This is a genomic window from Arthrobacter sp. 001422645, from assembly GCF_059816125.1.
In genome coordinates this window covers 1-57118 of sequence record NZ_JCBANT010000014.1, presented here as the reverse complement: position 1 = coordinate 57118, position 57118 = coordinate 1, and the positions used below count along the sequence as shown (strand labels likewise).

49 protein-coding genes and 2 pseudogenes (1 of these 51 cut by a window edge) are annotated in these 57118 nt (G+C 63.1%); 24 read left to right on the top strand and 27 right to left on the bottom strand.

Annotation, left to right across the window (positions count from 1 at the left end):
• Nucleotides 1-1342 carry the 3' portion of an amino acid permease gene (locus tag AC6EUH_RS14160; protein ID WP_499739034.1) on the top strand. It extends 71 nt beyond the left edge of the window, so the window shows 1342 of its 1413 coding nt (coding positions 72-1413); its start codon lies beyond the left edge, outside the window; it ends in the stop codon at nt 1340-1342.
• A 400-nt stretch (nt 1343-1742) separates the two neighbouring features.
• On the opposite strand, the pseudogene AC6EUH_RS14155 reads toward AC6EUH_RS14160, so the two are convergent.
• Nucleotides 1743-2657 (bottom strand): annotated as a pseudogene (locus tag AC6EUH_RS14155) (alpha-amylase family glycosyl hydrolase).
• A 288-nt stretch (nt 2658-2945) separates the two neighbouring features.
• On the opposite strand from AC6EUH_RS14155, the gene AC6EUH_RS14150 reads away from it, so the two are divergent.
• Nucleotides 2946-6749, top strand: coding sequence for a hypothetical protein (locus AC6EUH_RS14150; RefSeq protein WP_499739033.1), 3804 nt, complete (start codon nt 2946-2948; stop codon nt 6747-6749).
• Between the two features lie 401 nt (nt 6750-7150).
• Here AC6EUH_RS14150 and AC6EUH_RS14145 read toward each other — a convergent pair whose 3' ends face one another.
• Both AC6EUH_RS14145 and AC6EUH_RS14140 read right to left on the bottom strand, forming a co-directional pair.
• Nucleotides 7151-8230, bottom strand: a complete 1080-nt coding sequence (locus tag AC6EUH_RS14145) for a HigA family addiction module antitoxin (protein ID WP_499739032.1) — start codon at nt 8228-8230, stop codon at nt 7151-7153.
• Nucleotides 8231-8256: 26 nt separating this feature from the next.
• The gene (locus tag AC6EUH_RS14140; protein ID WP_499739031.1) at nt 8257-8574 is read right to left on the bottom strand and encodes a type II toxin-antitoxin system RelE/ParE family toxin; all 318 of its coding nucleotides are present in this window, start codon (nt 8572-8574) and stop codon (nt 8257-8259) included.
• 945 nt (nt 8575-9519) lie between these two features.
• Between AC6EUH_RS14140 and AC6EUH_RS14135 the strand changes: the two genes are divergently transcribed.
• The 5 genes from AC6EUH_RS14135 to AC6EUH_RS14115 all read left to right on the top strand — a co-directional run bounded on the left by AC6EUH_RS14135 (nt 9520) and on the right by AC6EUH_RS14115 (nt 21000).
• A complete protein-coding gene (locus AC6EUH_RS14135) occupies nt 9520-11964 on the top strand; it encodes a hypothetical protein (RefSeq protein ID WP_499739030.1) in 2445 nt (814 codons plus the stop codon).
• Nucleotides 11964-13397 (top strand): hypothetical protein, encoded by a 1434-nt coding sequence (locus AC6EUH_RS14130; protein ID WP_499739029.1) that lies wholly within the window; start codon nt 11964-11966, stop codon nt 13395-13397. Before AC6EUH_RS14135 ends, AC6EUH_RS14130 begins: the two co-directional genes overlap by 1 nt.
• A 5-nt stretch (nt 13398-13402) precedes the next feature.
• Nucleotides 13403-18982 (top strand): ATP-binding protein, encoded by a 5580-nt coding sequence (locus AC6EUH_RS14125; protein WP_499739028.1) that lies wholly within the window; start codon nt 13403-13405, stop codon nt 18980-18982.
• Between the two features lie 123 nt (nt 18983-19105).
• Nucleotides 19106-20476, top strand: coding sequence for a DNA cytosine methyltransferase (locus AC6EUH_RS14120; RefSeq protein ID WP_499739027.1), 1371 nt, complete (start codon nt 19106-19108; stop codon nt 20474-20476).
• Between the two features lie 107 nt (nt 20477-20583).
• Nucleotides 20584-21000: a very short patch repair endonuclease gene (locus AC6EUH_RS14115; protein WP_499739026.1), complete on the top strand. Its 417-nt coding sequence runs from the start codon at nt 20584-20586 to the stop codon at nt 20998-21000.
• Between the two features lie 36 nt (nt 21001-21036).
• On the opposite strand, the gene AC6EUH_RS14110 is transcribed toward AC6EUH_RS14115, so the two are convergent.
• Nucleotides 21037-22302, bottom strand: a complete 1266-nt coding sequence (locus AC6EUH_RS14110) for an RNA polymerase sigma factor (protein ID WP_499739100.1) — start codon at nt 22300-22302, stop codon at nt 21037-21039.
• Between the two features lie 213 nt (nt 22303-22515).
• Between AC6EUH_RS14110 and AC6EUH_RS14105 the strand changes: the two genes are divergently transcribed.
• A complete protein-coding gene (locus AC6EUH_RS14105) occupies nt 22516-22662 on the top strand; it encodes a hypothetical protein (RefSeq protein ID WP_499739103.1) in 147 nt (48 codons plus the stop codon).
• Between the two features lie 573 nt (nt 22663-23235).
• Here AC6EUH_RS14105 and AC6EUH_RS14100 read toward each other — a convergent pair.
• Nucleotides 23236-23991, bottom strand: a pseudogene (locus AC6EUH_RS14100) (DEAD/DEAH box helicase family protein); the annotation flags it as partial.
• A gap of 390 nt (nt 23992-24381) precedes the next feature.
• Here AC6EUH_RS14100 and AC6EUH_RS14095 point away from each other — a divergent pair.
• Entirely contained in the window at nt 24382-25320 is a 939-nt protein-coding gene (locus tag AC6EUH_RS14095; RefSeq protein WP_499739025.1) for an HNH endonuclease, read from the top strand.
• Between the two features lie 132 nt (nt 25321-25452).
• Nucleotides 25453-26292 carry a hypothetical protein gene (locus AC6EUH_RS14090; protein WP_499739024.1) on the top strand — a complete coding sequence of 280 codons (840 nt, stop codon included), beginning with the start codon at nt 25453-25455 and terminating at the stop codon, nt 26290-26292.
• 349 nt (nt 26293-26641) lie between these two features.
• Here the strand turns inward: AC6EUH_RS14090 and AC6EUH_RS14085 are convergent, their stop codons facing one another.
• On the bottom strand, nt 26642-26869 hold the full coding sequence (locus AC6EUH_RS14085) for a hypothetical protein (RefSeq protein ID WP_499739023.1): 228 nt from the start codon (nt 26867-26869) through the stop codon (nt 26642-26644).
• A gap of 235 nt (nt 26870-27104) precedes the next feature.
• On the opposite strand from AC6EUH_RS14085, the gene AC6EUH_RS14080 reads away from it, so the two are divergent.
• Nucleotides 27105-28394, top strand: a complete 1290-nt coding sequence (locus AC6EUH_RS14080) for a hypothetical protein (RefSeq protein WP_499739022.1) — start codon at nt 27105-27107, stop codon at nt 28392-28394.
• 128 nt (nt 28395-28522) lie between these two features.
• Here the strand turns inward: AC6EUH_RS14080 and AC6EUH_RS14075 are convergent, their stop codons facing one another.
• Together AC6EUH_RS14075 and AC6EUH_RS14070 are read right to left on the bottom strand one after the other, a co-directional pair.
• On the bottom strand, nt 28523-29998 hold the full coding sequence (locus AC6EUH_RS14075) for an SLC13 family permease (protein WP_499739021.1): 1476 nt from the start codon (nt 29996-29998) through the stop codon (nt 28523-28525).
• Nucleotides 29999-30010: 12 nt separating this feature from the next.
• Entirely contained in the window at nt 30011-31129 is a 1119-nt protein-coding gene (locus tag AC6EUH_RS14070; protein WP_499739020.1) for a PrpF domain-containing protein, read from the bottom strand.
• A gap of 241 nt (nt 31130-31370) precedes the next feature.
• Here AC6EUH_RS14070 and AC6EUH_RS14065 point away from each other — a divergent pair, with 241 nt between their 5' ends.
• Nucleotides 31371-32309, top strand: a complete 939-nt coding sequence (locus AC6EUH_RS14065) for a LysR family transcriptional regulator (protein ID WP_499739019.1) — start codon at nt 31371-31373, stop codon at nt 32307-32309.
• A 20-nt stretch (nt 32310-32329) separates the two neighbouring features.
• Here the strand turns inward: AC6EUH_RS14065 and AC6EUH_RS14060 are convergent, their stop codons facing one another.
• Nucleotides 32330-33595: a flavin-containing monooxygenase gene (locus AC6EUH_RS14060; protein WP_499739018.1), complete on the bottom strand. Its 1266-nt coding sequence runs from the start codon at nt 33593-33595 to the stop codon at nt 32330-32332.
• Between the two features lie 2 nt (nt 33596-33597).
• A complete protein-coding gene (locus tag AC6EUH_RS14055) occupies nt 33598-33969 on the bottom strand; it encodes a TfoX/Sxy family protein (RefSeq protein WP_499739017.1) in 372 nt (123 codons plus the stop codon).
• 410 nt (nt 33970-34379) lie between these two features.
• Here AC6EUH_RS14055 and AC6EUH_RS14050 point away from each other — a divergent pair, with 410 nt between their 5' ends.
• Nucleotides 34380-35228 carry an esterase/lipase family protein gene (locus tag AC6EUH_RS14050; RefSeq protein WP_499739016.1) on the top strand — a complete coding sequence of 283 codons (849 nt, stop codon included), beginning with the start codon at nt 34380-34382 and terminating at the stop codon, nt 35226-35228.
• Nucleotides 35229-35358: 130 nt separating this feature from the next.
• The gene (locus AC6EUH_RS14045; protein WP_499739015.1) at nt 35359-36510 is read left to right on the top strand and encodes a DUF6226 family protein; all 1152 of its coding nucleotides are present in this window, start codon (nt 35359-35361) and stop codon (nt 36508-36510) included.
• A 48-nt stretch (nt 36511-36558) separates the two neighbouring features.
• On the opposite strand, the gene AC6EUH_RS14040 is transcribed toward AC6EUH_RS14045, so the two are convergent.
• On the bottom strand, nt 36559-36966 hold the full coding sequence (locus tag AC6EUH_RS14040) for a type II toxin-antitoxin system VapC family toxin (protein ID WP_499739014.1): 408 nt from the start codon (nt 36964-36966) through the stop codon (nt 36559-36561).
• An 8-nt stretch (nt 36967-36974) separates the two neighbouring features.
• Nucleotides 36975-37238: a type II toxin-antitoxin system Phd/YefM family antitoxin gene (locus tag AC6EUH_RS14035; protein ID WP_499739013.1), complete on the bottom strand. Its 264-nt coding sequence runs from the start codon at nt 37236-37238 to the stop codon at nt 36975-36977.
• Between the two features lie 87 nt (nt 37239-37325).
• Between AC6EUH_RS14035 and AC6EUH_RS14030 the strand changes: the two genes are divergently transcribed.
• Nucleotides 37326-38552: an acyltransferase family protein gene (locus AC6EUH_RS14030; RefSeq protein WP_499739012.1), complete on the top strand. Its 1227-nt coding sequence runs from the start codon at nt 37326-37328 to the stop codon at nt 38550-38552.
• A gap of 43 nt (nt 38553-38595) precedes the next feature.
• Here AC6EUH_RS14030 and AC6EUH_RS14025 read toward each other — a convergent pair whose 3' ends face one another.
• The gene (locus AC6EUH_RS14025) at nt 38596-38997 is read right to left on the bottom strand and encodes a VOC family protein (RefSeq protein ID WP_499739011.1); all 402 of its coding nucleotides are present in this window, start codon (nt 38995-38997) and stop codon (nt 38596-38598) included.
• Between the two features lie 37 nt (nt 38998-39034).
• Nucleotides 39035-39457 (bottom strand): helix-turn-helix transcriptional regulator, encoded by a 423-nt coding sequence (locus AC6EUH_RS14020; protein ID WP_499739010.1) that lies wholly within the window; start codon nt 39455-39457, stop codon nt 39035-39037.
• Between the two features lie 267 nt (nt 39458-39724).
• Between AC6EUH_RS14020 and AC6EUH_RS14015 the strand changes: the two genes are divergently transcribed.
• Nucleotides 39725-39928: a cold-shock protein gene (locus AC6EUH_RS14015; RefSeq protein WP_024365339.1), complete on the top strand. Its 204-nt coding sequence runs from the start codon at nt 39725-39727 to the stop codon at nt 39926-39928.
• A gap of 112 nt (nt 39929-40040) precedes the next feature.
• Here the strand turns inward: AC6EUH_RS14015 and AC6EUH_RS14010 are convergent, their stop codons facing one another.
• The gene (locus tag AC6EUH_RS14010) at nt 40041-40391 is read right to left on the bottom strand and encodes a hypothetical protein (protein WP_499739009.1); all 351 of its coding nucleotides are present in this window, start codon (nt 40389-40391) and stop codon (nt 40041-40043) included.
• 144 nt (nt 40392-40535) lie between these two features.
• A complete protein-coding gene (locus tag AC6EUH_RS14005; protein WP_499739008.1) occupies nt 40536-42356 on the bottom strand; it encodes an AfsR/SARP family transcriptional regulator in 1821 nt (606 codons plus the stop codon).
• Between the two features lie 132 nt (nt 42357-42488).
• Between AC6EUH_RS14005 and AC6EUH_RS14000 the strand changes: the two genes are divergently transcribed.
• Both AC6EUH_RS14000 and AC6EUH_RS13995 read left to right on the top strand, forming a co-directional pair.
• Complete coding sequence (locus AC6EUH_RS14000) at nt 42489-42683, top strand: hypothetical protein (RefSeq protein WP_056433341.1); 195 nt, start codon at nt 42489-42491, stop codon at nt 42681-42683.
• Between the two features lie 212 nt (nt 42684-42895).
• Nucleotides 42896-43720, top strand: a complete 825-nt coding sequence (locus AC6EUH_RS13995; RefSeq protein WP_499739007.1) for an MBL fold metallo-hydrolase — start codon at nt 42896-42898, stop codon at nt 43718-43720.
• Between the two features lie 39 nt (nt 43721-43759).
• Here AC6EUH_RS13995 and AC6EUH_RS13990 read toward each other — a convergent pair whose 3' ends face one another.
• Entirely contained in the window at nt 43760-44170 is a 411-nt protein-coding gene (locus AC6EUH_RS13990) for a hypothetical protein (RefSeq protein WP_499739006.1), read from the bottom strand.
• An 86-nt stretch (nt 44171-44256) separates the two neighbouring features.
• Here AC6EUH_RS13990 and AC6EUH_RS13985 point away from each other — a divergent pair, with 86 nt between their 5' ends.
• Nucleotides 44257-44694, top strand: coding sequence for a VOC family protein (locus AC6EUH_RS13985; protein ID WP_499739005.1), 438 nt, complete (start codon nt 44257-44259; stop codon nt 44692-44694).
• Between the two features lie 3 nt (nt 44695-44697).
• Nucleotides 44698-45018 carry a hypothetical protein gene (locus AC6EUH_RS13980; RefSeq protein WP_499739004.1) on the top strand — a complete coding sequence of 107 codons (321 nt, stop codon included), beginning with the start codon at nt 44698-44700 and terminating at the stop codon, nt 45016-45018.
• Between the two features lie 127 nt (nt 45019-45145).
• Here the strand turns inward: AC6EUH_RS13980 and AC6EUH_RS13975 are convergent, their stop codons facing one another.
• The 3 genes from AC6EUH_RS13975 to AC6EUH_RS13965 form a co-directional block, all read right to left on the bottom strand.
• The gene (locus tag AC6EUH_RS13975) at nt 45146-45667 is read right to left on the bottom strand and encodes a hypothetical protein (protein ID WP_499739003.1); all 522 of its coding nucleotides are present in this window, start codon (nt 45665-45667) and stop codon (nt 45146-45148) included.
• A gap of 97 nt (nt 45668-45764) precedes the next feature.
• Nucleotides 45765-46358: an N-acetyltransferase gene (locus tag AC6EUH_RS13970; protein WP_499739002.1), complete on the bottom strand. Its 594-nt coding sequence runs from the start codon at nt 46356-46358 to the stop codon at nt 45765-45767.
• A gap of 34 nt (nt 46359-46392) precedes the next feature.
• On the bottom strand, nt 46393-47106 hold the full coding sequence (locus AC6EUH_RS13965) for a 4a-hydroxytetrahydrobiopterin dehydratase (protein ID WP_499739001.1): 714 nt from the start codon (nt 47104-47106) through the stop codon (nt 46393-46395).
• A gap of 544 nt (nt 47107-47650) precedes the next feature.
• On the opposite strand from AC6EUH_RS13965, the gene AC6EUH_RS13960 reads away from it, so the two are divergent.
• Nucleotides 47651-48214: a dihydrofolate reductase family protein gene (locus AC6EUH_RS13960; RefSeq protein ID WP_056433320.1), complete on the top strand. Its 564-nt coding sequence runs from the start codon at nt 47651-47653 to the stop codon at nt 48212-48214.
• A 187-nt stretch (nt 48215-48401) separates the two neighbouring features.
• Here AC6EUH_RS13960 and AC6EUH_RS13955 read toward each other — a convergent pair whose 3' ends face one another.
• Nucleotides 48402-48953 (bottom strand): hypothetical protein, encoded by a 552-nt coding sequence (locus AC6EUH_RS13955; RefSeq protein ID WP_499739000.1) that lies wholly within the window; start codon nt 48951-48953, stop codon nt 48402-48404.
• Nucleotides 48954-49445: 492 nt separating this feature from the next.
• Here AC6EUH_RS13955 and AC6EUH_RS13950 point away from each other — a divergent pair, with 492 nt between their 5' ends.
• Nucleotides 49446-50105, top strand: a complete 660-nt coding sequence (locus tag AC6EUH_RS13950) for a Type 1 glutamine amidotransferase-like domain-containing protein (protein ID WP_499738999.1) — start codon at nt 49446-49448, stop codon at nt 50103-50105.
• Between the two features lie 292 nt (nt 50106-50397).
• Here AC6EUH_RS13950 and AC6EUH_RS13945 read toward each other — a convergent pair whose 3' ends face one another.
• The 6 genes from AC6EUH_RS13945 to AC6EUH_RS13920 form a co-directional block, all read right to left on the bottom strand.
• On the bottom strand, nt 50398-50688 hold the full coding sequence (locus AC6EUH_RS13945; RefSeq protein ID WP_499739099.1) for a GNAT family N-acetyltransferase: 291 nt from the start codon (nt 50686-50688) through the stop codon (nt 50398-50400).
• A 1743-nt stretch (nt 50689-52431) separates the two neighbouring features.
• Entirely contained in the window at nt 52432-53133 is a 702-nt protein-coding gene (locus tag AC6EUH_RS13940) for an alpha/beta fold hydrolase (RefSeq protein WP_499739098.1), read from the bottom strand.
• Between the two features lie 462 nt (nt 53134-53595).
• Nucleotides 53596-54375 (bottom strand): alpha/beta fold hydrolase, encoded by a 780-nt coding sequence (locus AC6EUH_RS13935; protein ID WP_499738998.1) that lies wholly within the window; start codon nt 54373-54375, stop codon nt 53596-53598.
• Between the two features lie 77 nt (nt 54376-54452).
• Nucleotides 54453-54620: a PspC domain-containing protein gene (locus tag AC6EUH_RS13930; RefSeq protein ID WP_235500318.1), complete on the bottom strand. Its 168-nt coding sequence runs from the start codon at nt 54618-54620 to the stop codon at nt 54453-54455.
• A 165-nt stretch (nt 54621-54785) separates the two neighbouring features.
• Nucleotides 54786-55679 (bottom strand): glucose 1-dehydrogenase, encoded by an 894-nt coding sequence (locus AC6EUH_RS13925; protein WP_056433303.1) that lies wholly within the window; start codon nt 55677-55679, stop codon nt 54786-54788.
• Between the two features lie 82 nt (nt 55680-55761).
• Nucleotides 55762-55917 (bottom strand): hypothetical protein, encoded by a 156-nt coding sequence (locus AC6EUH_RS13920; protein WP_499739102.1) that lies wholly within the window; start codon nt 55915-55917, stop codon nt 55762-55764.
• Between AC6EUH_RS13920 and AC6EUH_RS13915 the strand changes: the two genes are divergently transcribed.
• Both AC6EUH_RS13915 and AC6EUH_RS13910 read left to right on the top strand, forming a co-directional pair.
• Complete coding sequence (locus AC6EUH_RS13915; protein ID WP_499738997.1) at nt 55908-56549, top strand: IS1096 element passenger TnpR family protein; 642 nt, start codon at nt 55908-55910, stop codon at nt 56547-56549. The genes AC6EUH_RS13920 and AC6EUH_RS13915 overlap by 10 nt on opposite strands.
• Complete coding sequence (locus AC6EUH_RS13910; RefSeq protein ID WP_499739101.1) at nt 56468-56740, top strand: hypothetical protein; 273 nt, start codon at nt 56468-56470, stop codon at nt 56738-56740. The genes AC6EUH_RS13915 and AC6EUH_RS13910 overlap by 82 nt, the downstream gene beginning before the upstream one ends.
• Nucleotides 56741-57118: the final 378 nt, after the last annotated feature.

Sequence of the window (57118 nt, the reverse complement as noted above, 5' to 3'; positions counted from 1 at the left end):
GGGCCTCGGAAGCGCCATCGGCGCGGGCCTGTTCATCGGCTCCGGCGCCGGCATCCAGGCTGCCGGCCCGGCCGTGCTGATCTCCTACCTGGTGGCCGGTACCCTCATCATCCTGGTGATGTGGGCCCTCGGCGAGATGGCCGCCGCCAATCCTGACAGTGGCGCCTTCTCCGTCTACACGGCCAAGGCGTACGGGCCGGTGGCCGGTGCCACGGTGGGCTGGCTCTGGTGGCTGCAGCTCGTGGTGGTCATCGCGGCCGAAGCGCTGGGTGCGGCCGGCCTGCTGGCCACCATTTTCCCGGCTCTGCCGGTGTGGCTGATGGCCTTCGTGTTCATTGTGGTGCTCACCGCCGTGAATCTCACCAGTGTGAAGAACTTCGGCGAGTTCGAGTTCTGGTTCGCCCTGCTCAAGGTGGCGGCGATCGTCGGGTTCCTGCTGGTGGGCTTCGCACTGCTCTTCGGCTGGCTGCCGGGCGTGCAGTCGCCGGGCCTGTCCAACTTCATGGGGGAGGGCTTCGCGCCCAGCGGCTTCGCCGGGATCGCGACGGCGCTGTTCGTGGTGGCCTTCGCGTTCGGCGGCACCGAGATTGTGTCCGTGGCTGCTGCCGAGACGGCTGAGCCGGCCCGCAGTGTAAAGAAGGCAGTCCGGACGGTGCTGTGGCGCATCCTGGTGTTCTACATCGGTGCCATCTTCATTATCGCGGCCGTGGTCCCCGTGGGATCGGACGGGCTGAAAAGCCCGTTCGCCGCGGTGCTGGACGCCGCCGGCATGCCCGGTGCCGCCACCGCGATCACCCTGGTGGCCGTCGCCGCGCTGCTCTCGGCGCTGAACGCCAACCTGTACGGCGCGTCCCGGATGGCGTACTCTCTCGCGGAGCGCGGTGAGGCGCCGCGCCTGCTTGCCTCGGTGTCCAAAGCCCGGGTTCCGGTAGTTGCCGTCCTGGCCAGCGTCGCCTTCGGCGTGGTCACGGTGGTGCTGGAGCTGGCCTTCCCGGAGATGGTCCTTCCCGTCCTGCTCAACATCGTGGGCTCCACCTGCCTGCTGGTGTGGACGTCCGCTCTCCTGGCCCAGCTGGCACTGCGCCTCCGCGCCGACCGCGAGGGCACGGAGCTTCCCCTGCGGATGCCCGGCTTCCCGGGGCTCACAGTGTTTGGCCTGGTGATCCTCGCGGCGATCTTCACAGTGGGCTTCATCGGCGAGGATTCCCGTCCCCAGCTCCTGAGCACTTTCGCCCTCGTGGCGCTGCTGGCGGTGGGTTGCTGGCTGAACCAGCGGAACCGGAAGGTTGCGCCTGTTGCGGAGTCCCCGGAGCGCGCCAAGGAACCGGTGCTGATCGACTAAGTCACGTGCTGCGGACCCGCATGAGGGGTTCGGCGCACGCGGAGGGCGCGTCCGGCTTTGGCCGGGCGCGCCCTTCCGTTCTGTTTTTCCAGTTGCGAGCGGTCTGCGGTTTCAGGCGTTCACGGTGCTTCGCAATCCAGCCCCTTCAGCCGCGCGGAACCCATGCGGTGTCGTTCGCCTGTGGACACCCGTCTTCCTCCAGCGGTGCCGCGCTCAGCAGCCCCGTGCCGGCGGGCAGCCGCACGGGTTCGTCGCTCATTGCGACGGCGGCCAGAGAGCGGTTTGCGCTCGCCGATCAGGAGGTACCCGGCCTCGACCCGCCAGATGCCGCCGTCGTGAGTCGTGAAGACCTCGTTGTTCCACGGCTTCCGGCGCAGTTCCAGAGCCGCCTTGGCAAGGTTCAGCGAGAAGCCTTGGTTCTGCCCGGCGTCGGCCCTCCAGGGCAGCGGCACGCGGGCACTGTCGCGGCAGACTCCGCCGCGCGCCCACATGGGATCCACCCGGGCCTCCACCGGCACGTCGACCTCGGGCAGCCCGAGCTCCTGGCCCTGGTAGAGGTCCGCCGGACCAGCGCCGCGCGGGCCCGGGAGGCACCGGGCTCACCGCCGCCGAACCGGGTGACGGTGCGGACACTGTCGTGGTTCTCCAGCGCCCAGGTCGGCGTGGCGCCGTGCACCAGACGCGCGGCTTCGATGTCATTGCAGACGGCCGCCCAGGCGTCCGGGTCCCCGCCGTGCTTCACGAACGCGGACGCGAACGCCTGCTGCATCTCGTCCGACCGGGTGTAGCGGGCGGCGCGGGCCGGTTCCAGGTTCACTTCGCCGACCAGCAGGCGATGCGGCTCATACTGCTCGGCCAGGACACGCCACCGGCGGTACACCTCGTGGACTTCCTTCTGGTCCGAGACCTGGGGGTTGGACCGCAGCCCGTCCACCACACCGCCCTCCGACGGGGAATCGGGGACCCCCTCGGCCTTGGACACCGCGTGCGCGACATCGATGCGAAGCCCGTCCACGCCCCTTGTCGAACCAGAAGCGCAGCACGCCGTCGAAGTAGTCGCCGACCGCCGGGTTGCGCCAGTTCCAGTCCGGCTGGCGGCCGAGAACGGGTGCAGGTACCAGTCGCGGTCCGTCGCCGAGCCCGGGTTGGCGCGGCTTCAGGCCCGGCCGCCGAAGACGCTCTGCCAGTTGTTCGGGGGAGTGTCACCCCCGGGACCGCGGACGAAGTGGAACATCCCGCTCCGGCGAACCTGGAAGAGCGGGTGCTCCGAGGAACAGTGGTTGGGGACGACGTCGAGCAGGATGCGCAGCCCCAAGTAGTGCTCCTGCTCCAGCAGGGACTCGAACTCCGCAAGGGCTGGAACGGGGTAATCCAGATCCCGTCGACCCCCAGGGTGGCGATGTACGGCAGCCGTGCGGCGAGCCCGACGAGGTCGCCCAGGCGTCGCCGTCCCCGTCTGCGTGTTTGAAGGCCCCGGTTGTGTGCTCAAAGCGACCGATCACTGGGTTGGCGCGTACATAAAGTCTTTCCCTCTTGGGGTGAAAGGACGTGCGGCCAGGTGCCTGTAGGTAATCTCGAAGCAGACGCCATCTAAGATTCAAGCATGACAGTATGGCCGCCCATCTCACGTGACGATCTAAAGACTGCTGCAGGACGAGCAGGATTTGACACGACTTTTCCTCTACTGGTCCGACGCCTTATTGCAGAGACGGCTCAAGGTTTGACAGAGCTCGACATGCCCGGAGGTTCAGGGACGGCGGTGGGCGGCTTTGACGGTGTCGTCAAAGCAACCGGACAGACGGTGGAGGTTCCCGAAGGGACATCTGTTTGGGAGTTATCCGTGGAGAGAAGCGCGGGTAGAAAGGCGAACGAAGACTACGACAAGCGCCTCGAGGGTCCCGACGAGCCCACTACTACAGTCACATATATCCAGGTAATTCTTGCCACATGGAGGGACGCGCGGAAGTGGGCAACCGCGCGAACGTCCGAGGACCGCTGGAAACAAGTTCGAGCGTACAACCTCGACCAGATCCACGGATGGCTGGATCGAGCCCCAGCCAGTACGGCGTGGCTTGCAGGCCAGCTTGGTTTGGACATGCCCGGAGTACATGCGGCAGATAGCTGGTTCGAGGACGTCTGGGTGCCATCGACCACGCCGGCCTTGTCAGAAGACTACGTCCTTGCTGGTCGAACCAATGAATCCGTTCATCTTGCATCACTTTTGGCGTCCGGCCAAAGGGCTATCACTGTTTCTGGAGAAGTAGCACCGCAAGAGTTCTATGCGTTCGTCGCTGCCACCGTACTCGAAACGAAGGCCGCTGAAGTAGGTTTGGCGGCGAGGACACTTTTTATCGACGACAAGGGCAGTCTGTCCAAGCTTGTCGGACAAACCCAGCCGATGGTCCTGGTGCTGGCAGATGCTACGTTGGCCGCAGAACTTCCGGTTCGCCATACACACCAACTGATCCTGCTGGCGCCACCCGGCAGCCAAGCCGATGTTTCTGTGGCTCGGCCGGATTCGGAGACTATCTCCAACCTCTTGAGGGCGGCCGGGGAAACATGGGAACGTGCCGATAATCTTGGCGCAATGGCCCGAAGGAGCTTTTCCAGCCTTAGACGAGCATTAGCTAATACTCCCGCCACACTTACCCCGGACTGGGCTCGCGATCCGGACGTGATCCGCCGCCGGCTCATGCTGGTCGGCGCCTGGCATGGATCTAGCGAAGGTGATCGACAGATAGTCGAGCAATGCATAGGGCATTCGTATTCTTATGTTCAGGAGGCCGCGCTTGCTCTTGCCCAGATCAGGGATACTCCCATGCTCGGCCGGGTCGATGAACAATGGCACCTTCTGGCAGCCGAGGACACGTGGATGCTCCTTGGGCAGTGGCTGACTCGCGATGATCTCATTGCGTTGCAATCTGCGGCGCTCAAAGTCCTTGCACAGATCGACCCCTTTCTCGGCCTGACGCTCACGGAGCAGTTGATCTCGCAGGCGCGGGGCACCCGGCAACCGTACTCCAGATACCTGCGTAGGGGCCTGGCCCGATCATTGGCTATTGTGGGGGCCACGGAAACCATCGCCTCCTCCGCCTTGACAGTAGGCGGCGATATAGCCCGCCAGACGGTCCGAGACATTCTCGAGAAAGCCAACGCTGAATCAGCATACAAACTATGGACATCGTTGTCGGCAGATGTCCTCGGACTCCTCGCCGAGGCCGCACCCGAGGAATTCTTGACGGCCATGCAGGAGGGTCTAAAGGGCCAGGACCCAGTGCATGCCAAGATGTTCACTGATTCAAAAGAAGGAGCCTCGGTCTTTGGCGTCGCGGCCACTCATACAGGCTTTATGGCAGCCCTGGAGCGGCTTGCTTGGTCGGCTGACTACTTTGATGAATCCGTAGACGTCATGGCCAAGTTAGCTGCTCTAGACCCAGGCGGGCATTACGCTAATCGCCCCAGTAGTAGCCTGGTACACCTCTTCAGCTGCTGGCGTCCAAATACAGTGGCAAACGAGGATCAACGACGCGCTGCACTGCAACGCCTCCTCAAGAACGAGCCGACGGTAGCCCGCCCCTTATTGCTCGACCTTATCCCTAACGAGCATGACAGTCAGTTTGGACATAGTGCCCCACAAATTCGCGACTGGAAAACGGAGCCACAACTTACTTGGGCCGAAATACACCGTAACGCTAATTCAGTCAGCCAATTGCTGCTGAACGACTTGGACGATGAGCCCGAGCGCTACCTGAGCTACATCGAGAAAGTTGATCATGTATCACCCGCGCACCGTCGAATATTCATCGACCGCCTGCTTGAGTTCAACAGGGACTCAACCGATGATGTGCGTTTGTCCCTCTTCGAGGCTTTGCAGGCGAAGGTAGCCCATCACCGGGAGTACGACGACTCCGCTTGGGCGCTGTCGGCCGAAGACCTGGATCGTCTTGAAGCTGTATGTCGGGAGATGGCTCCGCGCTCGGCCTTGCTTCGATCAATGTGGCTATTCAAGTCTGTGATGGTGACCTTGGGAGATATATCTCGAAGCGATAGTTATGAAGAGTACGACAAAGCCGTTGCACAACGCCGGGCCGAAGCGGTTGCAGAGGTAATTCGAGAAGGAGGCCTTGACTCCATCGCCCAACTCGCTGGCAGCACGCAATACCCGCACCTCGTCGGCGCTGCACTTGCAGCCGAACCAGACGAACTAGATGCACCAATGGTGGCATGGTTATCCGAAATCGGCTGCCGGTTTTCGGTAGCCCATGCATATTTTGTCTGGCGCTTCAGAGACGGGCAACCCGACCTAGCGGATAGCCTCCTTGAGGCGACTGACGACAACAGGGCGCGATCGAGTTTGCTGCTCGCCATAGATGACCCACTCGTGGCCTGGTCGAAGCTGAAGAGATTATCCACTGAAGTTGCTGACGAGTACTGGCGCCGTTTTCAATATTTTGGGCTAGGACATGCCTTCGCTCGTGTTGTCGAGGCGGCTCGCGGTCTCCTTAGTGTCCACCGGAATGCCGCTGTGCTAGACCTAATTTACCTGTACCTCAATTCTGTCGCCGATTCTCAAGAAGCCGCAGAAATCACCATGCTAGCTTGTGAAGGCCTGCTGGAAGCTGAAGCTGGGGACCCTGAAGTGCAAGGAATAAGCGCCCACACCTACGAGCGCATCTTCGCCTTTTTGCATCAGTATCGTGAGCAGTTCGGGCTGCAACGGCTCATCAAGATCGAGGCAGCACTCTTGCCGGCTCTTGGCTTTGAGGCTAAAGTCCCCAGCATCCATCTTGCTCTGAGTACCGATCCGGTGTTCTTCGCCGAGATGGTCTGTCTCATACATCCTCCGGAAACTCCTCAACCTGAACCTATGAACGAGCGTGCGGACAAGAACGAATCAGAAGCAGTGAACGAGCGCCGCAGGAGCGACCTCGCGTTCAAAGCCTTGACTTCCTGGCACGGCTTCCGGGGCCTCGGGGCAGCAGAATCGGTAGAGACGGCCGTGCTTCGAGACTGGGTGGCTACTGCTCGGGAAAAACTTCGAGAGCTTGAACGCCCTGCTAGTGGAGACCAGGAGATAGGTCAGGCCCTTGCCTCTGTTGCTCCGGATCCCGACGGAATGTTTCCGCCGAGGGCAGTAAGGGATCTGCTAGAGGAGCTGCGAAACGATGAGATCGAGAATGGGCTTCGATTCGCCATCGAGCGGAAACGTGGCGCGACCACGCGCGGCATGTACGACGGGGGCACGCAAGAGCGGCAGCTCGCTGAGCGGTTCCGTGCGGCCGCCCTGGAATCCATCAGCTGGCCGCGTACACGACGGCTTCTGCGGCGGTTGGCGGACAACTATGATTTCGAAGCCCGAGTGCATGAGAATGATGCTGAAAGATGGAGGCGCGGTCTTGAAGGCTAGTTTTTGCAGCGAGGCGGGCACAATGTGACACCCTGCAAACCGCTAGCAAGCGGAGTCCGGTACCGCACTTAACTCAAGGATGTTCCCTACTGCGGAGCTGGCTAATAAAGCAACCGAAGCATGGGACGCCTTATAGGCTCGCGTCATGAACAAACAAGAAGAGACACCAGACACTTGCCCGCGGTGCGGCGGAGAAGTACGCCTCCGTACTCCCCTTGACGGCACCGCCCTTGGGAGCACCAAAAAGGACTGGCGGTGCGCTAAAGGCTGCATGAGCTGGAGCGAACGGTAGAGCGGCCGGTAATGTCCTTGGGGACCATCAAAGGGGATTCAGGGCATGGGAAGACCCCAAGTCCGTTCGGGCTTGGGGTCTTCCTTAAGCCAGTCTGGGACGCGAGTATCTAGTCGTCGTCTTCAGAAACCTGAAGCCTCATTTTTAGGCCGTTACCTGTGCTGTACGGAAGCTTTCCGTCGTGCTGCAAACGTCCCACCACCACTCCCGGCGAGACCTCCAGTTCGCGGGCTAATGCTTTTATGGACGCCAAAGTCATGTTGGGTACCAGCCTGTGTCCAAACTCCTTCGGAATGAGTACGTTGCAGGCGAATTCGTCGGCTTCGAGCTCTAGAGGACTGCGGGCAGGATTGCGGACTTCATTTATGATGACGGTTCGTTCATTCCCGTGCAGCAGGATGTGCCCAATCTCGTGGAAGAGAGTGAACCAAAAATTCGCGTCGTCCTTCTGGCGAAGAGACAATTGCACTACGGGATGCCCTGCTTTCCACCAGGTTGCACCGTAGGTCGATGTGCCGGGAAGATCTGAGACATAGACCAAGTGGACGCCCGCGGTCGCTAATTTTTCGACTAATTCACGCCCAAAATGATCGGGCTGCGAGACTGTCAGTTTCCGCAGTTCCGGTATCAGCTCTCTAAGGCGGTCAGCACTAAAAGGAACAGACTCTTCCTGTTGTTCCACATCTATCTCACCAAGCCTGAGCCAGGCCGCCACAGCGGCGGGCTTGGACCTGATAGACACACCTTGCCGGTACGCCGCTTCCGGCAACTGCATGCACTCCTGCAGTGCATTCAGGGAACCGGCGCGGAAGAATGTCATCAGCTCTTGGACCAACTGAGACTTGTTTTTGAGTGTGGCGGTTAGAAAACCTCGCTTGCGCAACTCCTTGTGAGGAACTTCGCTTAGGAAATCGAGATCCTCTGTCGCCAGTTTCGCCGCCTCAGTGATGCGAACCAGATCAGCACGGTGCTTAGCCTCAAGACCCAGCCAGTACTTTACAGATGCGCCAGTTGCTCGGGATAGCTTTAAAGCCGTCTCCGGCGTGAGGGTTGCCCCGTTGATTAGGGTGCTGACATGTTTGGGCGAAACGTCCATCCTCCTGGCTAGTTCGGCCTGCGATAGCCGCTGTTCTTCAAGCCATTCAGACAGGAACTCACCTGGGGCGATGGCATAGTTGGATTTGGACATCTAGCCCTCACCTCCCTGTTTTTCCTCTAGTGATAATCCGTAATTTCTTCGACGCAAACTACTGAAACTAGTTCCCACTTGTATTCAAGTTCTTGGGCATTCTCGCCGCTTACTACGATTCGATAGTTGCCGTTAAGGCTGGCAGCCCAACAGCCTTTGTAATTGGCTTCTAGCGGATGCCACTTGCCAAGGCCGTCTTGAAGTTCAAGGACATTTTCGGCTATGTCCAATTCAATTAGCCGCTTTTGCAGGGCCTTGGCAATAACAACGCCGTACTCTTTTTTCATCTGACGGTCGTCAGAGCAACTCTTCTCCAGCTTGTTGCTTGCAAAACCTACCTCCATCGGTAGCCACCGTTACCTATCAGGTAACACCAAAGATACACCAGAAATTCCCCCGACACGTCGACACGTTGAAGGCAACACGCAAGTGCAGGTGCTGCTGGAACAGGATACAGGCGAAGTATCGGGTGACTCGCGGACGCAGGGCACCACAAGGACAGAGGGGACGCGGAGGACGAATTCAAGGTGCGGGCCCGTTCGGGCGACCCGCACCGCCACTTGGGCGCCGCGGGCGAAGGTTGCGAGCATCCCGTCACTGAAGCGGGCGACTAGTCCGGGTGCACTAAGCGTGTATCTCATCGCGTGGTCCATGACAGCTTCGACGCTCTGGTCAGCATTGGACAGTTCAGCGAGTTCCTGCAGCGTTTCACCATAGTGCATAGATTTCGGCTTTTCCGGCGCCATTCCGAAACAGTAGGTCGGCCGATCACCACGCACCTGTTCTACCGGGGTTAGGGATCTGACTCTGTCACTCTTTGTTCGCTCCGGCACCAATGCGGAGGCCGCTCTGAGTCCCGCTGTCCGAGCCGAAGCGTCCTTGGAGACCTGGTTCCAGCTGGGGGCACTCAGCGGCGCTCCGCCGCACGCCAGCCAGGTGACCAACGGACGGCGTTCGCCGTTAGCATCGAGCACGTACATGTGCCGTCGTTGGGCCATGGATTCAATCTGGGTCCCCCATGTTTTCGGCACGCCAGCGATACCGGTGGGTGGTCGACCTTTAGCGCAATTCCGCGCGCCATTCGGCGTATAGGTTCTTGACAGGGATCCGTCACTATTTTGACGTAGAGAGCGGGTATTACGTGCGCCTCGCGCCTTCGCCGAGGTCGCGGAGCCTACTCAGCGGCACCTTCTCGATCAGTCGCTTCGATTGTTGCCTTCAGCAGTCGGTGGACGCCGCCCACGAGTGTCGCGGCCTCAGCAATCGTTCAGGAACCGTATTCTGATCCAATGCCCAACGAAACGCGCTCGCTCCACTGGTCCGTTGAGGAGCTCGACGCCCTCATCGACTGTTATCTCAAGATGCTGAAACTCGAAATTGCAGGCGAGAACTACAACAAGCGACAAAACAACCTGAAGCTTCAGGAGTTTGTGAAAAGGTCTCACGCCGCAATTGAATTCAAGCTCTGCAATTTGAGCGCCGTCCTGGACGGTATGGGTCGGCAGTACATCTTTGGGTACAAGCCACGGCCCCACTTTCAGGCTGCCCTGAAGGAGCGCCTTATTCTCAGACTTAGCGATTTTCCCCCAACGGAAACAGCAGATCCCACCGCCGAGTTGTCGACGCTCAAAAATGTGAAGCCTGATGGTACAGATCCGGCTCCACCGCATGATTCCCTACCAAGATCGAGTGATACCTTTGAGCCACTCAAAGAGGGGGAGTTTGTGAACGCCGAAGAAAGCGCCTACTGGCATGCACTCGGAGAATTGTGGGACCGCACGACTGGTGGAAGCGATGTCGCCGCCAAACCGACTACGGACGGGCGGAGTTCGTTGCCAACGGCACCTCGGCCGGCAGGAGTCGAGGAGGCTTGCTCCTGGTTTAAGAGCGGCCTAAACAGCGGCGCCCTCCCTCGATTCCTTTTCCTCGTGGGTGGGCCGGGTGCAGGAAAGTCCCATGCGACGGCGGATATAGTCGCTGATCTCGACCCAATCGATGCGCCCGAGGATGGGCTTGCTCACCGCAGCTATCGGTACAGTGTTGGACGTAGGGAGCTCCTCCTCATCAACGATGCCACTATCGGGAGCACAGAGCACCGCAGGAACCCACTGACCAAAGAAATTGATGCGTCTGTGCGCGCCGGCATGCACCTCATTGCTTGCGTTAATCGAGGCGTCCTAGTTGACGAAGCAGCTTCCATCAACGCCACCCAAACCTTCGAACATTCGGCGGGTCAAGTCCTAACACGTTGGCTTGCGGGCCACGCCACCGGCGATTCCAACTGGAACGTTCAAACGGATTGCGACGAACCATATCTGAGGGCTGGTCATCTTTTTGACGGCCCCGACATGGTGGCTAGCGTGCTGGTCGTTCTCGTTGACGTCTGTTCGCTCCTCGAAAAGCGCCCCGAGGTGCGCATTTCTTCTCGCGAAGATGGCGGCGCCATTTTCGCGGCGGAACCGTATGTAATTTCGGACTTTGCGAAGCGGGCTGCGGTGGACTTCGCGACACCGGCCTCTGCTTTGTTTGGCAAAGTCGTCGACTTCGTCCCTACTGACGCGTTGGACGACCCAGACATCCTTATTGACCCGATCAGGGCGAATATTGAGTCGCTTCGGTCAAGCCGCGTTCGATCAGGAATCATGGCCGTCGTGCGCGGGGCGGAGCTCAGTTCCGGGCAGCGCATGACTTTTCGAGAAATTTGGGGGACGGTCACCCGGTGCGTGCTCGGAGACGCGCCGGATCAGGTGGGCAGGCACGAGCTGCCCACCCTCATCGCCGGCCTCCAGCCAAGCACTAGTGACCCCGTACAGCGCTTTAGGGCCCTGCAGGTGCTCGCAGGGTTGCGTTTCTCTCAGGCGATCTTTGGGGGCCGAAGTCCCGGCTTTACCAGCTTCGACCCATTGAGCAACCCGATTACGAAACTTACGCATTTCGTGGACCCGATGAGGGACGCCATTCCAGGGCGCTACGACCGAAGCTGGGACTCGGGGTGGGCAACACCGTTGGCCGACGCGTTCGCCGGTCCAGTATCTAACGGTTCACCACTCGAGGCACTAGGGGAGGATCTCGAACCTCAAAGTCCATTCTCGGAGGTCCTGACCGACTTCGATAGGACGGTGGATCGCGCTTTTGTCGAGGCCATGAAAAGCCCCAAGATCGCGGACAAGGACCGCTACGCGTTCATTTCCTGGTACGGAGGATATCTTGGACGGCTTTACGCATTGGCTAACGGGATTCCAGCCTTCAGGCCGCAGATCGCTGCATGGACTCAAGCTTGGTACCTCAGTCCCAACCTTCCCGACGAGTTGAGCTTTGGGCTGCGCACTCTACTCCGCCCGAAGCGCCGGCCGGGGGACGTGGAATCAGCGTCCCTGATTCCGATTCTTGCGAGCCGTACTGACCCGATTGTTGGGGTGCAAACGGAACCGAAACTGGCGCTCAAGACCGGCGATGTCGAGATGAAGACGTTCAGGAACTCGGAAGCTCTATTCCTGGTCCTCAGCGAACAAGGAAAAGAAATATCGCGGATGCCCTTGGACTTCCCTCTGGTGAGGGAAGCGTTGGCTTGCGGTCATGAGCATGCCGGAGTGACCGAAATGACCGATGTGACATCGCCCCGCCTGGAAAGATTTAGGGCGGCGCGTCTGATTCCTACCCAACTGAATCAGGCCAACTACCGCGTCGTAGTGGGCAACTCCGACTACAGCATGACCGTAAATGGAGGCAACTAGTGGTCGCTGCAACCCACATCATCCTGCCCTTGAACCGCCCGCAATATGTGTCTGTGCCGGAAGCGTTTATCTCCTCTCTGTCGTGGAAGGTTCATAGCCACGGGGCCGCCAGAGCCACTGAAGGCGGTATTCCATTGGGATACATGTTCAGGTCCGAAACCTCCGGCACGGCGACACTGAAGGTGAAGTCGACGGCGCCGGAGGGCCGAAAACTCGTTGAGTACGGTGAGCAGCTGTCTGCTGCTGGACTCGTAACGAACGCAAAGCACGAGACTGACCTCGCATCAGCGGTTCTTAATAGCGTCGCAGGAGTCCAGGCTGAAAAGAGCAAGAGTCAGGCGGCCAGCCCTGTTACTCCTGCTTTTGCATTGCTACAGGACATGCGGGGCTTCCAGAGGACGAAGAATCCGCCGGATCTAGCCGCTATCCTCGAAGCCCTCTTCCGGCTTGGCCTCAAGGATGGCGATGACGAAACTACAGCTGCCCGGCTCTGGCTAAATGCATCTAAGAAGAGATGCGAGATTGACCCCTTGCTGTCCGCCATCGACAAGGCGACTAGGGCAGCGCTTCTCCTAGATGCCGGCTACTCGGAACTGCCAGAGGACGATTCACTAGGGCGGCGTCGAACGACAGAATGTGCTCAAGGCGGCCTGTACGATGGAACGCCCTTCTCGTGGTTTGCCAGCGCATGGCAGAAACTCACGAGCGACGAATGGGTTACGGCCCTTCCCTCCCGTGTCTGGGTCGACTGGGCGACCACCGTACTGCGGCTTGCTCTCGGGCAGGGATTCCTTTGGGAAGCTGCTTGGTATGAAACTTTGGCTCGCCGCATACTGAGCGGCGGCGGATCTGCCACCTGGTATGAGGTTAGGGAACAAATGCCCGAAATCCTGCCCTGGAAGTCGAGTCGGTCGTCTGTTGCGGTAAGGGATGTCGCCCCTCTCCTCTCCTGGCGAGTGCATCGGGCGTCCAAGATCCGGAAGATCTTGGAAGACTGGCTGGAGCCCCACACGGGAGCTGACATGGACTTTGGAGCCGCCTTAGCTGGCATGTCGGGAGACAAGGACCTCAGGGAGGCCCTCACCCTGGCCCTTGGCAGCGGCGAAAGGTCCGCAGTGAACACGTGGGAAGCGGTCAAGTACGCCCTGCTTACCCGCGACGCGAGCGGCCCGTTCGCAGACTATTACGGACTGCTCCGGTCCAGCGGGCGGTTCCTCACCGTTCAACCCGGCACAGAGTGGATGGCCGTTGTCGCGAGTTTGGCTTGCGACGGGCCCGGCAAGACCTCGGACGTGGCCACACTTATGCTGAGGCTCCAGGAGCTGGGCCTGCGGCCCGAAGCCGGCGATCTCATCCAGCTGCTTGAGAAGGCTGGTCTGGCGCGAGGTAGCGCCGATGCGGATCGCGGCGTCGTCATCGAAAGTGCTTTTTAGGAGACATGGTGGAGTTGGAATTGTTTGGTTCAGTACTAGGTCGCTGCTTGTCGTCCTTGGACTCGCTCACTGTGGCGTACCTGCCCGAAGGCATTGACGATGCGACGGCGGCGGCTCTTGTCCGACGCACGAATGGGCTCAGACCCGGTATCTCCCCCCATGCCATCCTCGTGTCGGCTCGCGAGGAAAGCGATGAAGACCCACTCTGCATCAGGGTGTCCGCCCAGAACGCCATCAAATACCGTCAGGGCAATCGACTGGCCGTCGTCGTTGGAAAGCACCCCGATTTAGCCTCCTTCGTTCAGGCCTTTCGCGAAGTCTTGGGCCAGAACTTTCCTGAGGGCGCAGGACATGAAGTCTCATTCGAAGCTATTGCCGCCGCTGCAGTAGTGGAGGTGTCAGAAGCAACCGAAATTGACACCGCTGTGGGTTGGGACCCGAAAGCTGCCAGCATCAGGCTCGCAGAGTGCCTCGCACTACTCGCCGAGGTGCACAAGGAGCTGCGTCAGGGTACGGAAAGTTGGAATACCTACTGGTTCAGGCATGTAGGCATCGGACTATCCAGGCTCGTTGAGAAGATCGCGGCTACGAAATTGATGACGCCCGAGTGCTCGATTGACGAGGTTTTCGAGCGCTACACCTACGCGGCGTTCCGGCTTCCCCGGCCCGCGGGGTCGGGTCCAACGAAGTACTCGCCGAAGAAGTTCGTGGAGGCGCTGCAATCTTACTGGGCCGATGAGACCACTATCAGTGCAACCGCGAAGTCTTTGGGACAGCTCACCGGCGGAGAATCCGGTCACCATGCCCTTGAGGACGTGGACTGGTCGGGAATTAACAGCCAGATGGCGTCCGACGATAATCAGGCGGTAGCTCTCGCAAATTACTCGCCAGCTGGATCTGATGTCACCGAAGCGCTCTGCTCACTGACGGATCGTGATTTCGTCGAACCGTTGGGGCAGGACCTGACAAAGGCTCGCCTCCAGGTCACTGACTCTGCGGGCAGACCTCTCACTGCGACCGGGCCAAGTGATTCCGGCTCCGTCGCCGTCGCGTGCGCCCGAGCCGACGAACAGTCCGGGAGGATCCTTTCCGAAGAAGTCCGTGTCAGAATTCCTGTAACGGGCGCGCCCTCGCTTGGGGAACTTAAATCCACAGGCCTCACATTCACGACCAAGACAACGAAGACGGATTGGTACGGTCATCTGGAGTGGGACGATTCCGGCTCCCTTTGGGCGATAGGCCACATTCGCCGGGCAGACAACAACGCCCCGACGCGGCCGATACAATTCCAACTCAAGGTCCCCGCGGGTGACGTTTTGTCCGGGCGCGTTAACACCTCTTTGTCATTCGACCTGTTTCTCGCACGACGTGACACCGTCGGGTTGTTGTACTTGCCCCGACGGGCAAAGGGAGCGGCAGGAAAGCCTAAATACGTTGGGGCCGACCCCACCGGGGGAACTAGCGGGGTCACGCTCGACGGACGCGCTTCCGAATATCGCTATATCACCTGGACCCACGGCGACGCGGCTGCACCCCTATACGAGGGGACCGAGATGCTGCCGCTCAACGGCCGTCCCGGGCTCTTCGCCATGGACGCGAGTCCCTTGAGCTTGGCAAATGTCGTCGTGGGCGACGTCACGTTCCAGATACGTGCAGCGGAGAGCCTGGAGGCCCCTCAGTCACCCATCGTTGCGGCCGTGAACAGGGATAGGGTGTCCAAAGATCGCCCCGAACTGGCGGTGCTCCAATCCCTTCGGGGAAAGTACGAGTCATTGCTGACCGATGAGCTGCTTAGTGGCGAATGGAACACTTGCATGGGGCATGTCATAATGCCTGCGGACAGGGCGTTACCGCTTGAAGATTTGGATGGCTATGACGGCCTCATGATGAGTGGAGCCATGGCCGGAACCTGGTCCAATGTCACGGACTTCCGAGTACCCGACGACATACTGCACTCGGCCGAAGCCGAGGAATTCAGGACCGCCTTCAAGGAGCTGGACCTCCTCGGCGCCATGCAAACGCGCGACACGGACGGCGCAATATACGTTGAATGGCCTTCCAAGACGTCTTGGCGGCACCTTTGGGAGGGCCGCGATGGGCAGCTGGAACGCTACCTTGCGTCATATGCCGATCTCGTTGAGAAGGCCCGTTGGAACGGGGACCCTGCTGGCGTCTTCTGGGCTGCCTATCCTTTCAGCATAAGTGTGTGGGCCACTGAGCCGGCTGCGAAATGCTCGGCAGTCCTGCTGAGTCCCCTCCATCCAGTCCGACTTGCTTGGTTGGCGGGCGTCGAATCCGTCCTGTGGGAGTCTGATTGGGCAAAGGACTTGGCAGGGACCGTCGAGGGCTGGAACTTTCCCCTCATAGGCCCGAAGGAAATGTCGAGCGGCCGAATGCTCGCTGTTCCCATGGAAACCGGTGATGATCAGCTATTTCTTGGCTGGTCGATGCTTGTCCGCGCGTCGATCGAGGGCCCTGAACCTCTGGAAGCGCCAGATCGAATTGGCGACCGTCCTGCGCCGGGAAGCGCTGCCAGTGGGCTGAACGCAACGGCGGTGGCAGCAGCATTGCGCAGCTATAGGCAGATGAACCCCCACGTATCGACTCTCACGGTCGATTTGTCTGCCTCGTCAGAATCTACTCGACTCCAGGAGGTTGATGACGCCGTTCTCAAGGAGGTCGAAGCGTGGACGGGGAGGCCCTCCGATCCCCTGATCGGAGGAGCGAGGATTTGGGACTCAAACCGTCGGTCGGGTGAGCCGCCACGGGAGAAAATGGCGCGCTTAGTGCGCTCAAATGAGGGCATTCCGTTGACCTGGTCGCGGTATGCCCCAGACAGCGCGAGCATGAAGCGGTGCAACGTCCGCATCCTGCAAGACGCGGGTGTACACGTCGAAGTTCAGTCCGGTCAGGGGAGAAATCTGGGCGTGCTGGGCGAGGCGCCGCTGCGCCGGTTCGAGTCTGTAGCAAAACATGGCGCTTCAAGGTCGTCATCGGCTTCCCATCCGACCTTCCGTCCGGAAACAGGGTGGGAGCCTCTTTCGCGGGCGCTTCGCCTGATCGAAGGTGCATCGAGTAGCCCCCAGATTATTTCAAAGCTGTTCAAGGCTAACTTGGTGAATGATTCTGCCGATTGGACGGTCTCGGGGGAAGCGCTGATGAACCCGAGCGCCATGGCGGAGATTGTCCAGCACTCAAGCGGCGGCAGCCAGATGTTGTGGGAGTGGCGGCCGCCCTTCCTCGACGCGTCGGCGGACGTCCCTCTTCTGGAGCGGCGCCCCTTCGTTTCTGTGGCAAGGGTTCCGGGGAGCTTTCGTGCGCAGATTAAGAAGCTGCTCGCAAAAGCCCAGGGGGGAAGCGTCACCGACGAGACGCTGGACAACCTACTTGGCCAGTTGGGCGCGCGCGGCGTTGGACTGTCTTCGCTGTTGTCTATGGGAGGAACGCACGCGTCGGGTGCGCTCGGTTTCTATCTGGCATTCGCTTTGATGAATTGCCTGAATGAGGAGTCCGACAACACATACGTCCTGCCAATCGATGCTTGCGATAGTTTTCTGCGGGCGCTGGCTCACGGAAAAAGCCATGCGGAACAAATGCGCCGTGCCGACCTCCTGATCATTCGGATGAACGAGGAAGGGGTCACGTTATCGCCCGTGGAGATCAAGTTCTACGGGTTGGGCTCCGACGACACCAACGGCAACCTCCCGGGCCCCAGCGACGCTGCCATGAATGAGCCGCTTGAGCAGCTCCGTGCGACTCAGGACCTGTTGCTCAGCGTGGCGGAAAGTTCGCGCGCCATTGGGACAAGCGGCTCGGAGGCGGACAAGGCACTCTGGTCCAATGGGCTGGCTGCGCTCGTTGAGGCGGCGATTCGTTTGCGTCCCGGTGGCAGTGCAGAACCTGAGGCTTTGGCGCGGCAGCTTGAAGATCTTGTCAATGGAAAGCTCCAAGTCCGAACCGGCCAGCCTTTGGTTTGCTATTTCAAGCATGAAGCTACTACCTCCGAGGGAGAGAGCTTCCGAGTAGTGCACACTTCCGAAATGGACGGAGCATCACCGGGCTCCGGTTTCGGCCTTCTTGCCGCAAACGCGGGCCACGCCTTCGAAGCAGTCGCGGATCCCGAAAGCGCATTGGTCCGCGAATGGGATGACCTCGTTCAATGGGCGCTTGGCAACCCGATCGTGCTTCCCGCTCCAGCCCCCTCCGAGGAGGCACCCGAGGAAGAGGACGACCCGGAGCACTCGCAGGGCCAGAAGTCGGACGTCGTTGCGGGGACAATTGAGGCCCAGCCTGACCCCAAGGAGGTAATAGAACCAGAATCTGGCGACCTCGCAGCCGAGGAAACCAATGAAGAGGCTTCCCAGATGCCTGTAGCCGTGCCCGGCCCCCAAAAAGAGGGACGCCACTACCTCCCTGACGACACTACGTTCGTCGGCGGAATTCGGGGTGACGGCGTCCGGTTCGGCGTAGGCAGGGTTCTTGGGACCTTAGGGGCGGCCACGGCAGACTACTGGCCGAGCAACACCGAGCTGAACCAGATGAATATCGGTGTCGTCGGCGACCTTGGCACCGGGAAGACCCAGCTCCTGAAAGCCCTTGTTTATCAGCTCCGAGAAGGAAGCAAGTCCAATCAGGAGACACCGCTGTCGATGCTTGTATTCGACTACAAGCGGGACTTCCAATCGACTGATTTCCTTGAGGCAGTTGGGGGAAGGGTGCTGAAGCCTTACCGGATCCCGATAAATATCTTCTCCCTCCGCGACGGTTATTCGCCTCTGGCCGCGTACCAGCGTGCCCAGCAGTTTGCCGATGTCTTGGACAAGATCTATGGCAATATCGGGCCAGTCCAGACGGATCGTCTCGTCACCTCCATCGTCAACCTCTACAAGGAGAAGCACGGTGCGCCGCCTACGCTGGCCGAAGTCCTGGCAGAGTACAGCGACGGCCAAAAACCTGACGCTGTAACGTCCATCCTTAAGCCCTTTATCCTTGGCGAGATTTTCAGCGACGATCCGAAGGAGATGATGTCGTTTGAAGAAATGATGGAAGACAGGGTCGTCATTGTAGCCCTCAATGATTTCGGCACGGACGATAACGGGAAAAACGCGCTAGTCGTCATGTTCCTAAATCTGTATTACGACTACATGCTCAACGCCACCAAGTGGCCATTTGTAGGCAGCTCGCCGCAGTTGAGAAGACTCAACTCCTTCCTGCTTGTGGATGAAGCGGTCAACATCATGAAGTACAACTTCCCGGTGCTCATGAACCTGATGTTGCAGGGCCGGGAATTTGGCTTCGGTGTTATTCTCGCTTCGCAGTACCTGGACCATTTCAAAAAGGATGGGCGCAATTACGGGCAGCCGCTATTGACCTGGTTCCTGCACAAGGTGCCTTCGGTCGCCTTGAAGGAACTGCAGGCGTTGGGCCTGCCGAATATCACCGCAGACATAGCGAGCAAGATCTCCAGCCAGAAGGTTCACCATGCTCTGTACAGTTCGTTGAACTTCTCAGGGAAGTTCATCGAGGAAGTGCCCTTCTTCAAGTTGCTTAGCGACAGAGCGGACGGCGCCTCTAACGGGTCGTAGGACCCGTGCAGTGCTCGTGCGGGGGTTCGGTGCTTGGCATCGAGCCCCCGCTTCGAACCCCGTCCCTGAGGCGAGGGCGGGATGTCGGTGGCATGTGCTTAGGTGAGGGAGAATAGGAGCCTTATGAAATACGTTGACCTGTTTTCCGGCTGCGGGGGGCTGTCCCTGGGCATCGAGCGAGCTGGCGGCCAGCTGGTGCTCGCTGTCGAGAAGTCTGACATGGCTGCCCGTACCTTCTGTCACAACCTCATCAGGGATGCTTCGGATGCCGTGCAGTGGGAGCGGTACGTTGCGTCCGACGAAAGCAACCAGATAGCGTCGAGGCTTCTAGTGCGTGAGCTCGGCGTCCTGCTCGACAATACTGCCGCGATGGAGGAGATCCGCTCAAACGGCCTGGACCTCGTAGTCGGTGGACCCCCGTGCCAGGGTTTTTCCCTCGCCGGTCGGCGTAATCCTTCTGATATCCGCAACGAGCTTCCGTGGCAATACCTGAAGTTCGTTGAAGCAACTGGCCCACGAGCGGTGGTCATTGAAAACGTGGTCGGGATGGATAGGAGCTTCGCGCGTGGAGAGGAATCCTCCTTCCGCCAGTTGCAGCAAGCCCTCGCCGAGACGGGCGAAGGATATGTCGTCCAGGGTGTGCACGTCAACGCCGTTCACTACGGTGCTCCACAGCACCGGCCGCGGCTGATGATCATCGCCCTTAGGGCGGACGTCGCGGCCGAGCACGGAGTGACTACGACAGGCGAAACCTGGCGTTCCACTTTCATCGACCAGATCGAAGGTGACATTCCGGCTTTGGCGCCACGTCCGACCAAGTTGATGGCTGAGATGGAGTCCGTGGGCCATGCTGTGGGTGATCTTACGACGAGGGGAGCTGCCGACACCGACGCTCATTCTGCTGCCTACGTGCGGTCGCTTTCGAAAGATTTTTGGCCCGGGCGCGCCGCGGCGGCTTCAGAGATCCGGAACCACGTTCGTCGCAGGCACGGCGAGCGCACGACGCAACGGTTCCGTTTCTACCAGTACCTTTCACAGAACGGCCTCGACCAACGACTTCTGAGTCACGCCGCGCGGCTCCCGGAGGATGATTCTAAGCTTCTATTGAAGCATCGACTTTTGCACGCGCCAGTGCCTGCCATAGCTCCGGACGGTGTCTGTCTTGCCGATTCTCTGGACGAACTCGTCGAAGTAGCACACGGGTTGGCGACCAAGAAACACTCCCAAAAGGTACTGCGTTGGGGGGAGCCTGCCAGAACTGTGGTTACTCTCCCCGATGACTACGTACATCCGATCGAACCGAGAATTTTTACTGTTCGTGAGATGGCAAGATTTCAGGGATTTCCCGACCACTTCGAATTTCTGGGCAAGGAAACCACCGGCTCAGACCGGCGCCGCTTCGAGGTTCCGCAATACTCGCAGGTCGGGAATGCAGTCTCACCCTGGCTAGCCCTCGCAGTGGGAAGAAAGATGAGATCCCTCTTGTCGGTCTGATCGGGCGGGCAGCAATAGCCCGTCCCTGCACGTTTCGCTCCGAGCTCCCACAACGGGGCGTAGGGTAGGGCGGCTACGGCACCGTCCAGGAGCCGGACCGGTAAAATATGTCAATGGCGGACTTCATGACCTCGGGGCAGCGCAGTGCCCATATGGCTAAGATCCGGTCCAAGAACACCAAGCCGGAGTTGCTGCTCCGGCGTGCTCTGCATGCGATGGGATACAGGTATCGCATTCACGACCGTGCTTTACCGGGGAAGCCCGACTTGGTCTTCGCCGGCCGTAGAAAAGTCATCTTTGTCAATGGATGCTTCTGGCATGGGCACAGCTGCCCCGTAGGCAGCCGTCTGCCCAAGACGAACACGGAGTTTTGGGCGGACAAACGGCGCCGCAACCAGGAGCGAGATTCCGCTCAGAGGTTGAGGCTGACGGAATTGGGCTGGACATATCTCGATGTTTGGGAGTGCGAAGTGTCCGCAAAGACAAATTTCGTTGTTGACGTTAGAGAGTTCCTTGATCACTGAGCCAGATCCGACGTGGACTGAAACGGGGAATTCGGGTTAATCGACGTAGTCAAGCAGAAGTTGTGACCGTGTGGGGTGCCGCAGCTTGGCCATGGTCTTGGATTCGATCTGGCGGATCCGCTCGCGCGTGACGCCGTAGACCTTGCCGATTTCGTCCAGCGTCCTCGGCTGGCTCCCCGTCAGTCCGAATCGCAGCGCAACAATGCCGGCTTCGCGCTCGGAAAGTGTGTCCAGCACCGCGTGGAGCCTTTCTTGCAGCAGGGTGAAGTTCACAGCATCGGGAACCACGGCTTCGGAGTCCTCGATCAGGTGCCCCAGAGGCTGCAGTTGGCCGGTCCCGTCGGGGACCTCCACGTCAAGCGAGAAGGGCTCGCGGCCGTACTTCTGGACCTCGACGACTTTCTCTGGGGTCATGTCGAGTTCGAGGGCCAGTTCCTCAGGGGTGGGTTGCCGGCCGAGGTCCTGGAGCATCTGGCGCTGCACGCGGGCCAGCTTGTTGATGACTTCCACCATGTGCACCGGGATGCGGATGGTGCGGGCCTGGTCGGCCATGGCGCGGGTGATGGCCTGGCGGATCCACCAGGTGGCGTAGGTGGAGAACTTGAAGCCCTTGGTGTAGTCGAACTTCTCCACCGCGCGGATCAGGCCCAGGTTGCCTTCCTGGATGAGGTCCAGGAAGAGCATGCCGCGGCCGGTGTAGTGCTTGGCCAGCGAGACGACGAGGCGAAGGTTGGCCTCGAGCAGGTGGTTCTTGGAGCGTTTGCCGTCGTGGATGACGAATTCGAGTTCGCGCTTGAGCTTCGGATCCATGGACCCGTCGTCGGCGGCGATCTTTTCCTCGGCGAACAGGCCGGCCTCGATCCGCAGGGCGAGGTCGACTTCCTGCTCGGCGTTCAGGAGGGCGACCTTGCCGATCTGCTTCAGGTAGTCCTTGACGGGGTCGGCGGTGGCGCCGGCGGACATGACCTGCTGGACGGGTGCGTCGTCGTCGGCGTCGGAGTAGACGAAGCCGGAGCCGGTGGCCGTCGCCGTCTTGCCGGCGGTCTCTCCGCCTTCTGCTTCGTCGGTGAGTTCGGCGGCATCAGGTGTGATGTCGTAGAGGTCTTCGTCGACGTCACCGTCAGGCTCATCGGATGATTGGCCGGCGGCCTCCGCCGCGGCTTTGGCGCCGGGCTTGGGCCCGCGCTTCTTGGGCTCATGGTTGGCGACGGTGTCGCCGCCCTTTTGGGATGCGGCCCTTTTGGCTGCGCGCGTGGCGGCGCGCTTAGCGCTGGTCGCCGCCTTCCTCTCCTCAGGGGACATTTCGGAGCCCGGGCCGGTGCTGGGGCCAATCGGGCTGCCTTCCCATTCGCCACTCGTGTTGGCGCGGTCCGGGTTGCTGGGACCTGCTGCCGCAGTCGGGTCTTCACCTTTGGCTGAACCATTTCCCTCTGGCCGGTCGTCGGTCCTGACCGCGGGCATAAATGGGAGGTTGAGAAGCTTCTCTAGGGAGCCCGCATCGGTTCCAACGTCTACGTGGTTTACTCGCTGCGCATGGGGGAGGAGGAGATGAAGGAACTGGTCACCAGCGAGATGGGGGTCCTCGACCGTCCCCTTGGCGTAAACGACGAAGAGGTGTGCGTGGCGGGTTCCGGGCTTTCTCGGGATCAGGCGTTCGAGTAGCCGCACCACTTGCTTGGGAGTGCCGCTCGCTGGCCAAACAATTCCCAGCTTCGCGGGAGCTGGGTCAGCACCTTCCACCGTCGGGGCGGAGACAAAAGCGTTCAGAGTCGCGAGTGCCTGACTTTTGGTCTTCGTCCCGGTCAGAAGTGAGAGGCGAGAGGACCTGAAATTCATGTATTTTCGGGCCAGGACTGTAACCGGTCTTAATTCGGATTCCCCGGCGAGTGCGGCCACTTGGACGATGAACTCTTGAAAAGGACGCTCTGGGACATTCGCGTATTGCTCGAGGTAGCGCGCGGCCTCGTTCATGTCTTCCGAGAGCTCGCGGTACTTCCGTAGTTCTCCGGGTGCAAGGTCTACGCCCAGAAGGGTAACTTCGAATGGGGCAATGGGGCCGTCCTTCAACGCCCGGTCGCACCGGAGCGAATATGCGATGCGGCCGAAGAACTGGTCCGCATACTCCTGATTTGCGGAGTACGGCTCGTCGCAGAGATCCGTCAGCCCCAGACGCCAATCGCAATCATTTTCAGGTTCCGCTGCCATCCACGCCGGGACAACCCAAAGGTCGCATTCGTCGACGATGACCAATCCCGCCTTGTGGCTCCTGACGTTCTGTTCGAGGTCAGTTAACGTAGCGGAGGCCACAAGCACGTCGACGTTGGCGGCCGACCCGAGGCTGTCGGTTCCGGGGGCGCCGGTCCGGACGGTGGGAAGGTGCAGCTTGAGCTCCTCAAGCCACTGAGTTTGAAGCTGCGACCTAGGAACGAGAATAAGGACTCTAACGCCTTGGCGAAGGGCTTCCACCGTGGCGAGTAATCCAAGTCCGATCTTCCCGACGCCAGTAAGTGTTTCTACCATTCCACGACGCCCATTCTTGCGCCATGCGTCGAGGGCGTCTGCTTGCCAGGGATGGACGGCGGGGTATTTCAGTGGATCAATAACCGCGGGCACAATCAGTTGGAGAGGTTCCACGTTGGACGTCGTTGTCGGATTCAGCGGCCCAGGGATTGTCCGCTTCGTCTCCTCAGGAATTGCTTGATGGAGTGCCGGACTGACATGTGCAAGTTGAGCGCCGCCGGCCACTGCTGGCGTTGGTGCGTAGTCCTGTTCCTCCGTGGCAATTTCAGGGAGGTCATGAGTCAGGACGGCGTCGGAAGAGCCGGAATGCGCGGGAACGGGCGCACCCACTTTGGCGATAACGAACGATGGCGTCTCCGAGCCCGCCTGCCGCGTCTGGCCAAGCGCTACCTGCCCTAGCTGGTCACCTGCACCTGTTCGCCTATGCGGTATGAGCCGGGACACGACCCTACTTATGAAATTTTGCCCCATTGCGTCCCCAGATTTTCCCTTATGCTGTGCTTTCTCATGAGCCTAGCTGGCAAAAGCGACATTTTGGCACACCGGTCTAGGAGTGCCTGAAGTGTCACGCCACTCTCAGGGGCTTAAGTGAACTACAGGATGATCTCAGCGGCCCATGAAGTCCGACGAGGCGCCTTCTCCGGCGGAAAGTCTGGCCTCGCGACACTGGAAAAGAGGTCTCGGCGGGCACAACCTGATTTGTAAGTGAGAGCACTAACGAGAACTTGTAGGAACACGATTAGATTAGGACCGATTCACCACATTGCGGCTCAAAGCAGAAAGAGTGAAACCAATGACCACAGGCAATGACGTACGAACATTCATTCCCCTTGCATACGCACTGCTGCGGAACGTTCTCCTGTGACCGCTTGGCTAATCTTAGCGGCGGGTGAGAACCGTGTTCATGGCGGAAATGGAGGTTACGACGACCTTCCGGCGGAACACTACTCTTGGGACTCGACGGTTCCTCGACACAAATTGCTGAAAGCCGGGGACTTGGTAGTCCTGTGGAACAAGTCAGTCCTACTGGGAGCCTCGAAGATCGAGTCAATCCACGAAGAGGAGGTCGTTAACGTCTATTTCCACTGCCCAAACTGCCGCGGTCAGACTTTTAAAGCGCGGTCCACAAAATCCCCCAAGTGGCGTTGCAATACATGTTTTCATCAATTTGACGAGCCAGAGCAGACGACTAAAGAGGTGACGGCCTACCGGTCCAATCATGCCGGAAACTGGCTTGACCTTCGGGGACTCTTGCTTGGGAGCGTCCTACGGTCTGTCTGTAAGAACCCCAAAGAACAGCTGAGTCTTCGTTATCTGAACTGGGACGCATTCGTTGAAGCGTTGGATGAAGTTTCCCTAGGCAGTGGCGTTCGTCAGCTGGCCGACACCGGAACGGGACTTGTGTTGCCCGGCGGGTTTGTTCAAGCGACGATCAGGGCTCGCGTCGGTCAAGCGGCTTTTCGAGCAAAGTTGTTGGAAATGTACGGCGAGAACTGTGCAATGTCTGGTCCAAGCTTTCACGCGGGCCTTGAGGCCGCCCATCTCGTTCAATATGCCGAACATGGCTTGCATGACTTCAACTCGGGCCTGCTCCTGCGGCGGGATCTCCATGCACTATTCGACAGAAAACTGTTGTCCGTAAATCCCAGCACATGGCGCGTGGAAGTGTCTCCGCACCTCCTGCACGTACCGGCCTATGTCGAACTTGCCGGAGTAGAGCTAAAGGTACCGAAAAAGCCCAAGATCGCGGGCATTTTGGCTCTGCATCACGCTGAGTTCGGCGCTAACGCTTCGTTGTGAATTTCGCTTCCTCTCCGAAGGTGTGAGCATCAGGGGAGATCGCAGCGGACCAACTGTGTGGAAACTTTCAGATTCGAGGGCTCGCCCGCGAGCCTTTGCATTACGGCTGGCACGCTGCAATAGGATCGCCACATGCCAGAGGGGCAAAAAGAATCAGAGGCACGACGCGCCGTCGGCGGCGAATATCTTGGCCCCAGGAATGTGATGACGTTCCCCGCCGCTGAGGGCTCGTTTCGGAGCTTAGCGCCGACAGCCCTGACGGTGGAGGACTACCAGCAGTTCATCAGGCCAGATGAGCAGAAGTTTTACGATTGGTGCATCGACCTTCTGGAGGACTCCGGAGTCGTCGGTGAGTTGAAAAATGAACGGCTGTACTTGGATAGCGCACTCATTGGCCAGCTGGCCGCGGGAGGCGAATCCTATCATTTCGAGCTTTCACGAACCTCAGTCCACTACGCAATCGAGCCTCGAAGCCATCCACTAATTCGATTCTCGGGAGCCAGCGTCGAGACTGAAGGAAGAGACATTGAAGCCAGCGAGGTGGGCAAAGCGTTTGACTCGATACGGCGGCAGGCGATGCTGAATCGGATTTGGGCTTCGTGCACGAACCTGGGTAACAGTCCGGCCGTCGGGATAAGTAATTTCAGGCTAGGTGAAGGCCGCTCGCTGGCGTCGATGGAACTCGAAACGAGTCTCGGCGAGTGCACCGTCAGTGTCCGCAGGGGCATACACGCGGATGCCTTCCGATATTCGGTCTTCCACGCCGCGGGTTCCGCGGAGCTAAGGCCTCGAGTCGCGGATGCGATCCTTGCTGACGTCGCCGAGGATCTTGGGGCCTCGCCGGTTCCTGAATCTATTCTCGACCCCATGATCGAAGTCGCGGATCGGGCACGAAGCGATCAGGAGTGGCTGAGCTTGGCTGGGGGCCTTCGGGCGCGCCCGTTGGGTATGGCGCAGGTCTGCCCCCGATAGCCCGTTCACGAAGAATTCCCTGATCGGCCACTCCCGCCAGACGAAGGTGAAACTGTCGCCTTCGTCAGGCCGGGCGGATCGACCGGTGGCAAGTAAACAGATTTTCACCGCTGATGTCCGAACCGGTGATTCTGGATGCATTAGTGCCTCGAACGCCTGGCTTGAGGACTTCGGCACCATGCACTTCGGCCATATTCTTGCGGACCGCATGTCCCAGATACAGGTGAACCCATCCCGCTCGCTGTTCAAAATCAATCGGGTTGCCACGTAGTCGCCCCTCCATTGTGGGGAGGGCTAACATTGGTGGGTCACACAGATTCTGGGATACCGAAGCGTCGGCCGGAAAGCCTTACCTCTTGCGTGTCTTCTTCACGAAGGCTGCGACCTGACGGTAAGCCTTCTTCGCCTCCGGACTGTTGGCCGCGCGGTAGACCCTTTCGCCAATCTCGGCGAGCTTCCGGGCCTTCTCCTGCACGACAGGGTCGGTGGCTACATCATGCACTTTGGCGGCAGCTTGTTTCGCCGTCGTGCCGCCGGCCTTGATCGCGTCTGCCACTTTGTCGGCTGTTCCTGCCACCGTTATCTCCATACTTCGTTTGGTTTGTCCCCGAGATTAGCACCGCGTGAGATCGGGCTCGGGGAACTGAGCTAACTGGTGGAATGGTTGCTCATGCGTGCATCCCCCGAAGAACTTCTCGCTGAAAACTTTCTTTGGCCTTGAATGGGCGAGAGATGACATTGCTCGGCAACACAGATTCTCGGGGACCCCGAAGTGCCGCCCTGCCAGGGCCGGCGTGTGTGAAGATGTTGGGATGACCGATAACGACCGTGAACTCTCCCTATACGTCGAGGGCAGAAATGCCTTAGTGGCGGGCGACCCGACAGCAATTGCCGAGCTGTTCCGCAAGCTTGACGTCAAAGAAGAGGCCCGCGCGAACCTAGGTTCAGGGGTAGCGGATCTGCTTGCCGGCCTGACTGGGGCAGCTGCGCTTGCCATGTCGGCTAATGTCCCGGGCAACTCCTTCCACATGACTCCCGAATCCTACGCGCGATTTTTGGAACTCGTCGGGTCCACCGAGGAAAAGCTCGGGATCGTCAGCGGTGTGCTACGCCAGTCCGATGGCAGGATCGACACCATTATCGAACTGGTGAGCTCCTCACCGGTCAACCCGGCCGCTGCCGCGAACGTGCAGATCATGGCCGCAACTCTGGCGATCCGCGTGGCCCTCAAGGAACTCGATACCCTCGTGCAGGCTGTTGACGCGAAACTGGACACAATCGTCCGGGACAACCGTGATGAAGCCCTTGGGAACGTGCAGGGCACAACACATGTCCTGGACAAGGCGTTTGGGTATTTCGAGGAGACCGGCCGCCTCAACGATGCCCTTTGGGACCAAGTGTCGGGTCAGGCGGCCGCACTTGCCCAGGCGCACGCCGTCGCCCTCAACCACCTCGACACCATTGCAGACGGGCTGGCCGTCAAGAATTTCAGCAAGCGGGTGAGTCGCGCCGAGGCGGCAGCCAAAGGCGAATTGAAACACTGGCTGGTCATCGCGGCCGTGGCCCTCACCAATATGGTTCGCATGGACTCCCTGGAGGCCGTCCGCAGCTCGCATGACGGATCGGATTCTACTGCCCACGCCCGTCACATCGCCAAGTCGCGGGAGCGGCGATTGGCAAGCACCACGGCAGCAATCCAAAACCTCTCCGACGCCGTGTCCGCGGCTGTGGATGTTGACGCGTTGACTCGCATCACGAACCCCTTGGAAATGGGCAGGCTTTACACCTCCGCCGAGGAGTTGCAGCGGTTGCTGCGGATCTTCAGCTCAAACTTTGGCATGCCCGAAGCCAGCGCCGTCAAGCGCACCCAGTGGCACGAATCGGTGATGCGTCTGGGTCAGAAGGCGACCGGGGCAGTGGCGGGTGCCGCTGTTGCCGTTGCCGAGGGGGTGGCTTCAGTTCCCAAGGCGATCGGCGGAACAGTCGAAGACACAATCCTGCACGTAGCTCAAGGAATAGAGGAGCGTCGTCGGGTGCCGGCAGAGACCACAGATAAGGAAATCGAATCTGGGGTCATCGGAGATGCAGCGCCCACTCGGTAGCCGCGTCGTTCCCGTGCTTCCTTACTGCCCGCCCAGAGCCGTGTGAAACGGATGGGCGCCATAACCCACCAAAGGCAGGGCGGCCGAAAGAGCCGCCCTGCCTTTGGTGGGTTAGAAGTGCCCGCAGCCTACATAATCCCCGTCGGCACCAGCAGCACCCAGGCCAGGGCGGGAGCCACCAGGACCACGCCCCCGGCGTACATCATGAGCTGGCGGTAGACACGCTGGCGGTCGTTGTCGCGGGCGTTGGCCACCACCAGGGCGCCGTCGGTGGAGAAGGGGGAAACGTCCACCACGGTGGCCGCGATCGCCAGGGCCGCCACCGTGCCGGAGGCGCTCAACGAGCTGTTGGCCAGCAGCGGGCCGGCCATCGGGATGAACGCGGTGAGCAGCGCCGTCGACGATGCGAAGGCGGAGCCGACGCCGATCACGTAGCAGAGCACCAGGGCGATCAGCAGCGGCGCCCCCAGGGCCAGGGCCATCTCGGCGAGGGTGTCGATGACGCCCACGTGCTGGAGCAGGGAGACGTAGGTGATCATGCCGGCCACCAGCAGCACGGTGGACCAGGACACGCCCCCGATGAACGTCTTGTGTTCCTTGATGTTGACGAACGCCAGCAGCAGGCCGGCGGAGAGGGCCACGAAGCCGATCGGCATGTGGAAGCCCAAGGTGCACACCAGGATCGCGGCGATCAAGAACAGGGTGAAGATCTGCTGGCCCCCGGGGCGGCCGGTGCGGGCCGTGTCCAGGCCGGTGTACTCGTTGCCGTGCTTGTCGCGCAGCTTGCCCAGCAGGGCGAACAGCACGATGGTCAGGGCGGAGAGGATGAAGTTCAGGGCGAAGCTGGCCAGGAAGAGCCCGCCCTGCGAGATGGGGAAGCCGTTCTTCAGTGCGATGTCGTGCACCAGCACACCGGCGACGGACAGCGGGGAGAAGCCGCCGGCGTGGGCTCCGTTGATGACGAAGGCGCCCATCAGGACCGGGTGGATGCGCGACTCGTAGGCCAGGCCCAGGGCCGCCGGGGCCAGCAGCGCGACCGCCGCCGGGGAGAAGGTGCCCAGCGCCGTCAGCGCCGCCGCCAGCAGGAAGAACACCCAGGGGAGCAGCATGGTCTTGCCGCGGACCAGCCGCACGCAGGTCTGGACGATGATGTCGATGGACCCGTTCCGCTGGGCCATGCTGAAGAAGTAGGTCACGCCAATGATCGTCAGGACGATGCTGGCCGGGAAGTCCGCCAGGATTTCCTTGTCGCTCATGCCCAGGATGAAGTAGCCGACGCCGAAGGACGCCACCAGCCCCATGACGCCGATGTTCAGCGGCCATTTTGTGGCGACGACGAACATCACCACAAGGATGACGAGCGGAATGATCTGGGTGGCGGTCATGGTCGGCTCCGATTCAGAGGCGGCCGCGGGGTTTAGGAGGACACCTCCAAACAGGAGGGCCGCCAGACCCAGCATAGTAAGGGCGGCTACCGTCACCAGCAGGATACGGCGGCGGCGGTCGGGTCGACGGGAGGGCTCGACGCGCGTGCCGCCGGGGGCGGCCTGTACGGCGGTCTCTTGTGTGGGCTGTTCTGCAGTCTTTTCTGCGATGTTAGTCATGATGCTGTCTCCTCATTGAGTAGCGCTGGCAAAGGCGGCGTCGACGGCGGTGCCGAGGGCCTCGGGAAGGTGGATGGTGGTGGTGGCGATGGTGCGGGCGGTGCGGTCGACGCCGACCAGCAGCGACCCGTCCCGTTCCTCGATCCAGGTTTCGATGACCCCGGCCGGGGTCCGCAGCCGCAGGGTGGGGCCGGTGGTGCCGCCGGTGATGTCGCCCAGCAGTGTGCCCGGGGTGCGGGCCGCGAGGGTCAGGGCGATGCTGCCGGTGATGGCCAGGGCCGGGTGCGGCTTGCCCATTGACAGCATGACGACGGCGACGTCGCTGCCGGCGTCCGACGGCGCCGGCGCGGCGACGACGGCGACCTTGGGGACGGCGCGGGCGGCTTCGCCGGGAGTCGCTGCCAGCCCCATCCGTACCGCTGCCTGGCGCCGGATGTGCTCCAGGGTGTCAAGCTGCAGTTCCAGCCCGGCGGGCCAGCTGCCGTAGCGCTCGGGGTCCAGGCCCAGGTCCTCGGCGCGCAGCATGACGACGGGAGCTCCGGCGTCGACCATGGAAACGGTCCAGCGCGTCCCCCCGGCGACGATGGTATCGGTCGCCGATCCGGTGGGAAGCAACCGGCCGGTGGTCTTGCCGGCCGGGTCCAGGAAGCCGAGCCCCACCCGGTAGCCCGGGAACGGGACGCCGGGCATCTGGGCCTGCGGGACGATCGGCAAGGCGCCGGCCGGCGTCGAGACCCGCTGGATGATGACCTGGCCGGTGTTGGTGTTGCGGGTGACGATCCGGGTGACGTCGCCGGTGGGGACCACCCAGCCCTTTTCGATGGCGTACAGGCCCACCACTGCCGAGCAGTTGCCGCAGTTGCTGCCCCAGTCCACGGCGGCCTCTTCGATGCCCACCTGGGCGAAGGTGAATTCGACGTCGAAGCCGGCATCGGCCGGGCGGTGGAGGATCATCGCCTTGCTGGTGGTGGAGGTGGCGCCGCCCACCCCGTCGATCTGCCGGTGGTCGGGGCTGCCGAACAGCCGGGGCAGCAGGACGTCCGGGCTGGTCCCGGTTTCCCCCAGCTGGCCGGTTTCGAAAACCCAGCATTTGCTGGTGCCTCCGCGCATCCACTCCGCTTCGATCTTCATGGTCTGTTCCTTGCATCGGTTCTGCCCCGAGGTGTTCGAGGGCTTGATTCGAGCTTGATCCAGATCACAAATGAAGACAAGGTGGGATTTCTGCACGGGAATGTAGCGATGCTTCATTCACTGCCTGCAAAGCCCACGCAAGCCCTTATCCGGAGGTGCCGCCGTCGGAAATTGCTCACTTCACCCCGCGAACGGGAGGGTGACTGTATAGAATTAACGGAATCAACAGATGGGCGAAGCGATGCTTAACGATCATGACCAGGAATTGTTCGACATCCGGCGCCTCGCCCTGCTGGTGGAGGTGGTGGAGCAGGGATCCATCACCGCCGCGGCCGAGCTGATGATGTACACGCCCTCCGCCGTCTCGCAGCAGCTGCGCAAACTCGAGCAGGAAGTGGGGCAGCCGCTGCTGAACCGGCGCTCCCGCGGGGTGGTGCCCACGGAGGCAGGCCAGGTGCTGGCCGGCCACGCGCGCAAAGTCATCGGACAGATGCGCGCCGCCCAGTCCGACCTGGACCAGATCGCCGGCCTCAAGCGCGGCTCGCTGACCGTCGGGACGTTCCCCACGCTGGCCGGGTCCTTCCTGCCGGTGGTCATCCGGGCCTTCAAGAAGCGGTACCCGGCCATCGGCCTATCCGTCCGCAGTGCGCGCTTCGATGACCTGGTGAGCGACCTGCAGTCCGGAGTGACCGGGCTGTGCCTGCTCTGGGACTACCCCTGGAACCGCTTTCACGACGATTCCATCCGGATCACGGAGGTGTTCCAGGAGAGCACGGTGCTGCTGGTGTCCCGCAGCCATCCGCTGGCCGACCGCGAGGAGATTCGGATGGAGGAGCTCCGCAAAGAGTCGTGGATTGTGCGGGCCGAGGCGCACCCCGTCGTCGAGGTGCTGCAGCGCTCTGCCCATGAGGCCGGGTTCGAGCCGACCATCGGTTTCCTGGCCAATGACTACCAGGAAGCGCAGGCGATGGTGAGCGTTGGAATGGGCGTGGCCATGGTGCCGAAGACGGCCGTGGCCCTGCAGCACCCGGACGTCCGCGTCATCAGTCTCGGCTCCGCCGCGCCCCTGCGGCGGGTGCTCCTGGCCCAGCGCCAGGACAAGGTCTACGCCCCGGCCGAGGTCGCCTTCCATTCCACGCTGCTCGAAATCGCCCGCGAACGGGCCGGGGACTACTTGTAACGGCGGCGACGGCGGCCCGGTCAACGCCCTGCGATGTGCCCGGCCACGAACTCCGCATCGTCGCCCACCACGGACAGCGTGGCCGACAGGTGCTTCGTGAGCCAGGGGAGGCCCACGGCGTAGAGACCCGGGACTTCGGTGACGCCGCGGCTGTGCCGCGGGTAGTTCCACTCGTCGAGCACCGGCAGGTCGAGGAAGCTGAAGTCCAGGCCGTAGCCGGTGGACCAGATGACCGAGGTGACGCCCCCGGCAGCCAGATCGAGCCGCGCCCCCGATTCTGCAGGCAGCCAGTCGTCCGTGGGCGTGGGCTCTGCGGGCGGGGCGTCGATGCCTGCCGCGGCGATGTAGGCGTCGGCCATGCGCCCCAGGCGCTCGCGGAACCCCGCCTCCACCAGGGCGAGGCGTGCGGGGAGGTCGTGGCTGAAGATGAGGCCGCCGTCGTCCGCTCCCTCAAACCGGCCGTGCAGCCGGACGCCACGCCGGCCGAGGTCACGGAGATGGATGCTGTGGCCGCCGCCGTTGCCGGAGATCAACGGGTTGCACATAAAACGCGCGGCCGGTGAGGGCAGCTGGTCCGCCTGGAGGCCGTTGATGCCGAACTCGGGACCGTGGAGGTTGACCTGCAGGATCCAGTAGAAAATATCCTGGCCGCGGTAGCGCCGCGGCGCCTCGGGGCAGGTGGAGACGGCCAGATGGACCTCCCGGCCGGCGTCGAGCAGGTCCTCGGTGATCTGGCCACCGGACTGCCCGGTGCCCACCACCAGCACGGCGCCGTCGGGAAGCTGCCGCGCGTTGCGGTAGTCGTGGCTGTGCAGCTGGCGGATGTGCCGGGGGAGTTTGGCGGCCGACGCCGGAATCCGCGGAAGCTGGAAGGCGCCGTTCGCGAGGACCACGTTCCGTGCGTGCCAGCGGCCCTGATTGGTCTCGACCGCGAAGCGGCCGTCGACGACGCCGGCCCGGGTCACCTCCGTGCCGAGCCGGACCGGCGCGTTGATCCGCGCAGCGTAGTCACGGAAGAGGCCGATCACCTCGTCCCGGGGGAGGAAAGCCTCCGGCTCGGGACCGTCGTAGCTCAGCTCCGGCAACAGGAACGAAAAGTTCGGGGTGTTCAGGTAGAACGAATCCCAGCGGTCCTGCCAGGCGCCGCCCAGTTCCGGCCGCTGCTCCAGTAATTGATGGTCGACGCCGTGCCGGCTTAGCCAGTAGCTCGTGGCCAGGCCGGCCTGGCCAGCGCCGACCACCAGGGTATCGACCTCGTGGACTGGGCCTGCGCCGGGGGAGGGCATGGCTACTTCTTAGAAGCCTTCGGGGCCTTTGGCGGCAGCCCGGCCACGTGCTCGAATGCTCTCTCCACCCAGGCCTTGGCCCGGGCCTCATCGCCGTCGCCCTCGGCATTCCAGATCTCCGGCAATCCGGTGTAGCCGCCCATGGGGCGCTCGGCCGGCCCGAACGGAACGGTCCGCTCGGTACTTTCGAGCGTTTCCTTGTCCGCCTCGCCCAGCTTCACGCCGATGGTGGGGCCGAACAGACCGGCGAACATGTTGCCGTTCACGAACGCCCCGAGGTTTCCGAACATCGGCTTGACCACCACCTCGGGATGGTCGGGCAGCACCGAGCGGAAGTGCTCCTTGTCGGCGTCGGACGCTTTCGGCATTTCCATAAGTCTTCCTCCGATAACTGTGGGTCACGGACAGGTCTTCCTGCAGGATATGCCCGCGGCTGTGCACGGTATAGCCGCGCTCGTACTGCGCGCAGCCGGCGAGCGACAGGGCCGGCGCCGGGGGCGCCCGTCAAATGAACGTTTGTGCAGTCGCGGCTGGCGGTTTTCCCAGGCCGCTCTCCGGCGACAATGACCTACTGGCCAGTAACTTTGAGGCGCGGGGGAGCGTCACTTCAGGGCAGGGCAGGGTCAACCCGCGGAGCCGGTTTTCGTGCACATCCGTGCAGATCCCTAGCCGCACCGGGCTGTAGGCGGCCTACGTTTGAGTATCCGGGCAACCTTGGCTGACCCCGCAGCACAGGGATTACTGCCGGCCCGCAGTCCGCTGACACACGAACAAAGAGGTTTCTATGTCACTGCTCACCAAAGTCCTGTCCACCGCTGCCGTTGCCGTCCTGGCCGGGTCCCTGGCCGCGGCTCCCGCCCATGCGGGAACTGTGGAGCTGTCCCCGCCGGGTGCCAATGACTGGTCCTGCAAACCAAGCGCTGAGCATCCGTATCCGGTCATTCTGGTGCCAGGAACCTTCGAGAGCATGGACAAGAATTGGTCCACCCTCTCGCCAAGCCTTAAGAGCGCCGGGTACTGCGTCTTCGCCCTCAACTACGGCGAGACCAACGGCGTGTATGCCACCGCGCCGGTCGCCGATTCGGCGCAGCAGCTCGCTCCGTTCGTGGATAAGGTGCGTTCCGCCACCGGCGCCAAGAAGGTGGATCTCGTCGGCCACAGCCAGGGCGGCATGATGCCCCGCTACTACATGGGCTTCCTGGGCGGTGCCAAGAATGTCCACCATCTCATCGGGATCGCTCCCTCCAATCACGGCACCGAAGGTGTGATCGTCCCGCAGCCGGGCGCCGTCCCGGACCCCAATTACACTGGCGTGGGTTGTGCCGCCTGCGCAGATCAGCAGGCGGGGTCGGCTTTTATGCAGAAGCTCAACTCCATCGGCGATACGGTTGCAGGACCCTCCTATACCGTCATCTCCACGGTGCACGACGAAGTGGTTATCCCCTACAACAGCCAGTTCCTCAACGGTCCGGCGAAGCAGGTCACCAACATCACCATCCAGGACAAATGCCCGGCCGACGCCTTCGAACACGACCAGACGCCGAACGACCCCGTGGTGCACCAGATTGTGGCCCACGCCCTGAGTAGGGTTTCAGGGCCCGCTGATCCGGCCTACCAGCCCAAGTGCCTATAGCGGCGACTGGCGGCAGGCCGGGTGACGGAAGGGCTCTCCGCGAACCGCTGCCGACGGCGTGGCAGAGTTGAAAGTCAGCGGCGCCAATGCGGTCCTCGGCCCCTGCAGCCCCGCGGACTACGATCGCGGTATGGGGACGACAGAGGACTTGTTCGAAGGACCGCCGACCGGGTTGCCCGCACCCATGTCTCGCGGTACGGCGCTGTACCGGGAAGGGCCGGGTCCCGCAGTGGTCCGGCATGTGGGTGGCTACGCCGCGTTCGTTGACTTCTGCGCGGCGCAGGGCGTGCGGGCCGACGAACTGGCCGCCGACCCCGAACGGCTGATCTGGTTCCTGCGCACGGCCGACTCCCAGCTCGCGGAGGACAGCAGGCTCAGCGCGGCCGCGACCGTCTTCGCCGGGAACGCCCTTGCCCGGCTGCGGCCGGACGCGCAGTGGACCGCCTACGAAGGGGCCCCACCCACGGTGGGAAACCGAGCGAAGCAGTTCGGAGTCGACCGCCTGCTGGAGGGTCTGCGCAGCGCGGACGACGCTGCGGTCCGCGGGCTGATTGCCGTGCTGTCGGACTGGGCCCTGGAAGAGCCGGATGAGCCCGCGGCAATGCCGCCCCGCCCGGTACCCGCGGCGACGGGGCAACCCCGCTATGTCCGGCCGCCCCTCCCGGCCGTCACCTACTACTCCGCTCAGGGGGAGCCCATTCCCTACGGCCGGCAATGGGGCGCCGACGGGCCCGACCCGGATTCCTACAGCGTGGACAGCCACCCGGAGCGCTTCGCCGGACTTCACGTCGTCGCCCGTGCGCTGATCGAACATCTGGCGGCGGTGTACGACGTCGACGTCCAGGACGATCCGGCCCATGCCGGGGAAATCCTGGTGGACGTCAAGGATGTGCTGGAAGCGGTCAAGGTCATCCCGCGGGATCCCGAGGCGGCGTCACTGACGTTTGTGCTGACCGGATATCCGGGAGTTGTGGTGCACGCCGGGGTGCTGCACGATTTCCCGTTTCCGGTGTGCGGCTGCGATGCCTGCGACGAAACGGCCGAGACGGTGGCGGACCGGCTGGAGATGCTGGTGCTTACGGTCGCGGCCGGCGGCTACAGCGAACGTTACCCGGTGGGCCGCAAGCGGTGGAGCGAATACGCCCTGGCCGCGTTCGACGGCTCCGGCTCGGAGAGCGGACAAGGCGAACCCGCCTTCGCGGCCGCCCGCCTCCATGACGCTGAGGTCAGGCTGCGGGAGGTGTCCGGCGTGTGGAGTGCCTGGCCGCTGCGCCGGAGCTGACGCCGGAAGCCCTTATTCGGGCCGATCAGGGTTTGGTGCGAAGAACGTTCACTCCTGGCCCTCGGCGGAAGGGGAGCTGCTGTCCGGGGACAGGACGTTGAGGCCGGCATCCACTGCCGCGGCGAGCAGTTCGGCGTCGTAGGCAACCAGGACGTCGGACTGCAGCCGGATGGCCGACGCGAGATGGATGGCATCGGCGCTCCGCAAACCGCCGGGGAAGGCGGCCGCGTACATCAGGTCCGAGCGCGCCAGATCCACCAGATTGAGTCCACTGAGCACGGAATTGACCAGCCCGCCGGGTAGACCGCGCCGGTGGGCTGCGCAATGAAGCTCCGTGTAGAGCAACATGGACGCCACCAGCTTGTCACCGCGAGCCGCCGTCGTTGAGAGATACCTGGCTGCGGCGGTTGATTCCTTCTCCTCCACCACGAGTTTGAGGGCAGCAGAGGAGTCCACGTAGATGATCAACGGTCCCCGCGAAGGTCCGCCAGGATGTCCGCCGTGCCCGCGGCCTGACGGACGCGCGGCATTGCCTGAAAGTCAACGACGCCGGCCGCTGGCCGGACCTGCCCTGCCAGCAACAGCCGCTCGAAGGGGGAGGCGGACGGAGGGATCAGGGTGGCGGTGATTTCGCCGTTGTTCGTGACATCGATGGTTTCGCCGTTCTTCACGCGCTCAAGAATCTTGCTGCTCTGGTTGCGCAGTTCGCGGTGCGGAATGGTTGTCATGGCTGCCTCCGTAGCAATCGTAGCAATCATGGAATCAGGCGGGAAGGGTCCGGGGCTGCAATGTAACGAACTGGTAACATGAGGTGAATGCGCTCTAAGTCTGCTCATTCAAGAGTCACGCAGCTGGACGGCCTCAGGGGGATTGCCGCCCTGGTGGTTGTCGCCTGCCACGTCATGTCGACGCTCCCCGGAATCGGGAGCGCAGTCAGCGACGACCGCTCCGCGGAACTCAGCACTGCAGAGTGGTGGGCTGTTTTCTCCCCGCTGCACGTCCTTTGGAACGGCACTCCGGCTGTCCACGTGTTTTTTGTGCTCTCCGGCTTCGTCCTGGTCCTGCCGTTTACCCGGCCCGGCGCGGCCAGGAGCTGGGCGCAGTACTACGCCAAGCGTTTCTTCCGGCTCTACCTGCCGGCCTGGGCGTCCCTGGTGGTGGCAGTCGCGTTGATTGCCGTGGTTCCCCGGTCGGCGTCGCCGCTGCAGAGTCCGTGGGCGGACATGTACGTGACTGAGCCCAGCGCGGGCCAGGTCCTCAAGGACGGCCTGCTCCTGCTGAACGCCAGCACCATCAACACCCCGCTCTGGTCCCTGAAGTGGGAAGTCGCGTTCTCCCTCCTGCTGCCGGCCTACGTCCTCATTGCCGTCCGCTGGCGGCGCCTCTGGCACGTGAAAATCGGACTTGCGCTCCTGCTGGCCGTCGTGGCTGGGGTGCAGGACGTGGACTGGCTGACCTACCTCCCGATCTTCGCCATCGGGGCGGTCCTCGGCGCTGAGCGTGAGCGGATCGGTGAACTGATGCGGAACTGGCCGCGCCTCGTCTGGTTCGCCGTGGCCGCGGCGGGACTTCTCCTGGCCAACGCGGAGTGGATCAGCCCCGAGCAGCCGGTCCCCGGCGTCGAAGCCGTTGTCACGGTGGGCGCGGTGCTGATCGTCCTGCTCTTCGTGGCCTGGGAGCCGGCCAAGCGGCTCGGTGACACGGCCTTGGCGCAATGGCTGGGACGCGTGTCCTTCAGCCTCTACCTGGTGCACCTTCCGATCATCCTGGCCGCCGTCACCCTGCTTCGATCGGTCTCGCTTCCGCTGGCGCTCGCCGTCTCTGTGGCCGCCTCGTTTGTGGCAGCCGAGCTGTTCTACCGCTACGTGGAACAGCCCGCCCACCGGCTCTCGATGGCCGCGGGGCGCGCCGTGGGGCGCCGGGTCTGCAACGACGCACCCGAGGCGCCCGCGGACACTTCGGCAACCCCGGGGCGCCCGGCCACCCCGGAAGCTCCGCCTGTCCGGGCCATGGCCGAGGCGGGCGCGGGTCACCGCAGCTAGCGCGGTTGCGTCCGCCCCGGCGTCGTTCGTCTCTTCCCGCCCGTCAGGCCTGGTTAAACCTGACCATGTTGCCGGACGGGTCGCGGAAGGCGCAGTCGCGCGGTCCCCACGGCTGGACGATGGGTTCCTGGAGGACCTCCGCGCCGGAGGCCCGGACCGCCTCGAACGTGGCGTCCAGATCGTCCGTGCGGAACACCAGGATGGGCAGGGCGCCCTTGACGAGCAGCTGCTGGAGGGCGTCGCCGTCGTCCTGGGAGCGGCCGGCATGCGGCTCGGACAGCACCAGCTCCAGATCCGGCTGGGCCGTGCTGCCGAGGGTGACCCAGCGTTGCCCGTCCGAGCCGACGTCGTTGCGGACTTCCAGGCCGAGCACGTCGCGGTAGAACGCGAGCGACTCGTCGAGGTCATTGACGGTGATTTGTGAGTACTGCAGTGAAATGTTCATGTCTCCACGCTAGGGCTGCGGCTGCCGGAGCGCTTCTTCAATCCTGCTCGGCTTGAACGCCCTGCTTCCGGGGCGGCCGGGTGCGCAGCCGGGCAATGCACGGCGGCATCGCGTTCACGGCGTGGTGTTCCCGCGACCGGTATTCGCTGGGGGTCATGCCGACGATCTCGGTGAACCGCGAGCTGAACGATCCCAGCGACGTACAGCCCACCTCCATGCACGCATCCGTCACGCTGGAACCGGCCCGCAGCAGCGCCATGGCGCGTTCGATCCGCCGGGTCATGAGGTAGTTGTACGGGGTCTCGCCGTAGGCCGCTTTGAACTGGCGGGAGAAGTGCGCCGGGGACATCAGCGCACCGGCAGCCATGGTGGGCACATCCAGCGGCCGGGCGTAGTCACGGTCGATCAGGTCCCGGGCCCGGCGCAGGTGCGTCAGGTTTGCCAGCTCCTGTGGTGTCATGTCGCCATTCTAGATCGGGGGACGTCCCGGCGGGCGCCCGGATAAGGGCGGCGGGGCCCCGCCGTCGTCCCGTGAAAACCGCTTTGGTAAGCCGCCCCGCGAAACTCCTGTAGTGTTGATCCTGTTGTTGTGTTTATGCAGTTCGTAGTTCAGGCAGTACGCAAGGTTGCAAGACCTTGTTCTTCTGAAGCAGCGGTTTTGAGCACCCCACACCGGAGGACCCGAAAGTCGGGACTTTTCCTCCACCTTCACGAAGGACAAAAAATAATGGCTACTGGTACCGTCAAATGGTTTAACGCTGAAAAGGGCTTCGGCTTCATTTCCCCCGATGACTCCTCACAGGACGTCTTCGCGCACTACTCTGCGATCGCTTCCTCCGGCTTCCGCTCCCTCGAAGAGAACCAGAAGGTCTCCTTCGAAACCGAGCAGGGCCCCAAGGGTCCCCAGGCCGTAAACATCCAGGCTCTCTAAGACTTAGCTTTCAGCTAACTCTTCTGAGTCCGGAACCTTACAGGTTTCGAGCAGGGTCCGTCTTTGACGGGCCCTGCTTTTGTTTAACCCGGGTGTGTTTCGTCAGCCGCTATCAGCCGTCGGCCCGGTAGTCGAAGAACAGCGTCGCCGGGATGGGCCCCGCAAGCATCTCCGCTGTCAGCCCGTGCACGCTGACCAGATGCTCGCGGAACCACACATCGTAGGGATCATCCGAGGCGGCGAGCGTCTGGAAGGCCTTCGCAAGGTCCTCGGCCTCATGGAACAGGCTGACGAAATCCCCCTGCGGGGTCTGCACCAGGCTGGCGACCTCCCGGGTGACGCCCATGCGCTTCCTGGAGCGGGCATGTTCCTCCCGGCGCGGGCCGTTCATCTCCGCGTCGAGCGACTTCCATTCGTCCAGTTTCCCGGGCAGAATCGGCGCGAACCACGTAATGCATTCCATGACAAATGTCCTTCCACGCAGTAGTCAGCACGGTGGCAATTCCATCGGTACAGCTGCATGTTAGTCCCGTGTTCGACGGCGGGACAGGGCTTCCGGAATCAGCTCCGGACCCGCTGAACCGCGGCCAACTCAACGCCGGCGAGGTCAATGCGCGACGACGTGGCGGCCGGCCAGGAACGCGGTCAGCGTTGGGTTGTCGATCTCCTTCGCGAGCCAGGGCACGGACTGGGCCGCGGCCTCGTCTCCGAGGGCCGCGCGGTGCGACTGCGCCCGGACCACAAACTCCCGCATGCCGCTCCGGCTGGCCAGCGCGGCCAGCCGGTCCACGAACCCGGCGGCCCGCGGGGAGCCCGCGGCGATGGTGACTTCCGCCGCGGTGTCCAGCAGCCGGGCCGTGTACCAGAGGTACCAGGGCTTGGGTTCCAAGCCCCGGTCGATCCAGTGCTCGGCGGCGGCCAGGTCGCCGTGCGCCAGGAACAGGCGGGCTTCGGCCCCGGCCGCCAAAGCCATGTAGCAGTGGTCGCCGGCGAGTTCGGCCATCACCCAGGACCGGTCGATCAGGGCAGCGGCCTCCTCCAGCCGCCCGGCGGCCAGGTACGTTTCACCGCGGACCCCGGCGACAAACGGTTCGAACGCGGTCCAGTGTTCCGCCGCCACCGAGTCCAGTGCCCGGTCCAGGGCGGCGGCCGCCAGCTCCAGGTCCCCGCGGAGCAGGTGCACGCGGCCCAGCAGCGCCTCGCTGAACGCCAGCTGCCGGCGGTTCCGCACCGCCCGGGCCAGCCGCCTGGACTCGGCGAAGGCAGCCACCGCATCGCCGTAGTGTGCGGTGTCCGACGCCAGCATGCCCTGGATCGCCAGGATCCGGGCCTGCTCCTCCGGGATTCCCTGCGCCGCCTGCATCGCCCGGTCCAGCCAGCCGGCCGCCCGGTCCGGCACTCCACGTTGGACGGACAAGTAGCCCAGCTCGCGGTAGGCCGCCGCGGCAGTCCGGGAGACGCCGTCGGGTGCTTCCGCCGACAGCGCGCGGTGCAGGAAGTCGGCCACCTCGGCGCCGCGGCCGCCGGCCTGGTGGATGAGCGCGCCGGCCAGTGTCACCAGCGATTCGGCCACGAGGTGCCGGTCGGGGTTTGGTAGCCCAGCGCGCTGGGCCAGAACGACGGCGAGGCGCAGCTGGTCGAGCCCCCGGTCGACGGCGCCCGCCGAGAGGGAGGCGCTGCCGGCGTCGAGATAGGACCGCACGGTGGCCACGTTGGCGTGGAGCTCGGGGTCGGCCACCGGCGCGGAATCGGACAGGGCGCGCCGGACCTCCGCCGGCAGCGGCAGGCCCAGCTCACGGTGGTACAGCTCCGCACACTTAGCGACCTCGTCCCGCGCCCGCCGGTGCTCGCCGAGGGCAACGAGAGCCTTCACCAGGACGGCGGTGCAGTCCGCGTGGAACGCATCCCGGCGCAGTGCCAGCGAGGCGAGTTCGACGGCGTCGGCGGCAGCGCCCGCGGCGAGGGCGGCCAGCGACGCTTCGTAGAGCAGCGACTGGACGCAGTTTTCGAGCCGGTACCGCTGGTCCGCCAGCCAGGATTCGAAGACAGCGTTGTCCGCGAAGGAGAGCCCCTCCAGCAGCTGGCCGTCGACCGTTCGCGGGTCCAGGCCGGGGCCGTTGGCCGAGCCCACCAACTCTAGGGCGTCGCAATGCCAGGGCGGCAGGAGTGTCAGCCGCAACGGGTCGCCGGTGATGGAGACGCCGTCGAGGGTCCGGCGCAGCTCGGACAGGTTCCAGCGCAGGGCGCCCAGCGGATCCGCGGCGTCCGGGAAGAGCAACATGGCGGTCCGGGAACGGCTGACGCCGTCCGGCTGCAGGGCGAGGTAGGCCAGCACAGCCCAGGCTTTGCGGCCTTTGGGCTGTGGGGGAGCGGTACCTGCGGACTCGATCTTTGGCGGACCGAGGAGCCGAATCCACGTCTCGGCCATAGGAGCAATTTTACGCCCCGGGGGCCCGTTGGCGTTCCGGGAATTCAGTCCCGGGGGATTCACACGGTTGTTCACACGGAGGGTTCCGACACTGGAGTCATCCAATCCGCTCTCCACCCGAGGAATCAAAAAATGGAACTGTTCGTAGTCCTTCTGCTCGGACTCGTGATTGTCGCCGGCACCGCCACGGTCCGCGCCGTACTCAAGGACGGACACGGCCACACCCCCGTGGTGCGGTCCACCGAGTTCTGGAGCACCGGGAACCTGCCCAGCGAGCCCTTCTCGTCGTCGCTGGCCTGGTACCTGCCGGGGTCGAGGGTCCAGTAATTGCAGATTTTGACGATCGCCGGGGATTCTTACGGGGCGGCGGGCCGGGGGCCCGTCGCCCCGTAGTGTCTCCGGCGTGTGGAGTCCGCGCTTCGTGGGGGCGTTCCGCGTTCGCCTTCTCGACGGCGGCTCGTCCGCTAGTGCTTGCGGTCTACCACCGGTAGGCAATACCGTCTCGACCAGCGGTGCACACCACAAGCGGAAGGCGTTTCATGCTGAAGCACGTTGCTGAGGGCGTTCTCGTGCACGAGAGCGACTTCATCCAGAGCAACTCCGTGGTGGTGCAGGGCCGGGACGGTGTGTTGCTCATCGATCCCGGTATAACAACTGGCGAAATGGCCGACCTCGCGAACGACCTGCGCGAGTTGGGCCAGCCCGTCGTGGCAGGCTTCTCGACGCATCCTCATTGGGACCACGTGCTGTGGCCCGCGGACTTCGGCGACGTGCCCCGCTACGGTACAGCCCGCTGCGCGGCCGCCATCCACGATGTGCTGTCGCACCCGGACTGGAAGGCCCGCGTGGCCGAGGGGCTGCCGCCGGAGTACGCCGACGATATCCCGATGGACATGCTCGGTCTTCTTGCCGGTCTGCCCGCCGGAGCTGCGCAGATTCCTTGGGACGGGCCCACAGTCCGGATCATCGAGCATCAGGCCCATGCCCGGGGTCATGCCGCGCTGCTGATCGAGGAGCGCGGCGTCCTGGTCGCCGGCGACATGCTGTCCGACATCCTGATGCCGTTCCTCGACCTCGAGGCCGCGGATCCGGTCGGGGACTACCTTGCTGCGCTGCTGCTGTACGAGGGTGTGGCCGACGACGTTGCTGCCGTCATCCCCGGTCACGGCTCAGTCGGCGGAACCGGGCAGTTGCGGGCACGAATCAACCAGGACCGCGCGTATGTAGCGGCCCTGCGCGACGGCGGTGTGCCCGACGACCCGCGCGTCGGCCCCTCGGCCCCGTTGGAGTGGCTGCCCGACGTGCACAGATGGCAACTGCAGCGGCTCGCCCAAAGAGGCGGGCGCGCCGGAACGCCCGGCTAGCGAACGCTCTGCGGGAAAGAGGCTCTGCTCGCGGTCTGCCTATTTCCGGTTGTATGGTTCCACGCCGTGATCCAGTCGTGCCCACAGGGAGTCACGCTCGGAGCCGGTAACCAGGGTCGCGTCGAAATTTACCTCGAGGCCGGTTCGAGGGTCGAAAGTGGCAAAGTGCCCGCCCCGCAGTTCCTCCGCGACAGGCCAGTCGGGCCCGTAGTCCTCTTCCAGGTATTCGTGCTCGCCACCGAACCAGTGCATCTGGGTCCACATCCGCTCCTGCTTGACCCAGAGGAGGGGAAACGACCGCATGGGGCTGACCGAGGCGGTCACCCAACCTTTGGCCTCGCCGTTCAGCGACAGCCTCCACACCGCATCTCGGAACAGATCCAAGCTCGGGTCCTTCGGCCAGTCCGTTTCGTCGAACCACGTGTCGAACTTCTTATCGAGCCATCCCATGGCTCAGTTGTAGCAGCCCGGAACGAACCCGGAGCGACGACGCCTCGCCTCTGGAGGTAATCGGTCCGCCTTGGTAGCTTCAACGCATGGCCATCAAACTTGAGAACGTCGGTATCGCCGTTCGCGACCTCGAAGCAACAATCGCTTTTTTCACCGATCTCGGTCTTACGGTCATCGGCCGTGACACGGTCAGCGGCGAGTGGACCGATACCGCCGTCGGACTTGATGGCAACCACGCCAACATCGCGATGCTCCAGACCCCGGACGGTCATGGTCGGCTCGAGCTCTTCGAATACATCCACCCCGAAGCGATCGAGTCGAACCCGACCCGTCCCAACGACATCGGGATGCACCGGGTGGCCTTCTCGGTCGACGACATCGACGAGGCCCTTGAGGTGGCTGCGAAGCATGGATGCTATCCGCTACGCGGTGTGGCGACCTATGAGGACCTCTACAAACTCACGTACCTCCGCGGCCCCAGCGGAATTATCGTGATGCTCGCCGAGAAATTGAAGGAGGACTGACCCATGGTCGACGAAGAACTCAGTGCAGCGTTGAGGGCTTACTACGAGTCGTGGTATCAGTTCCGCTACGGCCCGGCGCGCCAGCGCGGTGAGGCTGTGCCGTCAGAGAAGGAGCTATTCCTAGCGGCGGTCGGCTCAGGTCGAGGTCAGGAGTTGTGGGCCGCTATCCGTGCATTGCAGGCTGAAGCGGACCGTGTGCCTGACCCGGGCGGACCGCTCACAAACTATATTGACGCGCTTCATGCTTGGGCCGCCACCCATCCCGAGGTCGACCCCCGCGAAATGGGCGCAATCACCTCCCCCCTGATCCGGGATCACCGGTAGGCCGCTCGAGCTTATTCGACGGGGTGATGGTGAGTAGTCCGCTCGATGTCGCCATCCCCTTCACCAGACGAGTAGATCACCGGCACCGTCTGCGCCCGGCCGTCCGCCTGGGCCGGGTTGAGCTCAATCAGGCTGCGGGGTCCAGACGAAAGACAAACCGGTCATCGGCGGACCACGGATGCTCGTCGTCACATCGATAGCCACGCAGCCAGGCTTGCCCGTCCACGACGCGAAGATAGAAGCCCTTGGGATAGTCGTCGTCAGCACTCAGCGATTCGGCAGCAACCGTAAGGGCGCCGGTGGGCGCCCTCCCTGAGGACATCACCGAATCAAGGGATGTCGCCTGATCGCTCAGAGCCATGCGCAAATAGGGCCCAGCGTCCGCCGGGCAGAGCAACAAGCCCTGTTGCTGCGCACCCTCGAGGATCTGGGGAAGTGTCACACCACCGGGAAGGCCCAAGCCGGCGACCGTGCGCTCGGTGACCACAATGGCGCGGATGGCCCGCTTGTCGAAGACGGCGTTTTCCAACAGGGTTTTAGCATGCGCGTTAAGCAGGACGCCCCGCGAGCTCAGCCTGCTCATCAATTCAGCTCGGGATAGCCCCCCGACAGCAATCTCAAGCCGTTCAACGTGAGCTGTCTTTGCCATGGCTTTCCTAACGGTGAGGGTGCGCTGCGGTACGGTCGTGAACTCTACCGGTGGGCCTGTGCGATGAACACCAGGAAAGATGCGTGCGACTCCAGCGTCAGCCGCGGGCCGGCGGGACCGTCTTGCGCATCACGGTCTTGCTCTTGCCGATGTGACGCTCGAACGTGAATCCCGCCTTCTCGAACATGGCCCTCGTACCGTTGTGGAGGAATGAGGACGACGACCTCTTGCCCGGGGCGAGCTCGTTGGGGAACGAGACCACCTCGCCGCCGCCGGCCTGCGCGATCAGCTCGAGCGCGCCATCCAGCGCCTCCCGTGCCACTCCCGACCGTCGGTGGTCGCGATCGACGAAGAAGCATGTGATGCGCCACGGCGCCGGCTCGGACTCGCCTGCGTCGTACTCCTTGCGATGATAGATGCGCGGCAGCTCGACCGGGCTGCCGTACTCGCACCACGCGATGGCGTCGTCGCCGTCGAAGACGAGCGCGGCGTGCGCGACGCCCTCCGCCACGAGTCTCCGCTTGAACGTCGGCCCGTCGTACTCGCTCTTGACGGTGCGCTCCGTGTCGTCGTGGAAATACGAGCAGTAGCACCCGCCCCAGACCCCGTTGTGCTTCTGCGCGAGCGCCAGCCACGCCGGGAAGGTCTCGGCCGTGAGCGGCTTGATCACATGCGTCGTCGTCACGCCCACCTCAGGGTTGTCTCGGGAACGAGTTGAAGAAAAGTCACGAGGTTGATCTCGTCGCGGGGGACTCGGCGACGCATAGGACTCCTGTGTTGCCGTCCTGGTCGGCGATCACGGTGAGCGACGGCGCGCCGCTGTCATCGACGACAGTCCCGCCCGCGGCGACGGCAGCGGCGATTCGTTGCTCGGCCACTTCGGGCGCCACATAGACCTCGACGTGGAACCGCTGTCTGGGGGTCTCGTGCGCACGGGCGTCCCCAAACCACAGGTTCGGTACACGCCCTGTAGCGTCCCTGATCTCGTCGCTGGGCGACCCGTGACCCTGGGCCTCGGCGTTCCCGGTCAACAGCGCGGCCCACACCGGGGCGATGGTCGCGGAGTGGGCCGTATCGAGACCGAGCTCGACTACGCTGACCGAGGCCGGGTCGGCGTCGACCTCGTGGTCGGCGGCGATCTCGGTGATCCGTCGCGCGAGGTCGACGTCCTGTTGGGTCACCCATTCGACGACGTGTTCGGTGCCCTCGTCGTCGCGGTAGATGGCGTCCGCGCTGACCATCTTGAGATCGACATACCCATTCCCGATCGACACGCTCGGGTAGTGTCCGAGCGCATCGCCCGCCTCGCCTACCGCGGTAACGAACCGTGCACCGGTGCCGAAGTCGTCGACCAGGTAGCGGGCATGGAGTCCCTGGGCCAACTTGCGCCAGTCGCTCAGCCTGGCCTCGGCAATCTCCTCGCCGTTCAGCATGTCCATGTTCGGGACCTCATCTGTGATTCAGCCTCAGCGCTGGAGCTCATCATCTGTAAGTGCCTCCCGCCCCCTGTGCCAACAGTAAAGCCGATACGGAACTCATCTTCAAGGGAAGTCAGCGCCTGCTACCCATCGACCAGTTTCCGGAATGGCGCCTTGAGTGCATCCGTCGTCACGCGCTGTTGCAGCGCCCCACGACCTAGCGCACTCCGAAATGTTTGCCCCTTGGCACATGCTCGACGACGAAAGAAGGTCAGTCCTCCGCAATGAGCTGGCTTGCGGTGACGTTGAGTGGTGGCGTGGAGCCGCGTGGGCATTCCAGCGGTCGATCGGCTTGGTGTGGTACTACCGGGAGTCAAACCCGGGGATGAGCATGCTCGGGCCGATCCTTCACCGGGCAGCTCAGTTGAAAAGCTGACCGAAGGCTATGGCATCCAGATCATGGGCAGTTACGGTGGCACCATGAGGGACAGGACGCTGCCGATCATATGCGGGACGACAGAGTTCAAGGACGCCCTCGACCACTACGAGACGGAAGGCTGGCGCCGTGCGGAAACTGATCTACGGCATGAATCTGACCTTGGACGGCTACATCGCCGCGGCCGGCGACGACATCGGCTGGGGCGGGCCGAGCGACGAACTGTTCCAGTGGTGGCTCGAGCAGGAGCAGGCTAGCAGCCTGTCGCTGTACGGCCGCAAGCTCTGGGAGACCATGAGTTCCTACTGGCCGACCGGCGACCAGCAGCCCAACGCCACCCCGGCGGAGATCGCGTTCGCGCGGAACTGGCGGGACACGCCTAAGGTGGTGTTCTCCTCGACGATCGACAAGGTCGGCTGGAACACCCGCCTGGTCACCGGCGACGCGATCGCTGAGATCACCCGGCTCAAGGCCGGGGACGGCGGCCCGATGAGCGTCGGGGGCGCAACGCTCGCCGGGGCGGCCATGAGGGCAGGGCTGATCGACGAATACGTGCTGGCGACCCATCCGGTCCTGGTGGGCGGCGGCACTCCGTTCTTCACCTCGCTGGACAGCTGGGTGAACCTGAACCTGGTGGAGACGCGGACGTTTCCCGGCGGCGTGGTCCTGACCAGGTACGAGACGAGGCGCTGAGCGCGATTCCTCCGCGAGTACAGCCGGGGCACCTCATCCTGAAGGAACATGGGCAACTGATGCTGTTTGAGGACTGACCCCGTTGATACCTTGATGGAAGTCATCGTCGTGGTTGCCATCGCCACCCTCAACCGGGCAGCAACCAAGAGCGCGGCAGCGGGGCCGCGGGCACCTCTGCGCGTTCCCGCTACTCGACGACGGACATCGGCAAGCCGCCTCCATGCACCAAAGGCGTGATGCTGTCGAGCTGCCAGCCGTCCGCGGACGCCCGGAACGTCGCCGTCTGCGGCAGCGAGTAGCCGGACGGGACGTCGCTTGGCCCATTCGCCGCCGAGGCCTGGTGTTCCTCGGTCAATTCCTCGAAATGGACTCTCGCTTCCGAGCCGGTCACCTCGAATGACTCCACCGTGATCGTCGTCGAAAAGTCCTTGTACCAGAAGCCCATCGACTTGAAGCGGGCCTTTGACCGGGCCACCACTGGAAGGTCCCTCGCGCGCTTGGCCCGGTAGGCCGCCGTCGACTGCGCGTCGCCGAGCTGCGGCGCCGGTGGAACGTCGAGAGCAGTGCCGTTACGGTCCTCGACGGCAGCCTGGATGATTGCTGCAAGCTCGGAGGACGACGGGCTGGGCACAGCTGCTGCGGGAGACCCGACCGTGAGCGGGCCGGCAACAGGCTGGCACCCGGAAAGGGCAAACCCGAGCAGCACCGCGATGGCGGCCACCGAGCGTCGGTGTGTCATCGTGGTCCCCCCGTGCCGGATGTCCTCACAGCCTGCCCGGAAGGCCCCAGCCAGTCAACTAGTGCCGGATGGAGGGTGTAGAAGGTCCCGACCGCCGGTTGGCGGAAGACGGGCCGGACCACGCCGACGACTTCGCCTTGTGTGACAGCCACCAATACGACTCGGTCGCTCCTGGGGGCGATCATCTCCCTGATCCAGCGTGTTCGGGCGCTGGCATCGCAGACCGCATTCACATGTCCCAGGGCATCCAGGGTGGATTCACGAATCTGCATGGGCACAGCGTACTGGGCGGGTTAGATTTCTATCGTGGATGGTCAGGCCAACTTGAGGGTTGCGTCCAAGCGAACTGTGGACAAGGTCTTGCTGGGTGTGTCCCAATTGAAGGGTCGAGCGCGAGGTGGGCGGGCCTACCAAATCGGCCAGTGATTTCCAGCCCGGTCCCGCGTCTTCAGGCACATCCACCATCCGCGCGCGAAACTTTGGGGGGCACCTTTGAAACTCTTGCTTACGTCAGGCGGCGTGACGAACCCGAGCATCCACTCGGCGCTCGTGCAGCTTCTCGACAAGCCGATCGCCCAGTGCCACGCCTTGGTCGTCCCTACAGCGCAGTGGGGTCACCCGATGTGCGGACCGGCATCGGTGCTGGGCCTACTGACCGCCGAGCCCGACGTCCGTCACTTGTCCGGCCTGGGCTGGGCTTCGCTCGGCGTTCTAGAGCTCACCGCGCTGCCCACCATCGGCGCGGAGCGATGGGTCCCCTGGCTTCGGGAGGCCGACGTGCTCTTGGTCGACGGCGGCGACGCGACGTACCTATGCCATTGGATGCGTGAGTCCGGGCTGGCCGACCTGCTGCCGTCGCTGCCCGACACGGTATGGGTGGGAGTGAGTGCCGGAAGCATGGTGATGACGCCCCGGATAGGGGAGTACTTCGTCGAGTGGCCGTCCGCGCCGGACGATCGCACCCTGGGGGTGGTGGACTTTTCGATCTTCCCGCACTTGAACGCTTTCCCGACCAACACTCCGGCCCACGCAGAGCGGTGGGCCGCCGACGTCGGTGGCCCGGCCTATGCCATCGACGAGCAGACAGCTATCAAGGTCGTCGACGGCTCCGTCGAGGTGGTTTCCGAAGGGCAATGGACGAAGTTCGGGTGATAGCTTCCAGACATTCATGACGTCGCGCGGCTTTGGTGGGCAGCAGGACGGGGGCGCATCAACTGCTGCCTCATCTGCCGCTCATCCTCCTCCATGCCGCGATTCTTGCACGACCGGCGGTCGGCACTGCCGAGCATCCACCCAAATACACAATGGAGCCAGCGGACTTCGGGCTGTCGCATAACCTAACTGACTGGCTTCGCGTTTGCGAGTAGAACCGGCGTCGCTAAACGACACCTCAAATGTCCCGGTGAGGGATCCTATACCGGGAGACATGCCATGGTGATCGGCGTTATTTTGTTTTGTACTTGAAACCACGGTGCGATCCAACGAAACCCAAACGCTCATAAAAGCGGTGTGCGTCCTGACGTTCCTCGTCAGACGTAAGTTGCACTAGCGACGCCGCCACGGCGGGGGCTGCAGTTTCAGTAACCCACCGCATCATGGCTGATCCGACGCCACTCGACCTCGTGTCGCTCCGGACACGGACGGCTTCGACCAGAAGCCGAGTGGACCCACGTCGGGCCATGCCAGGTATCCGAGTAAGCTGCATTGTCGCTATGGGCTCATCTGCCTCGTTCACGACCACGAGGAGTTCGTTGGAGGGATCTGCGATGATCGCAGTCAACGCAGACCGGTAAGCCGCTGCATCAGAACCGTCGGCCTTGTCACCCTCGATGCGCTGATTGGATCGTCCGCGAGAAGGAGCATCAGTGCCCTGAGGTCATTCTCGGAAGCCCTGCGCAGGGTGAGCTCCTGAGCCGTAACGCTGAGGGTAATAGGTAAGTTCAGAGTACGAATCACTCTCGCAGTTTCCCATCTATCGGGCTCGCCTCGCGGATCTGCATGCATAGGGCTTCCGGAGAATACAGAAACAGCGCCTTACACGGTGTACGTAAGCCGTTCCCTTCGCGAAACGGCCATCGAAGAGTCCGTTCCCCAAGTGGGATCAAGTCCCGAGCCACGGATGCGATCAGAACGCAGCGCCGTCGAGTCATGTAAACCGAGGCGCCCACAACTTCTCACCTCAACGGCGTCGGTCCGACGCGAATAGCACCCTGAGAGGTAGCTGGTCGCGGAGGGAGAAACAATCCGCCCGGCCGTCGCAGCGAGACAACGGACTGACGCTAGGGTTGACGCACAGCAAAACTACCGGTTGAAGGTTCATTGGGGGGAACATGAAGCAGCCATCAGCGAGCGGAATCGGCTTTCGGGAAGTGGACCAGGATGGGAATCCTGCGGTCCGAGTGCCGGACACTGCGCAGGATTCATCCCGTCAAGATAGGCACTGGTCCGTCAATCCATTCATCGCCTTGTTGTGGCTGTTGGCCGCCGTGCTGGTCGTCGGCAGCATCTCAGTCCTGTCGACCGTGACCTTCAATCCGGGCCCTGTGAGTGGGCCGCCGGCCATTACATTCCTAATGATGACATTCGCGCCCCACGCGCTACTCCTTGGACTTGTTGTCGTCCTTTGCCTACTCTTCTGGCACGCATGGCAATGGCAGCGCGGCACGCGAAACGGCCAACGCGCTAGCCTCGAACCGATCTGCCGACCCGGTGTGTCTTCTCACCGACCCCGACCAGGGGAAGTGGAGATCGCCTAGTTAGCCCCTGCGTAGGCGAATGACCCGGACGGAGTGAAAAATGATCAACCCCATTCCAACGCTGACGAAAATGAAATCCTCCTGGTGCTGCCACGGGTCCTCTGCGCCGCCCACCCGAACCTCTGATGGCGGGTGGCTGCGCTGCCGGTAAGCCGGTCGTCAACCGGGCAGACAACATCGGGACGCCCGTGGCGGGAACGCCCCAGTACTCGGGGCTGAATTAGAGCGGCCGGCCGTAGGGGTAGTCCACCCATGCTCCGGTACCTTCATCCGGGCACGCATCTCTGGCGCCGTTTTTCGTGGACCAGTAGTCCGCGGGGAAGCGGGCTCCTTGGAGAACGGCGTCCAAATCGACGCCGTGCTCCTCACGCCCGTCCGCGAATCGCGCGTCATACCGAATGCTGAGATAACGACTCTTCAACCAACGACGAGTCTTCCAATATGCGGTGGCTCGGATAGCAATCGGCATTTGTGAACTCATGCCTACATCCTCGCCTGTCCAGGGTCCTCCTGTTGCGAGCCGCTGGTGGAAAAGCTCAAAGGATATTCGGACAAGCATGTCCCAATTCCTTGGAGGTGGACATCGGATACCGGCCGTTCTGCAAATAGCGACACGCCTCCCGAATTGAATCGCAGCTGTAAGTGGCAGCTTTCTCGCTGAGCCTTTTGTCACCGCTTGCCGCTCCTGAGTCCGTCCGTGAACGGTCAATGGTAATGCGCGGTCAGGCGGTGAATCCGATGATCTGGCCGTGAAGCGTGGACGCGATAATGCCGGGGTGGCTGAACGGGAGGTCGTGCGCAGCGCCCTGCACCGTGCGGAGAGTGCTGCCAGGAAGCGCCGAAGCGGTCAGCTTGGCGGATTCGTGCATGAGTTTTCGTTCGTTCGCTCCAACCAGTACGTCGGCGGCTCCCTGATAGTCGCTCCATGTCGCGGGCAGCATGAATCGGATGTTCTCGCTGACGCTAGACAGGAGGGTTTCGCGAGTGGTTGCGGTGCTGTCGTGAAGGTAGTCGTCCAACAGGTGATTGGGGATACCGAGCTGGTGTGCTTGGGCCGCCGCAAACCACCTATGCCGAGCGAGCGGGGCAGCCAGGCTGAGCAGTGCGAGCGTAGGTCCGGGAAAGGGAACGGGTCTTGTTTCAGCGCTGACAACGACGACGCCCCGCACAAGGTGGGGTAGCTCGGAAGCGAGCAGGATCGCGAGCTGGGCTCCCATGGAGAAGCCGACGACGTGGGCTCCCTGCGGGGCGTGGCGTTCGATCACGCCGGTGAGTCTTTGCACGGTGTCTTCATGCGAGATGTACGGCTGTGCTGCGCTACGGCCGAATCCCGGGAGATCGGGGACGATGGCTTTCATGGTCGGCCCTAGCAGCTCGCGCAGGGGTCTCCACATCCATCCGCTCACGCCGGCCGCGTGAATCATTAGAACCGGGTTGCTGCCTTCGTCCACGTTGACGTACATCCGGTCATCATCGCAGAGCGGTTGATCGCACGGGCGAGGCGATGAGGCCGTAGGCCGGTCGTTCAGCGGCGCAAGTATCACTCAAAATCTCCGGATCACTATCGCCGAAATACCGCGGCTACTGGATTCCCGTAAGACCCGCCCGCAAAACTGCCCGGTGAAGGTGCCCGAGCCTCACGGCCCCAGTTTGATCGAGCACTCGCCGCGCTGATCGACGGTGAATCCCTCTTCATCACGACGCCGGACCGGCCCGGCGATCCATCCGGAACATGCTCGCCTTCGCTTAATGGCGCGGTCGAAGCGCGGGCAAGTCATAGGCACTCAGATTCGAAGCGCCATCCGCTTGAGCGGACGCGGTGAACACGTTGCGCAGGTTTCCTGCGATCTCGGAATGTCCCGAGCAACGTTCATGGACCCCAAGGGTCAGTTCATGGCGGAAGGGTTGCTGCCCTCCGCACGGTCCCAGTGCTCACGCAACAGCTGGGCCAGCCGTCCGGGCTCCACCCGGTGCGGGGGATCGAAGTGGTGGCGGCCTGCGAACACTTCGAGCCGGAAGTCGGGGAAAACCGCGGACAGGCGCCGGGCAATCTCACCGAACTGGTCAGGGTTGCTCAGGCCGCCCAGGACGAACAAGACGGGGGAGTCGAATGCGGCCAGCCGGCCGCGGTCCAGGTCGTAGCTCCGGAAATTGCGCAGGAACGCCGCGATGCCGGCCGGCCGCCTGGCCAGCCATGGCGGAGGGGCGTCCGGCGCCGGCGGCGGCAGGACGACGTCGGGCCTGACCTGCAGTTGCATGAACTGCTGCATGAACTGTCCGGGCGGGAGGGTTTCCAGCCGGTCGAAGGCTTTCCACAGCCCAGCGTGGGCCGGGCTCCAGTCCCAGGTTCCGGCCCAGGCCGGTTCCAGCAGGGCCAGGCTCAGCAGGCGCTGCGGGTGTTGGGCGGCGAACGCGAGGGCCGCCGAGCCGCCCCCGGAATACCCGGCGAGATGGAACGAATCCCAGCCCCGGGCGTCCGCTTCACGCAGGCCGCCCGTAATCTCGGTGTCCAGGCTCCAGCCGGGCAGGGGCTCGTCGCCCGCATAGAGTTCCAGGTCCTTGGCGACGGCCTGCACGTCCGGTCCCAGGGCCTCGAGGAGCGGGCCGTAGGCCAGCTGCGCGGGAAGAACAGCACCCGGAAGGAATATGACCCGAATCGGTCCCATGCAAAAACGATACGCGCGGGCGGGCAGAGTTCAAGGGGAGTTCCGCGCGCCGGCCGGCCGGCAGCCGCCGTCGGACGTTACCGGGACTTGGGGATGAGGATCCACAACGCGATGTAGACGAGCTCACCGACGCCGAAGAGGCCGAAGAACACGAAGCCGAGGCGCACCACGGTCACGGAGATGCCGAAGCGGCCGGCGATGGCTGCGCAGACCCCCGCGATGATCTTGCGGTTCCGTGGCCTCATCAGTGATTGTTCCATCCCGCCAAAGTAGCAGTGCGGGCCCGTCATGAGAACAGTCCCGGCCCAAGAACGGCACAACGCCAGCGGGACCTGCTCCGGCGGCAAAAGCCGTTCCGGGAGGGCCCGCTGGCGTTCAATCCGCGCCGAGACGGCGCCGTGAAGCCCGGCCTACGGCGTCGGCATGCCGCCGTTGACGTTGAGCGTCTCGCCGATCACGTAGCTGGACTCGGCTGAGGCCAGGAACACGTACGCCGGGGCAAGCTCTGCCGGCTGGCCGGCACGGCCCAGCGGAGTCTCCTTGCCAAACTCCGGCAGATCCTGGGTGAGCTGCCCGCCGCTGGGCTGGAGCGGAGTCCAGATGGGACCGGGTGCCACCGCGTTGACCCTGATGCCCTTGGGCGCGAGCTGCTGCGCCAGACCCTTGGTGAAGTTGTTGATGGCGCCCTTGGTGGAGGCGTAGTCCACCAGCGTCTCCGACGGGCTGTACGCCTGGATGGACGTCGTGTTGATGATGCTCGACCCGGCCGGAAGGTGCGGCAGCGCCTCCTTGGTCAGCCAGAACATCGCGTACACATTGGTCTTGTAGGTGTGGTCAAACTCGACGTCGGTGATGTCGCCCAGCGCTTCCTGCGCCACCTGCTTGCCGGCGTTGTTCACCAGGATGTCCAAACCGCCCAGCTCGCGCACGGCGGTCTCCACCAGCTGCCGGCACATCGCCGAGTCCTTGAGATCGCCGGGAACCTTGACCGCCTTCCGCCCGGCCTTTTCAATCAGCTCCGCGACCCGGGCCGCGTCCTCTTCCTCCTCCGGAAGGTAGGACATGACGACGTCGGCACCCTCGCGGGCGAAGGCGATCGCCGTTGCGGCGCCGATCCCGGAGTCCGCGCCGGTGATGAGTGCCTTGCGGCCTTCGAGCCGGCCGGTGCCGCGGTAGGTGTCCTCGCCCAGGTCGGCCTTGGGCATCATCTTGGAGTCCAGGCCGGGTTCCGGCTGGCTCTGCTCGGGCGGCTCGATCTGCTCGTACGCCGTGACGGGGTTCCTGAACGTGTACTGGTCAGTCATGGTGCTCCTCGGGATCGTCGGGCCTCGGCGCGGACGGCTCACACGCCGCGCACATGCTAAGCATGCTTACCATCCACCCTAGTCACGACAGGGGCGGGCTCGCAACGGGGAGGATCCGGCGGAGGAGATGGGCGACGAGCCGGCGTCCTGCGTCGTGCTCTTTGAACTCCTCGACGCACAGCAGACCGGGCCGGCCACGCTCGAATACGAGTATGACTTCGGCGATGCGTGGACGCACCTCTTCGAAGTGATTGGGCCGGCCGAACTGCCGGCACCGTGTGCTGGATCGGCGGCGCCAACCGGGGCCCGGTGGAGGATGCCGGCGGGACGTCCGGTTATGCGCGCCTCATAGAAGCCCTGGCCGACCCGGCGGACGAGGACCACCAGGAAACTCTCCGGCTGGTACACGTTCGCGACTGGCCAAGACGCCGGCAGCTTTGCGCCGTACGCGTTCGACGCCGATGCACTCAACGTCCGCCTCGACGGGCTGGCGAAACGCCTCTGGCCGGACCGCCCACGGACGAGGAGATCGACGCCGTCGTGCGGCCCGTGCAGTGGCTCCTCACGCAGGCGGGCGCTGACGGACTGCAGTTAACCCAGGACGGCTACCTCAAACCCGCCGTGGTACGCCAGACGGTCAGCGAGCTGGGGTGGGCCTACCGCTGGCCCGGAGCGGCGAACCGCGAAAGCCAGACCCTGCCCTTCCTAGTGCTCCGGCAGCAGCTCCAGGCCTGGAAGCTGCTGCGGAAGAGCGAGGGTCGGCTGGTCTGTCGCCGGCGGGCCGCAAGATGCACGACGGCGGCCGCCCCCTCTGGGATTTCGTCGCCACCGCGGCGGCCTTCCCTGCGGACGAAGCGGCGGCCCTGGTGACCCGCATCGCGGTCCACTGGCTGCTTGAGGGCTCCACCCCGTCCTGGCGCGAGCGGGAACGGATCATCGCGGACATGCTGAACGCGGCCGGCTTCCTGGTGGACAACAGGAAGCCAGTGTTGCTGGATGACGCCCGGGAACTCAATTCGGACGCGCGCAGGTCCACCGCCGGCGCACCGCCGCGCATGTGAGCCAGTACACAGACCCCTCCTTCGCCCGCTTGGCCGGAGGAGAGCCGTTTTTGCGGCCTGGTTTCCGCGCCGTTCCAGGGTTTCGGAGCTGTGGGAGGGGCATGGTGGGTGGATTTGTATGGGGGCTGTGTCGCGTGTACAGTTATTCGAGTCGCCGCCGCTGATGCGGAAAGATTGCGACCGACCCCCTGATAAACGGCCTGAAATATGGTGCGCTGTTGAGCGTGCCGGAGTAGGGTGGGGATCCTCTTGTGGGGCTGGGAATCGCGGAAACGTTGATTTGCAAAGCTTCACGGGTTCGGGTAAGTTTGAAAAGTTGCTCCGGAGCGATCCGCGACCGATTGGTTGTGGTGGTGCCGGGTGTGTCTGTTGTTTGAG

Coding starts and splice junctions, on each gene's coding strand:
- AC6EUH_RS14135 (WP_499739030.1), top strand. CDS start 9,520: ATGCCCAACGAAACGCGCTCGCTCCACTGGTCCGTTGAGGAGCTCGAC.
- AC6EUH_RS14140 (WP_499739031.1), bottom strand. CDS start 8,574: ATGGAGGTAGGTTTTGCAAGCAACAAGCTGGAGAAGAGTTGCTCTGAC.
- AC6EUH_RS14150 (WP_499739033.1), top strand. CDS start 2,946: ATGACAGTATGGCCGCCCATCTCACGTGACGATCTAAAGACTGCTGCA.
- AC6EUH_RS13910 (WP_499739101.1), top strand. CDS start 56,468: ATGCACGACGGCGGCCGCCCCCTCTGGGATTTCGTCGCCACCGCGGCG.
- AC6EUH_RS13980 (WP_499739004.1), top strand. CDS start 44,698: ATGGTCGACGAAGAACTCAGTGCAGCGTTGAGGGCTTACTACGAGTCG.
- AC6EUH_RS14090 (WP_499739024.1), top strand. CDS start 25,453: ATGCCAGAGGGGCAAAAAGAATCAGAGGCACGACGCGCCGTCGGCGGC.
- AC6EUH_RS14015 (WP_024365339.1), top strand. CDS start 39,725: ATGGCTACTGGTACCGTCAAATGGTTTAACGCTGAAAAGGGCTTCGGC.
- AC6EUH_RS14110 (WP_499739100.1), bottom strand. CDS start 22,302: ATGTCCCCTGAGGAGAGGAAGGCGGCGACCAGCGCTAAGCGCGCCGCC.
- AC6EUH_RS14000 (WP_056433341.1), top strand. CDS start 42,489: ATGGAACTGTTCGTAGTCCTTCTGCTCGGACTCGTGATTGTCGCCGGC.
- AC6EUH_RS13985 (WP_499739005.1), top strand. CDS start 44,257: ATGGCCATCAAACTTGAGAACGTCGGTATCGCCGTTCGCGACCTCGAA.
- AC6EUH_RS14030 (WP_499739012.1), top strand. CDS start 37,326: ATGCGCTCTAAGTCTGCTCATTCAAGAGTCACGCAGCTGGACGGCCTC.
- AC6EUH_RS14145 (WP_499739032.1), bottom strand. CDS start 8,230: ATGTCCAAATCCAACTATGCCATCGCCCCAGGTGAGTTCCTGTCTGAA.
- AC6EUH_RS14005 (WP_499739008.1), bottom strand. CDS start 42,356: ATGGCCGAGACGTGGATTCGGCTCCTCGGTCCGCCAAAGATCGAGTCC.
- AC6EUH_RS14035 (WP_499739013.1), bottom strand. CDS start 37,238: ATGACAACCATTCCGCACCGCGAACTGCGCAACCAGAGCAGCAAGATT.
- AC6EUH_RS13990 (WP_499739006.1), bottom strand. CDS start 44,170: ATGGGATGGCTCGATAAGAAGTTCGACACGTGGTTCGACGAAACGGAC.
- AC6EUH_RS13965 (WP_499739001.1), bottom strand. CDS start 47,106: ATGGACATGCTGAACGGCGAGGAGATTGCCGAGGCCAGGCTGAGCGAC.
- AC6EUH_RS14120 (WP_499739027.1), top strand. CDS start 19,106: ATGAAATACGTTGACCTGTTTTCCGGCTGCGGGGGGCTGTCCCTGGGC.
- AC6EUH_RS13940 (WP_499739098.1), bottom strand. CDS start 53,133: ATGATTCACGCGGCCGGCGTGAGCGGATGGATGTGGAGACCCCTGCGC.
- AC6EUH_RS13925 (WP_056433303.1), bottom strand. CDS start 55,679: ATGACTGACCAGTACACGTTCAGGAACCCCGTCACGGCGTACGAGCAG.
- AC6EUH_RS14070 (WP_499739020.1), bottom strand. CDS start 31,129: ATGAAGATCGAAGCGGAGTGGATGCGCGGAGGCACCAGCAAATGCTGG.
- AC6EUH_RS14045 (WP_499739015.1), top strand. CDS start 35,359: ATGGGGACGACAGAGGACTTGTTCGAAGGACCGCCGACCGGGTTGCCC.
- AC6EUH_RS14010 (WP_499739009.1), bottom strand. CDS start 40,391: ATGGAATGCATTACGTGGTTCGCGCCGATTCTGCCCGGGAAACTGGAC.
- AC6EUH_RS13935 (WP_499738998.1), bottom strand. CDS start 54,375: ATGGGACCGATTCGGGTCATATTCCTTCCGGGTGCTGTTCTTCCCGCG.
- AC6EUH_RS14065 (WP_499739019.1), top strand. CDS start 31,371: ATGCTTAACGATCATGACCAGGAATTGTTCGACATCCGGCGCCTCGCC.
- AC6EUH_RS14075 (WP_499739021.1), bottom strand. CDS start 29,998: ATGACTAACATCGCAGAAAAGACTGCAGAACAGCCCACACAAGAGACC.
- AC6EUH_RS13975 (WP_499739003.1), bottom strand. CDS start 45,667: ATGGCAAAGACAGCTCACGTTGAACGGCTTGAGATTGCTGTCGGGGGG.
- AC6EUH_RS14020 (WP_499739010.1), bottom strand. CDS start 39,457: ATGACACCACAGGAGCTGGCAAACCTGACGCACCTGCGCCGGGCCCGG.
- AC6EUH_RS14055 (WP_499739017.1), bottom strand. CDS start 33,969: ATGGAAATGCCGAAAGCGTCCGACGCCGACAAGGAGCACTTCCGCTCG.
- AC6EUH_RS14125 (WP_499739028.1), top strand. CDS start 13,403: ATGGTGGAGTTGGAATTGTTTGGTTCAGTACTAGGTCGCTGCTTGTCG.
- AC6EUH_RS14060 (WP_499739018.1), bottom strand. CDS start 33,595: ATGCCCTCCCCCGGCGCAGGCCCAGTCCACGAGGTCGATACCCTGGTG.
- AC6EUH_RS14080 (WP_499739022.1), top strand. CDS start 27,105: ATGACCGATAACGACCGTGAACTCTCCCTATACGTCGAGGGCAGAAAT.
- AC6EUH_RS14050 (WP_499739016.1), top strand. CDS start 34,380: ATGTCACTGCTCACCAAAGTCCTGTCCACCGCTGCCGTTGCCGTCCTG.
- AC6EUH_RS13995 (WP_499739007.1), top strand. CDS start 42,896: ATGCTGAAGCACGTTGCTGAGGGCGTTCTCGTGCACGAGAGCGACTTC.
- AC6EUH_RS14025 (WP_499739011.1), bottom strand. CDS start 38,997: ATGAACATTTCACTGCAGTACTCACAAATCACCGTCAATGACCTCGAC.
- AC6EUH_RS13955 (WP_499739000.1), bottom strand. CDS start 48,953: ATGACACACCGACGCTCGGTGGCCGCCATCGCGGTGCTGCTCGGGTTT.
- AC6EUH_RS14115 (WP_499739026.1), top strand. CDS start 20,584: ATGTCAATGGCGGACTTCATGACCTCGGGGCAGCGCAGTGCCCATATG.
- AC6EUH_RS13930 (WP_235500318.1), bottom strand. CDS start 54,620: ATGAGGCCACGGAACCGCAAGATCATCGCGGGGGTCTGCGCAGCCATC.